The following is a 57,671-nucleotide window of genomic DNA, read 5'->3' as shown; positions in this document are numbered from 1 at the left end:
TCATTGCTAATATTACGTCCTAATGCATAAATGCTACGACGTTTTTTAAGAATATCGATAAATGACATTTCTGATAACTCAACTTTCTTTTCTTTTTTTAAACACTCGCAATTATAACAAAAAGGCTTTTTACAATCAAATAACCTATTCATATTTAAAAAAGGCTCTGTTAGCCGTAAGTGTTGATTTTCGTAATAAACCGCTTCGGTAGTATAATTAAGGTATAGAAACCTTGATGAAAGCGAGTGATACCAATGCGTGTAGCTGATATTATCCAAGAAATCCAAAACTTGCCTGAGTCTAATAAAAGACGTGTAATGAATCATTTTAAAATCATGCTTACATCACCACAATCATAAGTGAAATCTGTCTTTGGTGAAGCAACTGAAATCAAAGCAAAAGACGGCTTTCATTGTGTTAATTGTGGTTTTATGAATGTAAATCGGAATGGTCATACAAAACCAGGTATGCAACGCTACTATTGCAAGGATTGTCATAAATCGTTTTCTGATACGACTGCGACACCATTATTCCATTGTCGTAAAGTAAACCGTTGGTTAGACTTTATTGAGTGTACTTCTTGGCATGAGCTTGCGTGAATCAGCAGAACGTATCGGTGTGCATTACGTGACGCTATTCTATTGGCGACATAAGATTTTCTCTGCCCTTGAAGATATTCAAATCGAGAGTTTAGAAGGAATCGTTGAGGCTGATGAAACATTCTTTCTTGGAATCAAGCAAGGGTTCAAAACCAACTAACCGCAATTCACGCAAGCGTGGCGGCTCAGCTACCAAACGTGGATTATCAAATAACAAATCTGTGTACTTGTCGCTCGTGACCGTAATAAGAACACATTCTTTAAGATTATCGGTCGTGGAAGACCTAGTTCTAGTGAGATAGAGCAAGGCTTATCAGGAAAAGTGGAACAAGGCTCAGCCTTGTATACGGACGCTCTACGGGCTTATAGTACCTTCACAAATGAACACGATTTGAAACATTACGCCTTCAAAACTGGCAAACAACGTAGCAAAGGTATCTATCACATTCAAAACGTGAACAGTTACCATAGTCGTTTAAAATCATGGATTGCGAACTTCAAAGGTGTAGCTACGAAATATTTAAACGGCTACATCGCTCTGTTCAATTTCCTAGATTCAATCAGTTTTGACAGCACAACGAATGGTATCAAAGAACTTGCGGTACAATCATTGACGCATAAAGAATACGAAATGATAGAAACTCTACGTTTACGAAAGGTGGAAATAATATAATGTCAGTTGAAAAATTTGAAATCTGGGATGTTTACGATATTAATCGAAACAACACCGGAAAAACAATAGTTCGAGGAGAAAAGATCAATAAAGGCGATTATCATATGGTTGCAACGTTATTGATAATTAACTCAGATGGTGAATTGCTAATACAACAAAGACAGTCCTTTAAAGCTGGCTGGCCGAATTATTGGGATTTCACAGCTGCTGGCTCTGCCGTTGTTGGTGAATCAAGCCAAGAAGCTATATCACGCGAGTTATCAGAAGAGCTTGGCTTATCAATATCTTTCAAAGACACTCGTCCTTATTTCACCATTAATTTTGACGGTGGATTCGATGATTTTTATATTCTTTATCAAGATGTTGATTTAGATAGTTTGAAGCTTCAAGCCGAAGAAGTGCAAGCAGTTAAGTGGGTTAGCCCTAACGAACTAAAAGAGATGATACAGGGTGGTGTTTTCATTCCTTATTATCAAGGGCTAATTGACTTACTCTTTTCGTTTGAAGGAAATTATGGTACCCATAAAAAATAGTTTTTCCCCACAATTTTAGTGGGGAAAATGTTTTATCCAAAAATCAACACATACGGCTAACAGAGCCTTAAAAAATTATTTCTTTTTCTTTAAATTGAACTAACCTTTAAAAATTTTATTTATTTTCAAAAATTGTTTCAATGCAAAATTCTGCCAATTGAGACTCACGTTCAATTCTATTTGTTAAATGTAAAAAACCAAAAACAGCTTCGAACCCAGTCGATACTCTATAGGTCACAACGTCGGTATTCTTGGCAGTTGTTTTTGAATGAGCATTCCTCCCCCTTAAAAAATAGCTTTGTTCTTCTTCTGTAAGATTCCAATCTTCAGCCAGTTTAGCCTGAGCTTTAGCTGAAACATACATTGTTGCCTCTTTTTGAAGTTGACCCGGTTTTGTCAAGCCAAGCGAGAGAAGGTGATCACGAACATAGACTTCCCAAACTGCATCCCCAATGTAAGCAAGGGCAATTCCATTTAAAAGTTTTCCTTTATTTGAATCAATTTTATGAGCTTCACTCACGGTGCCACCTCATTCCTTGAGACGTATCTTCTAAGACAATTCCTTGAGCCTTCAAGCTATCACGAATTTCGTCAGAACGAGCATAATCCTTTTTGGCACGAGCAAGATTTCTTTCCTCTATTAAAAATTCAATTTCAGAATCAAGAATCTCCTCATCTTGTTTGAATTCAAGACCAATAATTTTCAAAATATCATCAAAAAATCGTTTGACATCTGAACCACCATTGCCCTTATTCACCCAACTGATAAAGTCGTAGAAAACAGTCAGTCCATCAGCAATATTGAAATCATTATCCATGGCAGTAGTAAAAGCTATCTCAAAGCTAGTCAAACTGCCATCGTCATTTGCTAATACATCTAGATTGCGATAAGCATTTTCAATCTTCTTAAGATTATTTTCGGCTCTTTCTAAGGCTTCGTTGTTGAAATCAACCGGACGTCGATAATGAGTCGTCGCTAGGAAAAAACGTAGAACTTGTGGGTCAAGTCCCGCTTGGAGCATTTCATGAACCGTTGTAAAATTGTTCATCGACTTAGACATTTTCTCACCATCAATGTTAACAAAACCATTATGCATCCAAATATTAACGAATTTTGTACCATTATTATGTGCTTCAGACTGTGCAATTTCATTCGTGTGATGAGGAAATTCAAGATCTTGTCCACCACCATGAATGTCCAAAGTTTCTCCTAATAAAGAACCCGACATAACTGAACATTCAATATGCCACCCTGGACGTCCCTTTCCCCATGGAGCTTGCCAGAAAATTTCCCCTTCTTTTGTCGCTTTCCAAAGTGCAAAATCAACTGGTGATTCTTTACGCTTACTTTCAAGATCTGTATCTATTCTTCCTGATGCACCTTCTAAAAGCTCATCAAGTTTTTTATTGGCTAATTTGGCATAATTTTGTGATTTCGAGACACGAAAGTAGACATCCCCCTCAGACACATATGCAAAATCTTTATCTATCAAATCCTGAATAAAATCTATCATCTGATAAATATACTCTGTTGCTCGTGGCGCATGAGTCGCATGTTTAACTTTCAATACATCTGTGTCCTCATAGAAGGCATCAATATATCTTTGAGCTAGCTCTATAGGCTCAATACCTTCTTTTTGGGCTGTATTTATAATCTTATCATCTACATCTGTGAAGTTAGAAACATAATCAACCTCATAACCAAATCTTTTTCCTGAAGCATCAATATTGCCAAATCTTTCTAAATAGCGTCTAACCACGTCAAAGGCGACAACTGCTCTAGCATTACCAACGTGAATGTAATTATAGACAGTCGGTCCGCAAACGTACATGCGTACTTTTCCCTCTTCAATTGGATTAAAGTCTTCCAGTGAGCGACTATAAGTATTGTAAATTTTAATCATTTCAAAACCACGCTTCCACAAGTAATTAGATCAGAAAAGAATTTCATTCTCCAAAACTCTATTTTATTTATTTTACTAAAAATAAGCTCTAAAGTCATGCTGTGCATATAAAAAGCGACTCAAGTCGCTTTCATTTTAGAGTTTATCAAGTTCTTCCCAGGTATGCATGTTACTCTGGTCTTCTTTTGGATCGAAATTTAATGGATTAACTACAATGCCTGCTGTTTCACCAAAGCGATTTTCACCAAGCGACGGATGAAGTAATTCATTCAATTTCATTGCACGAAACTGACCGTCATTATCTTTGAAGTATTTAACCAGTTCTTCGTTCCGATACCACATTGATAAAGAGAGTAGATTGTCAAAAATTGGAACATATGTCTTTTTGTCTGGCGCCATAATCATTGGGAAAACACGTATAATATCACCGTACATGCGGCTCCCAATAAGAGTTGGTACAAAATAAGACTTCTGCTCAAATGGAGCCTCCTCATTCTCGGCTGACATCACTTGATTCATCATTTCCGAATGACTTTGAAGGAAATCATTTAACTTAATTTTATCAAAAAAATATAAATTTCCTGTCTGAACATCAGCAGCAGTCTTTGGATTAAAGGTTACGGTATCAATTGGAGACTCCATCAAGTTTGACCAAAAGGCAGAAATTGGAACGGTATTCCATATAACTCCTTCAGGCATCTGAATATCTGTTAAGAAAATCTCCAAGTCAGACTCTGTAGTAAAAATTGGAAGAGCAGCATGCTCCATTACTTCAACGGAAAAAAGAGGGTTTGGGGCAATCACTGACTCATTCAACAGTGCTAAGATAAAGCCAAGATTTGCAAGAAAATCCCCCTCATTATTAATTGAGTCACGAAGACGCTTATCAAGATCTGGACCTAATTCAAATTGTGACATAACTTACTATCCTTTAATCTGGTTTCTTACTTGAAATTTCTGAGAAAGTAGAACTAGGCTTGCGATCACGCTGTTGAAATTTGTGGTCTCCATCACGACGTGCCGCACGGTCATTGTTGCCAAATCTTGGCTTACGTTCTGGCTCTACATAACCCTCAGGTTTTTCTGTAAGTTCGCGCATTGAAGCATCAATTCCCTTATCAGAAATCTTTGTGACCTTAACTTTAACAGAGTCTCCGACTTTTGCCACATCATCAACTTTAGATGTACGTCCCCAAGCCATTTCTGAAATATGAACACGCGCATCTGTTTTACCAAAAAGGTTTACAAAAACAGCTGAATCCATGCTACGCACAACCTTCGCATCATAAACTTCACCAACTTTGGCTTCGCGAATGATTTCTTCGATGGCGCGACGAGCTGCATCAATCTTAGCTTGGTCATTTGAATAAATTGCAACCAGCCCACCTTGTTCGTCTTCGGTCAAATCGATCTGTACTTCATAATCAGCAGTAATACCTTGGATGGTCTCCCCTCCTTTACCAATTACAAGTCGAATCTTATCAGCTGCAATACGGAAGCTTTCAATTTTAGGAGCAGAAGGTGCCAAGTGTTTCCTTGGTTCTGGAATTGCTTCTTCGATGACATCAAGTATTTGCATACGGGCAATTTTCGCCTGAGCTAAAGCTTCACGCAATATTTGCTCATTGATGCCTTGAATTTTGATGTCCATTTGAAGCGCAGTAATACCATCGCGAGTACCAGCTACCTTAAAGTCCATATCGCCAAAATGATCTTCCAGACCTTGAATATCAGTCAAGATCGTATATTGCTCACCATCCGAAATCAAACCCATAGCAATACCCGCTACTGGTGCTTTAATTGGCACACCACCAGCCATCAATGCTAAAGTCCCAGCACAGATTGAGGCTTGTGATGAAGAACCATTTGATTCCCAAACATCCGCCACCAAGCGAATAGCATAAGGAAATTCTTCAAGTGATGGCAATACTTGTTCCAAAGCACGTTCACCTAATGCACCATGCCCAATTTCACGACGACCAGGCGCACCATAGCGACCTGTTTCTCCAACTGAAAATTGTGGGAAATTGTAGTGGTGCAAGAAACGTTTCTTGTGTTCAGGATCAAGACCATCGATGATTTGAGTATCACTCATTGGTGCAAGAGTTAGGGTTGAATGAGCCTGAGTTTGCCCTCGAGTGAAGAGACCATCCCCATGTACAATATTATTTGGTAAAAAATCAACTTGTGCATCTAAGGCACGAATTTCATCAAGAGCACGACCATCAGGACGAATCTTCTCTTCAATAATTAGACGACGTACTTCAGCATGCTCCATTTGTTCAAGAATTTCATACAGATCACGTATGATTAGATCAAGATTTTCATCTTCTGCAAAGCGAGATTCATATTCAGCAACTATTTTATTTTTTACTGCACGAGTATCCGCTTCACGTTGAAGTTTATCAGGATTCTTAACAGCAACTTTCAATTCAGCATTATGAGCTACAATCACTTCTGCTTTCAAATCTTCGTTAACATGCAGTAGATCAACCTCTGCTTTAACCTTTCCAACTGCAGCCTGAACTTCTTTTTGGAATGCTACGAGTTTTTTTACAGCTTCATGCCCTGCCATCAAAGCACCCAGCATAATATCTTCTGACAATTCTTTTGCACCTGACTCTACCATATTAATGGCAATTTCAGTGCCAGCAACAGTCAGTTCAAGTAAAGATTTTTCCTTTTGAATCTTCGTTGGATTGATAATATAATTACCATCAATGTAGCCAACTTGAACACCAGCAATGGGACCATCAAATGGAATATCTGAAATAGTCAGTGCCAATGAACTTCCAAGCATTGCGGCCATTTGGGGTACACAGTCTGGGTCGTAGGACAAAACAGTGTTAATTACTTGTACTTCATTGCGAAAGCCTTCAGCAAACATTGGACGGATAGGGCGGTCAATCATTCGGGCGGTCAAAGTGGCATCAGTTGAAGGACGTGACTCACGCTTCATAAAACCACCTGGGAAACGACCTGCAGCATAATATTTCTCATCATAATTTACTGTTAATGGGAAAAAATCACCCAGTGACATTTTTCCCATGGTAGCTGCCGTTAAAACAGTAGTATCACCATAACGAACAACAACAGCTCCGTTTGCTTGCTTTGCGACCTGACCTGTCTCAACAGTTAATGTTCGTCCGGCAAATTGCATCGAAAATGTTTCTTTAGACATTTACACCTCATAAAATAGCCTTCATTTGCTATTTACTTTTTATTTTTACGTGTTTCTATACAAAGTCCAAATCATGAAGTTCACAAATTCGACTTTGCGTAGAAAATACACGTATAAACTTTATTATACACTATTTCAATCTACAACAAAAGCTTGAAACCGCTTAAATTCTATTGTAAAGAACCAAAAAGAAGCTCCAAAATAGGAGCTTCAATCTCAATTACTAAAAATTATTTAGCGGCTTTAACAGCCACTGATCCTGTTACTAGGAATTGTTGTGCAGCTGGAAGAGCTTTATATGTATCAAGTTGATCTTGAGTTGCAAAGTAAAGATTACCATCAATCTTAGATTGGACTGCAGCACCAGTTACATCAGTCATTGGACGTGAAAGGATTGAGCCTTTAGCCCCAACGTAAACATCTCCCTTAACATTTCCGCCTTCAAAGTCAAACTCAGGTGAGTTAACAATAAGTTTGTCAACTGTCAAAGTATAAACTTTTGTAATATTACGATTTGAATCTTGAGCAATCATGGCTAAAGTACGTTGAACCGTACCTGCTTCATTGAGGAAGATACCATCAACTGAAATTGTCTTACCTGAAGCATCAACATCACCATTAGTTGCTACAAGCCAAGCACCCTTAGCGCCTAGTGCCTTTGTCAATACTGAAGCATCAACAGTTCCGGTAGTTGCACCTGATTGAGTGTCAGCACCGTTGCCTTTGAACGTCCATGTTACCAAACCATGCGTACCAACTGTGATTGCACCCATTGGTACTTCTGTTGTAGCTGCAAGACTTGTATCCACAGATGTTGTTCCTGTAACTACTACTTTTTGGGTAGCATCAAGTTTATTGTATGCATCAAGCAAAGCTTGGCTAGCAAATTTCAAGTTTCCATCAATAGTAGCTTGTGAAACTGAACCATCAGTCTTTTTACCATTTTGTGCGTGGAAACCTAATGCTGATACAAGAACATCACCCTTGACAGTACCGTTTGAGATATAGAAGCCTGGTGATTTTACAACGATATCCTTAACGGTCAATGTGTACTGAGCAGTGACTTGATGTTGAGAATTTTGATCGTAAATCGCAAGCTTACGAGCAACATAAGCTTCACCTGTTGCACCATCAGCTACAAAAGTACCATCAACTGTTAATTCTTGACCTGTTGCATCCATATCGGCACCTGTAGCTCCAAGCCAGTTACCTGTGGATTTAAATGTATTTTGCAAGGCAGAGAAAGTTTTGTTTGGTGTTGTAGCACCAGTGAATGTGTCAGCGGCTTTAGAACTCGATGCAGCCGTTGATTTAGATGAAGATGAAGATGAATTGCTTGATGAACAAGCAGCGAGGATACCTACAGACAAAGTAGAAACTGCAAGTAATGCAATAACTTTAGACTTTTTCATTTTGGTTAAAAGCTCCTATTTTTTTTGTTTTTTTCCCTTGATTTACAAGGAATTTACATTGCTAATTATATTACATTGTGAAGTGGAAGTCAATCTTTGTTGCGGCGATTCACAAAGATAACAAACTTGTGCGGGTAATTCACAAAAAATAGCGGATTCATATTTTTATCATTATTTAGACATTTAATGACTGATTCTTTGCATCTACTAAATTTATGTGTTCTTGCTTTGTTCACTTGTAATGTAGAATTTTAGATGATAGAATAAATGTATATTATATAGAAAATCATCGCGTCAAAAACGCCATGTTTTATGGAGAAAAAATGATTTATCAAGATCCGAAATTGCTACTCTTCTCTTTGAGTTCAAATCAAGAATTAGCCGAAAAGATCTCTGCCTCAACTGGTGTTCATCTTGGGAAGGTGACAACAAAACAATTTGCTGATGGTGAAATTTATGTTGATCTTGGAGAATCTGTTCGAGACCATGATGTTTACATCTTACAATCTACGAGCTACCCCGTCAACGATCATCTTTGGGAATTGTTAATTATGATTGATGCTTGTAAACGTGCTTCTGCCAACACTGTTAATGTTGTAATCCCCTATTTTGGATACGCTCGTCAAGATCGCACAGCCAGTCCACGCGAGCCTATTACTGCTAAGCTCGTTGCCAACATGTTAGTAAAAGCTGGTATCAATCGGATCTTAACTCTAGACATCCATGCCGTTCAAGTTCAAGGATTTTTTGACATTCCTGCTGATAATTTGTTCACAGTTCCTTTATTTGCAGAACACTTCAAGAATAAAGGTCTACTTGGTGATGAAGTCGTTGTTGTCGCTCCAAAGAATTCTGGTATCAAACGTGCTCGTTCACTCGCTGAACACCTCGGGTCTCCTCTTGCCATTGTTGATTATGATGGTGATGATGAGCGTAACCGTGAAAATGGTTATCTTATAGGTAACGTCAGTGGTAAAAAGACTATTTTAATTGATGATATCCTTACTACAGGTGTTACTTTTAGCAATGCTGCAAATGTTCTTGAAGAAGCAGGCGCCTCAGAAGTTTATGTTTGCGCCAGCCATGGACTATTCTTACCCGGTTCTGCCGAACGTCTAAACAAGGCACCAATTAAGGAAATCCTTGTAACAGATTCTGTGAAATCTAAAAATCCAAAGCCAGACAATATTAAATACCTTTCTGCGGCAGCACTTCTTTCCGATGCTATTATACGCATTCATGAAGGTCGTCCTGTTTCACCACTCTTTAACTACGATAAATAAGATAAGATAATAAATATGATTTACTTAGATAATGCTGCCACCACATCTATCCTGCCTCAGGTTATTGAGGCCATGACGCTACACATGGCGGAGAACTATGGTAACCCCTCAAGTATCCACGGTATTGGGCGCATCGCTGCCAAAAGCCTACGTGAATCGAGGCAGACAATTGCTGGAATCCTTGGGGTTCCGGCAATTTCTATCACCTTCACAGCTGACGCTACTGAAGCTAATAATACAGCAATTATTTCCTATGCTATCGCCAATATCGAACGTGGGAAGCACATTATTACTACTTCGATCGAACATCCAAGTGTTCTCGAAGCAATGCGCTACCTTGAAGAGAGATTTGGTTTTGAGGTAACAACTGTCACCCCCGATCCAGACGGGGAATTATCAGCCAAAAAGATACTCTCCTCTATTCGGTCCGACACTATTTTAGTTTCAGTAATGATGGCCAATAATGAGACTGGACAAATATTACCTGTAAAAGAAATTGGTCAAGCCCTCAAAGACAAGAACATTGCTTTTCATGTTGATGCAGTCCAAGCCATGGGGAAAATCCCAGTTTTACCACTTGAAATTGGAGCTGACTTTTTAACTGCTTCAGCCCACAAATTCCATGGTCCAAAAGGAGTTGGACTTCTTTATCATTCAGATAAATACAAATTTGATAACTTCATGCATGGTGGGGACCAAGAAAATAAGCGTCGAGCAGGTACTGAAAATACAACAAGTATTGTTGGAATGGCTAAAGCATTAGAGATTGCTCAAGCAAATTGGAAAGTAAATTACAAAAAAGTTCAGCAACTCCATGAACGCTTGCTTTCAAATCTAAATGGCTTAAATTTTTATCAAAATCAATTTGGTACTGTCAGCATGCCTCACGTCTTGAATCTTGGATTTTCCGGTCTACGAAATGATCTTCTTTTAACCAAACTTGACCTTGCTGGAATTGCTGTATCAACAGGCTCAGCTTGCACAGCCGGAGCCGTTGAACCAAGTCACGTCCTTGAATCAGTTTATGGTGGAAATTCTGAAAAACTTCAAGAAAATATTCGAGTATCTCTTTCAGAAATCAATACTTTACAAGAGATTGACCAATTTACAGACATCTTGAAAGGATTCCTTTAATGGCCTTTATCACTGAAAAAAAGCTGAAAGACAGTAAGTATACTTACACACTTTCTTCAAATATCAAGAAATATACACTACGAGATTTGACTTTCGTTCCTAATAAATTAGGAAATTTCGAATTTCAAAGATTACTTGAGGTCTCCCCTAATTCTGGCGAGGGCTTCCTGCTAAAGATTATTGTTAATAATGATTTGTCTGGCTTCAAACTTTCAATCACAGATAAGTCGGGTCTTCGTGAAGTTAATATTTTTAAAAATTCAGACCCTATAATTGTTGAAAAATTCTACTTCCAGATGCAACTCTTTGTTAATCGTGAAATATTTAACCAAGCTGATGCTTAAAAGAGGAGTACTCCTCTTTTATTTTGCCTAAATCCTTTATTTTATATTAAAAAGACTTATCAAGTCTTTAAGTAGCTTTATATTTATCAAAAAACTCAAAGATCACTAAAGTAATCTTTGAGTTTTTAATAAATCAGATTGAGTACGAAAGAAAAAATTAACCTTCGATTTCAGAAACAATACCTGAACCAACAGTACGTCCACCTTCACGAATAGAGAAAGTAGTACCTTGTTCTACGGCAACTGGGTGGATTAATTCAACTTCAACAGTTACATTGTCACCAGGCATAACCATTTCTGTGCCAGCAGGCAAACGAAGTGAGCCTGTAACGTCAGTCGTATGGAAGTAGAATTGTGGACGGTAGTTATCGAAGAATGGAGTATGACGTCCGCCTTCTTCCTTAGTCAAAACGTAAACTTCGCCTTTGAACTTAGTATGTGGTGTGATTGAGCCTGGTTTAGCCAAAACTTGTCCACGTTCGATTTCGTCACGTTGTACACCACGGAGGAGTACCCCAACGTTATCCCCAGCAATACCTTGGTCAAGTGTCTTACGGAACATTTCAACACCAGTAACGATAGCCTTCTTAGTTACAGGCTTGATACCAACGATTTCAACTTCATCATTTATCTTGACAGTACCACGATCAATACGACCAGAAGCAACTGTGCCACGACCAGTAATTGAGAACACATCTTCGACAGGAAGAAGCAATGGCTTATCAGTGTCACGTTCTGGAGTTGGGATATAAGTATCAACAGTTTCCATCAATTTAAGAATTGAATCAACATATTTTTGTTCACCGTTTAAAGCACCAAGTGCTGAACCAGTAATAACAGGGATATTATCGCCATCGAAGCCGTACTCAGACAAGAGGTCACGTACTTCCATTTCAACGAGTTCCATCAATTCTTCATCATCAACAAGATCTTCCTTATTTAAGAAGACAATAAGGTATTTAACACCAACTTGACGTGAAAGCAAAATGTGCTCACGAGTTTGTGGCATAGGTCCATCAGTTGCAGCAACTACGAGGATCGCACCATCCATTTGAGCAGCACCAGTGATCATATTTTTAACGTAGTCCGCGTGTCCTGGCGCATCAATATGAGCGTAGTGACGACTAGGCGTTTCGTATTCAACGTGAGCAGTATTAATGGTGATACCACGTTCGCGTTCTTCTGGAGCAGCATCGATTGAAGCATAGTCTTTTGCAACGTTAGTTGCAGAAGGGTATTTCTCAGCAAGTACCTTAGTAATTGCTGCTGTAAGTGTTGTTTTACCATGATCGACGTGACCGATTGTGCCAACGTTAACGTGTGGTTTGCTACGATCGTATTTTTCTCTAGCCATTTTTAAAAATGTCTCCTTATAAATATTCTGGTGATCGCAGCATGGCGATACCGTACTGATTCATTTTATCAGAATATATTGAAATTGCAAGTGTTAGGGGTTCTTTTTATTAAAATTTGGTGTAAAATAAAGAGAAGTTTTAGAAAGCTACTTATAAATATTTATATTTAATATTTAAATATTTTTTGACAATATGAGGAATGAACATGCCAATAAAAATGCAAAAAAAAGATGAACTCGATAGTCTGTTTGCCGAACTCGGTGTACTTGAGATGCCAGATGGTATTTCAGTTCCAGAAATGTCAAACAGTTCCTTGACTTCTTCAGAATCTGAAGATCCTTATGCAAAATGGTTATCAGCTGATAGTGAAAATAATTAATTTTTAGATAGTATTTTCTTAAATAATGTTTTATTCAAAAAATAAAAAAACTCCGAAAATATCGGAGTTTTTTATGAAATTTTTTCAGTAGGAGCACTTTCAAGTAAATGATTTCGTTCATTGGCTTTGATGCCTTTTACATCACTCAGAATCAACGGAACTCGCTCAATATTATATTCAGAGAACTGAAGGCCAAACCAACGAGCTGGTGAAGTTGTAAATTTTTTGATTGAAATCTTTGTCTGTAAGATAAAGCGATCAAACGCTGACATTGTCCTTGCATTATTTAAATGCTCTTCAATAACGATAAAACCAAAATCACCAACATCTCGACCAGGCTTGATTGAATAGGCTTGGTGCTGCTTTGGTAGACGACCTGAAGCCATCAGATCTTGCACAATTGCTCGAAGATATCTTGGGACTTCCTGAGGCATACGAAAACCTAAATACAAAGTCACCCGGACAATAAAATCAGTTCCCATCATGTCTACTTCATACTCATTGTTGTATGGGGTATCTGTAACTTTTACATTAACAAACCAATATGTCTCAGCGCGTTTTGGCTTTTTATCCAAAATGGAATAAAGAATCGACATATCAATTTTTGAACCCTTCATACGACTTGTCAAATAAACCACATTAGTTTGATAGAAGTCAACCTCTTTATCATGACGCAATGCATTCAATTGATTCACATAGTTCTTTAGATCCAATTTTTTTACATATTGATTGACAATAGCGTTTCCTTTAATCCATACAAACATCACAAACATGATTAAAACGGCAATAATTACAACTACATAACCACCATGCATAAACTTCACAGCGGAAGAAACAAAGAAAATTATTTCGACAAGTGCAAAGAAACTCATTGTCAGGCGAGCTAAGACGGGATTCATACCCGTTGTCACCAAATAATACGACAATAAGAGAGTAGTCATTAGCATGGTAATGGTGATAGCAAGTCCATAGGCTGCTTCCATATGGTCAGAACTTTGAAAATAAAGAACAGTCAGAGAAGTAACAAACCACAGGGCAAGGTTGACTGCTGGAATATACATCTGACCAAAAGTTTTACCAGGGTAAAGAATCTTTAATAGAGGAAGCATTTTTAAACGTATCGCTTCAGAAACTAATGTGAATGAACCTGTAATTAGGGCCTGTGACGCTATAATAGCGGCTAGAGTTGCAAGAATTACTGCATAAACACGAATTGAACTTGGTAACATATCGAAGAATGGATTGAAGTTATTGCTAGAACCATAGTTACTACCCGCACGAAGCAAGAAAGCCCCTTGTCCTGCATAATTCAAGAATAAACAAATTTTAACGACTGGCCATGAGGTATGTATATTCGGCTTTCCAACATGTCCTAAATCTGAATACAGAGCTTCTGCACCTGTCGTTGCCAGAAAAACAGAACCAAGAATAAAGATACCTGCATGATTTACAGGATTAAAAAGCAATTCAATCGCATACCAAGGATTTAAAGCCTTCCAAATGGCAACATGAGACAGCATGTTCAAGAACCCAGATCCTCCGATAAAGAGGAACCATATCATCATAATTGGCCCAAAAAGTCTCCCTATTATATCAGTACCAAAACGTTGGATGAGGAAAAGAAGTGCTAGAATCGACAGAGTAATCACAACAATGACATTTTGGCTTGATCCAAAAGTATTAACAAAACCCGGAACACCTCTCAGCCCTTCAATAGCGGATGTTACCGTCACAGCTGGAGTTAAAGTCCCATCTGACAAGAGAGCTGCTCCTCCAATCATAGCTGGGATAATAAGCCATTTCTTAAAGCGACGAACTAAAGTATAAAGAGAAAAGATGCCACCTTCTTTATGGTTATCCGCATTTAGGGCGATAAGCACATATTTGATTGTAGTCAAGAGGGTTAAGGTCCAGAAAATCATGGAAACAGAACCTATGACAAAATTTTCAGTGATGTACTTACCACCACCTTGTCCTGTCACAATTGATTTCATAGCATAAAGTGGGCTGGTCCCGATATCACCGTAAACCACACCAAGCGCTATCAAAAACCCACCAAGTGAGGCTTTAGGCCACTTTCCTACTTCTGCTACCTTTTTTTTAATTTTCACTTTTTACTCCGAAGCTTTAGAAATAAAGCTTTTATTTTTGCAAGTTTTCAGTAAAGCATATGATTATTGCAGACCCTATTCTAACAAAAAAATAGCACTATGGCTATTTTGGGTTAGAGCCCAAAAAAGAAAAATGATTTTCAAAAGAATTGAAAAATATTCTAAAAAAAACATTGTCTTTTTCCATTTGGTAACTCAACCAGTCGTTAATGTCACTAGTTATTTTGTTCCAAAGAGACGGTCTCCAGCATCACCAAGACCTGGTACGATGTAACCTTTATCATTAAGATGATCATCAAGAGCCGCCGCAAAGATTGGGACGTCCGGGCAAGCTACCTGAAAAGCTTTAACACCTTCTGGTGCAGCTACTAGGCAGACAAACTTGATATTTGTGACACCACGCTTTTTGAGCGTTTCTACCCCGAGGATGGCTGACCCACCAGTTGCAAGCATTGGATCAACCAGAAGAACTTGACGCTCATCAACATCAGTTGGTAACTTTACTAAGTATTCAACAGGTTGCAAGGTTTTTTCATCACGATACATTCCAATAAAGCCAACACGAGCTGCAGGCATTAGTTTATTCATTCCGTCAACCATACCAATTCCAGCACGAAGAATAGGAACAATAACTGGTTTCTTACCAGCTAACCGTTTAGCAGTCATATGCGCCACGGGAGTATCAATCTCGACATCCTCAAGTGGCATATCACGGCAGACTTCATAAGCCATCAACATTCCAATTTCGTCTACAAGTTCACGAAATTCTTTTGATGAAACTTCTTTGCGACGAAGGATTGAAAGTTTGTGCTGAATAAGGGGGTGTTCAACGACAGTAAAATTTGACATTAGATTTCTACCTTTTCTAAGTTTTTACTATTTTAACATTTTTTAAATCATAATTCTTTAAGAAACCAATGATCCATTAAATTGTGGGTGGAATGATCTGGCGCAACTTTTAACTCTTTAAATCCAAATTTTTTATACATACCAATTGCATCAGATAATTCAGTCTTTGTATCAAGATAAGCAAATTGATAATATTTTGAAGCATAACTCAAGGCATGCCTCAAGAGTTGACCCCCCCAACCTTGACCACGTAACTCAGATTTTATATAGAGTTTCTGAATTTCGCATGTTGAAGAATTGATAGGATAAATTCCAATCCCTCCAAAAACTTCTTCACCATTGGTAAGAATCCAATATTCAGCCTTTTCCACCTGGTAGTGCCTGGTCAAATCAGTCAACTCTGGATCAAAATAAGCCGTTCCAGGCACATTAAGTTTAAACTCCATTAATGTACTTTGGACAAGCTCTTTTACACCTGAGTTAAATTTTTCTTCAATAGGTTGGATTTTTAAAGTTTCTTGCATTGACTTTTTAATTGATTTCAATAATGTATTCACAACGAAATGTCTCAGCTGGTTCGAGTGAGTTAATTCCAAATTTATTTGTAATATCTCCATCTGTGTTATCGTCGTCCGTGATACCACACCATGGCTCAATACAGACAAATGGTGCCTCGGCTGGGTATGGACTCCAAAGCCCAAAGAAAGGCATTTCTTCCCAATTCACTTTAACTGAGTGATCATCCAAATTGTTAGTCAAAGTTACTTCCATTTTAGGACTTGAAGTATAAACTAAAGCATCTCTGTTGAATAAGTCACGTGTAAGTGGAAGTTTATGGACATGAACTTCTTCACGGGCATCTAAATCAATCATCCCTGTGGGTGGGTTAAGCGGAATGAAAGTACGTTTTTCAAGCGGAAAAATAGTGAGTGTATAGTCTTCAAAATCACCTTTTTCAAAAGGAACATTAAATGCTGGGTGTGCGCCAATGCCAAAATACATTGTTTTTTCATCATTATTTTCAACTACGTAGCGAACACGTATCTTATTGTCCACAAGGTGATAAGAGATTTTGAAGTTAAAGTCGTATGGATATATATTTTTTGTATCTTCATTTGAAGTTAATTCAAACACAAGATCATTCTGATCCTCGTGAATTAATTCAAAATCATTGTCACGTGCAAACCCATGCCCACCCATTTTATAATTGGTCTCGTCTTCTCCAATATGGTATTCCCCATTTTTCAATTTACCCACGATAGGAAAAAGAACGGGTGAATGACGTGCCCAAAAAGCCTTATCGCCTTGCCAAAGATATTCGATTCCATCCTTTTTGATTGACTGCATTTCTGCTCCGAATGTATCAAAGATAACTTCGACTTGGTCATTTTTAAGTTGATTTTTCAATAAAATAACTCCTTAAATTTTTTTATAAATTACATTACAATACAATTAAACAGTTTCAGCCATTGATATCCTTTTTTAATAGCTGTAAGCACTTAATGGCGAATCTGACCAGATCCTAAGATCTGGTATTTAGTGGTCGTCAAAGCTTCAAGCCCCATTGGTCCACGTGCATGAAGTTTCTGAGTAGAAATACCAATCTCTGCGCCAAAGCCAAATTCAAATCCATCGGTAAAACGAGTTGAGGCATTTACATAAACAGCTGCCGAGTCAACCTGGGCCAAGAATTTCTGCGAATTGGCGTAATCAGCGGTAATAATAGCTTCTGAGTGATGTGTGCCAAAATGGTTAATATGGACAATGGCTTCATCCAAGTCATCAACAAGTTTGATGTTTAGAATCAAATCATTATATTCTGTCAAAAAATCCTCCTCCGTGGCTGGAATACAATGAATAATGGCCTGAGTTCCCTCATCACCACGAAGCTCAATCCCCTGGTCAAGCAATCTTGGGAGAAATTCCTCTGCTACTGATTTATGCACAACTAATGTCTCGCAAGAATTGCAAACGGAAGGGCGTTGACATTTGGCATTGAGCAATATGTTAAAAGCCATGTCCAAATCAGCAGAAGCATCTACGTAAACATGACAAACACCTGATCCTGTCTCAATCACAGGAATCGTAGCATTTTGAACTACCGATTTGATTAGACTAGCCCCTCCACGCGGGATAAGCAGATCAATATAATCGTTCAGCTGCATCATCTCTATTTCTGTCTCACGAGATGTATCAATCACTACATCTACTGAATATTTTGGAAGACCAACAGATTCAATGGCCACTTGCATGATAGCACAGAGAGCAAGATTTGAATGAATTGCATCTGAACCACCTCTCAGGAGAACGGAATTTCCGGATTTCAAACAAAGAATGGCTGCGTCAATTGTTACATTAGGGCGAGCTTCATAAATGATTCCAATAGTTCCAATAGGAACTCTTTTCTGAGTTATGATCAGTCCATTCGGACGTTGCCAACCTTTTACAATTTCCCCAATGGGATCTGGAAGTTCCGCAACTTGTCGAGTAGCTTCCGCGATTCCTTTTATCCCTTCTTCTGTCAAACGTAAACGATCTTGCATATTTGATTTAGTTGAGCTAGCTAAGTCTTCCGCATTAGCTGCCAAAATAAAATCAATATTAGCTTCCAATTTATCTGCGATTGCTAATAAGGCTTTATTTCTTTGGAAAATTCCAGCTTGTGAAAGAAAAACTTGTGCCTTCTTCACACGTGCCGCTTGCTCTTCTAAGTTAGTCAAAGTAAGTTCCAATTATATCCCCCTCTAAAACACGATATATATTTTCAGGGCTTTCACCATTCATAATAATTGTTTTAGTTCCAACACTATGAGCAATTTTTGCAGCAATTAACTTTGTCCGCATACCGCCGGTTCCAAGATCTGAAGCAGAGTCTCCAGCCATACTTTCAATTTCTTTGGTAATTTTCATAACTTCAGAAATAAATTTGGCATCCGGATTACAACTTGGGTTCGAATTATAGAAGCCGTCAATATCAGTTAAGAGAATCAAAAGATCAGCTTTAACCATCTGAGCAATATATGCTGATAAGGTATCATTATCCCCCACACGAATTTCGTCGGTCACAACCGTATCATTTTCATTCACGATTGGAATAACTTTATAATCTAATAGTGCACTGAGTGTGTTAATTGCATTCTCATGCATTTGTGGATCGTCTATCACCATGTGAGTTAATAGAATCTGAGCATTCTTTTGGTTATATTTTCGAAAAAAATTCTCATAAATACTCATTAATTGTGGTTGCCCTATTGCAGCTGCTGCCTGCTTTTCAGGTACAGTATTTGGACGATGATCTAAACCCATGACTTGCCACCCCACACCAATTGCACCTGAGCTAACCAAAATAACATGTTTGCCTGCATTTTGTAAATCAGATAATACCCTTACGAGTATTTCAATTCTTCTTAAATTTAAACGACCATTTTCATAAGTCAGTGTTGATGTTCCAACTTTGACCACTATAGTCTCAACCTCTTTTAAATTACGCATGCCTATATTATACGAAAAAAAACATTCAAGCAGTTTTTTTTGATTTATTTCGTGAAACTTGGTTTGTAGAAATTGCGATTGTCCAACGGCCAGATTCTGGCAGTCTGTTGTCCTGGAGTGATGGTTGTCAAAGCTGTGCTCATCATCATCATTGTCGCATCCATATTGTCAATTTGATGTATCATTTCTGCTTCCAGAATCTGTGGGCGAACAGGTGAGCCATAATCAAGTTGTCCATGATGGCTTAGTACCACGTGGCGAAGCACCAAAACATCTTCGGAGTCTTCATCAATATTTAATTCTTGGACAGCTTTAGAAATTTCCTCATCAATTAAAACTATGTGACCTATCAAATTGCCTTTTAAAGTGTAAGCCGTATTTTCAAAACCTGTGAATTCGACACACTTTGCCAAGTCATGCAAAAGAATCCCGGCAAACATAAGTGAACTATTAAGTTGTGGGTAAACATCACAAATTTTCTCCGCCAGACGTAACATGGTAGTTTCATGAAAGGCAAGGCCACCTTCAAAAGCGTGATGATTTGACTTAGCTGCTGGGAACTCAAAAAATTCTTTATCAAACTTCTTCAAAAGAGATCGTACAATCCGGTTCCAAGTTGCATTTTCGATGCGAAAGACCATTGACGTCACATACTCACGAAGATCTGACTCTTTAACAGGTGACTTCTCACGAAAATCCAAAGGAAGAGAAGGCTCTCCCTTTTCTGGCAAACGAAGTTGAATCTGATTAACTTGTGGCATGTTATTGTACATTTCACGTTTTCCCGTCACATGCACAACCTTCCCAGCTGTAAAAATTTGAACGTTATGGTCTTGCGCATCCCAAAGATTCCCCCCAATGGTACCCGTATGATCTTGAAAAACCATTTGTAAATAGTCTTTACCAGCACGTGTTTGTTTTAACTCAACTGATTTTATTAGGTAGAAACCTTCAAAATTTTGATTTACTTGCATATCTTTGATAAGTGTCATATTTTATCCTTCCTCTATATTCAACTCTTCACTGCTATCTAAAGCATCCAGTTTATTTAGTTGACGATTCATCATATTCGTTCTAGTGTTAATCAAATGGTCAATGTCTTTATTTGATTTTTGAAGATCCTTCTGAATTGCTTCTAAAGCTCCTCCATATTTACTAAATTCCGTTTTTACATTAGTCAAGAGATTAAAGACTTCGGTTGACTTTTTCTCAATCTGTAAAGTTTTAAAGCCCATTTGAAGTGAGTTAAGTACGGCTGTCATTGTAGTTGGACCAGTTATATTTACTTTAAAATCACGACGAATCTGGTCAATAAAACTACCATGTTCAGCATTAACAATTTCCATGAAAAGACCTTCGGTTGGAAGAAACATAATTGCAAAGTCAGTCGTCTTAGGTGGAAGAATATATTTACCGGAAATGTCTTTCGCAAATTCTCGTATCCGTTTCAAAAGTTCTTTACGAAATTGATCAACCTGGATCTGATCATTGGTTTCCTGAGCATCAATTAATCGCTGATAATCCTCCAATGGGAATTTCGAGTCGATTGGCAAGAGAACTTCAGCATTATCCATCTTTCCTGGAAGAACAACAACGAAGTCAACTTTATTTGCTCCTTGAATATTTTCCTGCTCACGGTATTGAGAGCGTGGCATAATATCTTCCAAAATTTGGTTTAACTGAAGTTCACCAATGATACCTCGCGTTTTGATACCTGACATAACCTTTGAAAGAGAACCCACATCACTCGCCAAATTACGCATTTGGCCTAAGCCTTGTTCTACTGACTTGAGTTGAACTTGAACTTGCTCAAAGCTCTGAGAAATTGATTTTTGAAGCGTTTCTTGTAATTTCTCATCAACAGATTTTTGAATTTGTTCAAGCTTTCTTTCATTTGACTCCTGCAAGTCTTTGAATTGTCTATCAAACTTACTATTGATTTGCTCCGTTAGCTCAGCCAATTTTTTATTATTATTTTCAGCAAATTCAAGCATGTTTTGACTGGTGATATCTATAACTTGGTTTAGAGCGCTATTGATTTCTTGCCGGCTTTGTCCTAATTCTTGACGAAGATCTTGTCGAATTTCAGATAAATTACCAGAAAGATTTTCAATTTTACCCACCATTCTCTCGTCCTGTGGTATTTTTTTGAAAAAATTTGTAATTTCCAAAATTATAGCAATCAGGACTCCAAATACCAATAATATTTCTAAGGTTGTTGACATTATAACTGTGCCTTCAATTTCCTAATTTGCTCGGCTGGTTCTCCACTGAAAGTAAAGGAACCTGCTACAAAAGCGTTAGCTCCGGCTTGTTTAGCCAAAGCAATTGTCTCATCGGTAATTCCCCCGTCTACTTCTATATCAAAATTTAAATTTCTAAGCTTACGAAACATAGCTAGATCAGAAACTTTTTCCAAGCATTCAGTAAGAAATGATTGCCCACCAAAGCCAGGATTTACTGTCATAACAAGAACCATATCAACTAAAGTCAAAACTGGCTCAATTGCAGAAACAGGTGTGCCTGGATTTATCACCACGCTAGCTTTCATCCCCGCTGCCCTAATTTTTTGTAATGCACCATGAATATGTGAGGTTGCTTCAACATGGATTGACATAGAGTCCGCACCTGCCTCAGCAAATGCAGTAACATAATTTTCTGGATTTTCAACCATCAAGTGGCAGTCAAAGAAAAGCTTACTATATGGGCGCATGGCCCCAACAACCCCAGCTCCAAAGGTCAAATTGTCGACAAAATGCCCGTCCATAATATCTATATGTAGCCAGTCAGCGCCAGCCGCTTCAAGGCGTATAGCTTCTTCAGTAAATTTTCCGAAATTACCTGAGAGAATCGAGGGAGCAATATAATAATCAGTCATTTTCATCCACCATGCTTTCTACAACTTCCTCTTTTTCAATAACTTTCTTCATTTTCTTTGCTTCATCAGATTTTGTTGGCCCTGCAATCTCCCTCATCATCAAGAGAGATAAGAAAACCACTACTACAAAAGTCAAAACAATAAGCAAAATGAAGAGTGGATTTTCCCACTTCCCAATAGTTCCTTTAAGAAAAATCAATAGGAACCAAAGTAAAAGTAAGATAAAAATTGATACTGAGTGAATCACAACTAATTTACTGCGGTTTTTTTGCATTTTTTTGGTAAACCTCCCGAGTCTTATTTATTTCTGACGACAATTGCAAAAAACTTTCAAAACGAGATTTTATAATTTCTCCATTTCCTACAGCAAGCTTAACTGCGCAACTTGGTTCATGTGTATGAGTACATTCACGAAACTTGCAAGCAGCACTTATTTCATAAATATCAATGAAGCAGCGATTTAGTTCTGGAATATTATCCACCTCATAATCAAGACTAGAAAATCCTGGCGTATCTGCAATTCTCCCACTTGCCACCTCATATAATTCAACATGACGTGTTGTGTGCTTACCACGGCCAAGGGCAATAGAAATTTCACCCGTTGCAAGTTTTAACTCTGGTGCAATTTTATTTAACAAGGTAGATTTTCCAACACCCGTCTGCCCCATAAAAACAGTAACTTTATCCTTCAACTCATAAAGTAAGTCCGCTGGTCGCTCAAAAACTTCGTAGCCAATACTCTCATAATCTGACAAATCAAGCTTGCTCAGGTCTGTTTTAGTCAAATAAATCATCCCATGAATGTGGCGATGTTCAAGTAAAACCAAAAAGCGATCCATCAAATTTCGGTTAAATTTGGGTTCAACTGATGACATAACTACAACTACCTGATCTATATTAGCAATTGCAGGGCGAACAAGAAAGTTCCTTCTGTCATGAACTGCTAGGATATAGTCATTTTCAAAATCAACAAAATCACCTACAAGAGGCTTCACATTTTTTTTACGAAAATTTCCACGTGCTCGAGTTTCAAAAATTTTACCTTCAGAGTTAACCGTGTAAAAGCCTCCCAATAATCGAATTATTCGTCCTGTCTGCATATAGAATCATTATAACAAAATATAAATTAGAACTGTAGCTTTTCACTGTATTGCCTAGATAAATTTTGACCTATTTTGACAAATAATATTAATAATAAAATTCACTTATAATTAGTAACTAAAAAATTGTAATATTAAGTTAGTCAACTGAGGAAATAAAAAAGAACTTGAGTTTGGAAGAACAACAAGCGGATAAAAAATTTTGAGGTAGAGCTTAATGTAACACAAAAGGTAAAGAGGTCGCTTACACGGATAGTCAGCTGATTGAATGTATGCAATGGACCATAATTCTAAACTCATGTCAAACCTCAATGAAATTTTTAATGCGTGCGTCATAAATAAAAAAACATTATAAGCCATTCTTTAAGAGCTCTTATGTATTTTCTTGCTAAAACACTACCACTGGGTGGACAAAGGCTGGCTGGGCCTTGAATACCTCATTAGTTTAAATAGTTTAAAATAGCTTAGTAAAATACAACCTAGGTATCAGGTTGACCGGTCGTTTGACCAACGTTCAGAGAACTTTCATGAAGAATTTAGCAATTGGGACATCAACATGGTGCTTTTGCACTCACAGGCTCCAAAAAAAGCTTTGAAATGATTCATCTTATTCCTAACAAGACCTCAGCGTTAGTCAACATCGCTCCTTTGGCAGTTCAAAAGAGGCTCAGTTTAAATCTATCACTCCAGATAATGGTCATGACTTATCATCCGGTTTCTATTACCATTCCTCTGCGAGGTTTGAATGTGGAAGGAATGAGAAACATAATCGTATGATCCGACGCTTTTTCCCCAAAGGAGCCAAAAAGACAACGGCTAGAACCATTGCCAAAATTGAGAGATGAATAAATCGTTATCAAAGAAAAATCCTCAAGTATCATAGGCCACATCATATATTTATGGACGGTAAAATTGAATTTTCAATTCGCCCAGCAAACCCACACAAAATAGTGTCTAATTATTTGACATTTGTACAGTCCTTCTTAACATCGCTTAATCCAGGTTCGGTCAAATGATTGACTTAATTTTATGAGTTTCTGCAAAGCAAAATAAAAGAAAAAACAATGCTTATTGCTTGACTTGAAAGCGTTTTTATGATAATTCTTAAATATAGATGATTTGTTTGTAATCATTCTAATCATTATGAGGAGGATTTTCAAATGACTTTTGATTTTAAAGATCACGGAAAAACACAGTTTGTTGTCAACATTGAGGACTACACTAAAGAAAATGAAAATTATCGTACCACAATTTGGACTGGGGAAAAACTTCAAGTTACACTCATGACAATACAGCCTGGTGATGACATAGGATTAGAAGTTCACAAGGGTATTGATCAATTTCTTAGAGTTGAGGAAGGAAATGGTCTATGTCAAATGGGTGATGCTGAAGACAATCTAACTTTTAAAAAAGAAGTTTCAGATGGTGATGCTATTTTTGTACCTGCTAATACTTGGCATAATGTCAAAAATACTGGTGGCAAATTACTTAAAATCTACACTATATATGCTGGCCCTGATCATGTTCCAGGTACAATTCATAAATCTCATGAAGATGCAAAGAATGATCCAAATGAACATTGAAGTTCAGAAAAGCCTATACAACAACATTTGATATGACCCTAAAAATTTTTTAGAGCATTAGCTCTTAGCAATCACTAACTTATAAGTTTATGGAACAGAACCGAAAAACTTGATATTTTAATGACGAGATGAAAAACTACTTCGTTTGCGGTCTCCCTTCAGGGGGGTGAGCAGACGAATTTTTTCTATCTCATGTATAGATAATATAATATCACTCTGAACGATATTAGAAGTCAGTGTACAAGGTCCGGCGGTTCTTGCTAAACGCTACAAAAAAACAACAGCTTAATCTGTTGCTAAAATTGAGGCTTGGATGAATCATTGTCAAAAAAATATTTAAGTATCAAGCCCCATTTTTCACGTTTTATGGTGGCCAACTTATAATTGTAATTTGCTATTTTTTAAGATTTTAATTTGAATATCACTTAATCTAACAAAATCCATGTAACCCAGGCAGATGGCCCCTGAGACTGATAAAGTGCAATGACAGCATTTAAATATTTTTGAGGTGCCATAGAAGCATAGTCAACACCATGAGAAATCCCATTCATCTGGAAGTAACCATATGTTTGGGTAACAGGATTTATAGCTGTTGGATTCCCACCCGATTCATAGTAAATGATCTGTAACCATTTATCAGCTGAGACACCAGTGCCATTTGCTACATACTGAGCAGCTTGTGCAGGAGACCAACCTGACCAATCAGCTGCTGCTGGAATATTTGGCTTCGTAATTACAGGAGGAGCCGGAGAGGAAGTTACTGGAGAACTTGGTATAGTTACTGGGGGAGTGACAGGTGTATTGTTGATAGGTACTGAAATATTAATAGTCGTTTGAGCAGTCGCAGGAGGAAGACTTTTCTTTACCACTTCTGCCTGAGCAGCTAATTCATTCTGTTTTGATGTTTCTTCTGCAGCAATCTCACTACCATATTTTGTGTATAAAATACTAATTGTAGATTGGGCTTGGTTGCTCCCACTTTCAATTTCTTTCTTCTGCTCAGCCAATTTTATTTCATCTTTTTGTAGTTGATCAATATTAGAAACGGACGAATCAATAATCTTACTCATAGCTAAAGCTTGCTCTAGAGAAAGGTGCTGGAACAGCATTAAATAAACAAGATTACCGCTATTATAATTCGGATTAAGCTGCATGTTCCGCATCTGATTTTCAATCAAAGATTTACGATTAGCAATATCATTTTCAAGATTAATTGAATCAATGGTATTTTGAGCTAGTTTTTTAGATAAACCATTCAATTTTTTTTGATAATCAAGCATTTCCTGTTTGGTTGAAGATGAATCAGCCTTTATATCCGAATTTGAGAAAAATCCTAAAAGGAAAATTATTCCAACCAAGCATAAAGAATATGCAAGAATTTTATTTAATTTTTTTTTCATGTTATTCTTTTTGTACTGCTTTAGCAGTTCTGACGATTTTAACATAATTTAACATTTTTCTCAAATATGCTATTAAATCAAGGCTTGTATACATTTTGATTCATCAATTATATATTATTGGAATTTAACTCAGCTTTTGCTTTTCAAGTTTAAAATTGATAAACGTATCAAAAAGATAGCCCTCCACCTTAGCACTACGTGTCAATCGTGGCTAGTCCTATCAGTTTTAAATTTATTAGCGAATCTCAGCTTGTACTTTTTCGGATAAGCTTTTCATGATTTTGTTCATAGCATTATTGATTTGTTCATCAGTCATAGTGTCATCAAGATTTTGAAAAGTCAAAGTATAGGCCATTGATTTTAAACCTGCGCCCAACTTTCCACCAGAAAATACGTCAAAGAGTTCAATCTTCTTTAAATTTTTTACATTTCTTGATTTAATAGCTGAAAAAATTTCAGCATGACTGATCTCTTCCTTTACTATCAAAGCAATATCACGGGTCACCGCTTGAACTTTTGGAATTTCTTCAAAAACAGTTTGGTGGGGAACTTCTTCAATTAAGATATTTACATCAAGCACAGCAACATAGGTTTCTGCAATATCATATTTTTTCACCAAAGCTGGGTGAACTTGTCCAACGAATCCTAGCACTCGATCATTTAGCTTTATCCTAGCTGTACGACCTGGATGCATCCCTTTATTCTCTGAATAAGGTTCAAATTCAACTCTATCATAGCCTGCCAGTATGTTTTCAACGATTCCTTTCGCATAGAAGAAATCAATTGGAGTGGTTTTTTCGTTCCATGACTTCTCAGTAATATTACCCGAAATAGCAATTGCAAGATCTGGCACCTCCGCTGGACGCCCATCCTCGGCATCACTTGGCAAAAAGACATTACCAATTTCATAGATTGAAACATCCTCATTCTTTCGATTTTGGTTGTAATTGATTATATCAAGAAGGCCAGGAATCATGCTTGTACGAAGAACCTGTCGTTCTTCCGACATTGGCATCATCAAATATGTTGTGTCAATGTCACCACTAAATTCAAAACTTTTTTCTGGCGTAGTTAAACTATAGCCAATCACTTCATTAAGACCTGCTGCTTCGAGCTGCTTCCGTAATTTTAGTCGAAGTTTTTGCATGGGCGTGCGTTCCCCAGCATTTTGTGTACTTGGAAGTGTGGCTGGTAATTTATCATAGCCATACATCCGAGCTACTTCTTCAATTAAATCTGCCTCAATATGAATGTCCCAACGACGGGAAGGAATTTCACAAACAAACTTATCTCCCTCGATTGCAAGTGAAAAGCCAAGTGCTTCAAAAATTGTTTTAACTTGAGCCTGTGATAATTCAGTTCCTAAAGATGCATTTATACGGCCCAGACTTATTGAAACTTTTACCAATTCTGGTTGAAAATTGTTTGATTCCACAACTCCCTTGAGAACCTCACCGCCGGCAAGTTTAGTAATCATTGCTGCAGCAAAGTCCAAAGCTTCACGGACAGTTGCCTGATTGATTCCTCTTTCAAAACGAGATGAAGCCTCTGAACGAAGATTGTACTTTTGTGAAGTTTTACGGATACTAATTGGATCAAATAAAGCAGCCTCAAGTGCAACAGTCACAGTCTTATCTGTTATTTCAGTATTTTCTCCCCCCATCACACCTGCAAGGCCTACTGGAAGGCCAGCCGAAGTAATAACAATGTCTTCAGAAGTCAATTCTCGGTCAATATGATCTAAAGTAGTTAATTTTTCACCATTTTTAGCTTGACGAACCAAAATTTCATCCGAGCCAAATTTACCAAAATCAAAGCTATGTAGCGGTTGACCATAGTACATCAAAACATAATTTGTCACATCAACTACATTGTTAATTGGCTTAATACCTGCATTCATCAGACGATTTTGCAACCAAACTGGTGACTTGGCAATTTTTACGTCTTTAATAATACGAATTTTATAGGTTGGGACATTGTCTGTCTCAACTTTTATAGAGATCTGATCAACTGTTGCCTGGTCAGATTCAACCAAATTATAAATTTCTTTTTTTACCTCTAGACCATATATAGCCGCCACTTCATGAGCAACCCCGAGCATGGACAAGGCATCTGCACGATTAGGAGTGATTGAAAGTTCTATAATCTCATCATCCATATCAAGATAAGGAAAAATGCTGTCACCAACAATAGCATCGATTGGCATCTCATAAATCCCTTCTTCATGCTTCATTGGATTAATCCTATCGCTCACACCTAACTCGTCCAATGCACAAAGCATGCCAAAGCTTTCATAGCCTCTCATCTTACCTTTTTTGATCTTAGTATTTTCAGCAATACGAGCACCAACTAGAGCAGTGATAGTCTTCATTCCCACGCGGATATTTCCAGCTCCACATACAATTTGCAATGGTTCTACTTCACCAACATTGACCTTACATACGTGCAAGTGTGTTTCAGAAATATCTTCAAATGATACGATTTCACCAACTACTAATTTTGAAAGACCAAAAGCAGGTGTTGTCACACCTTCAACCTCAATACCTGTTGTTGACATTTTTTCTTCAAGATCTTCAGCCCGTGCTGTCAGATCAGGCACTAGTTTCTTCAACCATTTATACGATATGTTCATTTTTTTACTTTCTTATTTATAAACTTTTGGCATTCTTATTTACCAAATTGTTCAAGAAATCTTACATCACCTTGATAGAATCCACGAATATCATTAATACCATATCTCAACATTGCTATACGTTCTTGACCAAGTCCGAACGCAAACCCAGAATAGGTAGTTGAATCAAGCCCACTCATTTCTAGAACATTTGGGTGAACCATCCCTGCTCCAAGAATTTCAATCCAACCTGTGTGTTTACAGACATTACAACCTGTTCCGCCACATTTAAAACAAGAAATATCGACTTCAACAGATGGTTCTGTGAATGGAAAATAACTTGGACGCCAACGAAGATTCCGAGATTGACCAAACATTTTCTTCATTACAAGATCTAAGGTACCTTTAAGGTCCGCCATTGTAATGCCTTTATCAACCACTAGGCCTTCAATTTGGTGAAACTGATGACTATGGGTCGCATCATCCGTATCCCGACGATAAACCCGCCCGGGAGCAATCATACGAAGTCCACCATTGTTGAAATCATGAGCATCCATGGTACGCGCTTGCATAGGCGAGGTGTGAGTACGTAAAAGAGTATCTTCTGTAATATAGAAAGTATCTTGCATGTCTCGTGCCGGGTGATCTTTGGGTAAGTTCATTCTTTCAAAATTATAATGATCTGTCTCAACTTCGTAACCGTCAACAATTTCGTAACCCATGCCGAGGAAAATTTCTTCAATTTCTTCTTGTGTTTGAGTCAGAATATGCCGACTTCCTGAATGTTCCTTTTTACCAGGTAAAGTTACGTCAAGTGTTTCTTTAGCTAAGGTTGCATTTAAAGCTTCTTCTTCTAGTTCAACTCGCTTTTCTTCAAGGAGTTCAGTAACCTTATCACGAAACTCGTTGGCCATTGCGCCAATAATTGGACGCTCTTCGTTAGACAAACCTTTCATGCCCTTCAAAATATCCGTCAAGGTTCCTTTTTTCCCCAATACTGACACCCGAAAATCACTCAAATCTTTCACATCTTTGATAAGCTCAAGACTTTTTAAAGCATGTGTGCGAAGTTCTTCAATTCTTTCTTGTAAATTCATATGGTCTTTAATCATAGCTAAATTTAAAAATTTATCGTTTTAATTTAAAGTCAGATTAATTAAAATCTGTTCAGCTATTCCTTTCATTTAGTGCAAATTAGCCAAGTAAATTTTCGATTGATTCAATTAGCTTTTCTGGTTCGGTCGCTGGAGCAAAACGAGCAACCACTTCACCATCACGATCAAGCAGAAATTTAGTGAAGTTCCATTTTATTTTATCACTGAGTAAGCCGTGCTTTTCTTCTCGAAGCCACTGGTAAAGGGGATGGGCTTTCTCTCCATTAACATCAATCTTTTGAAACATAGTAAAAGTCACACCATAATTTACCTTGCAAAATTCTTCAATCTCAGAGTTTGTTCCATCATCTTGATTTGCAAATTGATTGCATGGGAAACCTAAGATTTCAAGGCCTTTTTCATGATAATCCTCGTATAATTTTTCTAGTCCTTCAAACTGTGGAGTAAAACCGCACTTTGAGGCAGTATTCACTATAAGAACTACCTTACCTTTATATTCCTTCATAGAAACTTTTTGCCCATTCATTTTTAATGCGCTAAAATCGTAAAACGACCTCATGTTAACTCCTCTTTCTGTTTATTTTCTTTGTTTTGGCTACGAGCATATCTAAAAATCAAAAATACCACAGTTCACTCCCTCTGAAAGGAGCGAGAGCCCGCGGTACCATCCTAATTTATAGCTTAATTTACTTTCTCATTTGTGTGAGGTGAAATTCACTATCTTCTGCGTTACCCTAGTTTTCAGTCAATGACCTGGGCTTCCTTAAACACTCCAATAATTACTCTTCTCGCATGAGCTTATTCAATTTGATTTATTCTATCATTTTCACTAAATTTTGACAAGACTATCACACTGCATCTGCAATTATATACTTTATCCAAAGATACCGGGCCATATCTTTTCCAACTACTTAAAAATCTTTTGATAATCATGAACTGATGAAGGTTTTCCTTTTTTTTCATGTAGAGTGTGCAAGTATTCGCTGTAGTCTGACTTTGAAATTAATTCTGAAATTTGTGTTTGTGTTTCAGTAATCAATTCATTGGCCTGGCTTTTGGCAACTGTTCTATCTCCAATTACAAGTAAGCCTTCCAAGTAAGCTCTCTGAACGACATTCTCCCATTCAGCTCCTTGGTTAAGATCAAGGTAGACATCATTTTCCAAAAGTAAGGCCAAAAGATTTTTCAAAGAGATAGCTTCAAGTAACCTGACATTTGAATGCTTTTTAGCTAAATTTCTAAGCTTTTCAGATACATTTGAAGGTGCTGCTATGGTCCATGTTGCTCCGGATTTACTAAGATAATCAGCAAGTCCCTCATCATATAATATCTGATCACTAAGTGTCACTGTCAAAAAACTGCGATGTTGCTTGATGGATCTCCGAATATTTTCAATTTGACCCAAATAGGCCAATCCAATCCTTCCCTCCTCGTATGGTTTCATTATTTTTTCTATCTTTGCCAGCTCATTTATATTTTCAAAAAGAATTCGATACGTTGAAGTACGAACAGATAAAATCAATTTCATGTTAGCAGGTAATTCATCAGAAATTCGTTCTTGGAAATACAGTGTAGAGGGAATTTTCGGAATTTCTTTAGACACCAGAAAGGGAGTTGACATAGAATTAATAATGATTTCATCAAAACTAGAACTATATTCTTCAATGAATTCTTTAACAAAAAAGCTGATATCTGGATAAATTTTATCATTTCTTTGAGTATGTCTAATAATTGAACGGCTTAAGAGATCAAAAGTCAAAACCTTATTCCCATTTGCATCATAATAGATTTCCTTGATAGGCTTGCCTTCTTGATTATAAAGCACATCTGCATATTTAAACCCTTGACGGTTATAGCGGAAGGCAACTGTAAATTTCCCTTCCAGATTAAGCCAAACGACTTTTTTTACTATCCGTTTGCTATTAGCAATATAAAAGATATAACCTCTTAAAAGGTCCCCTTGTAAAATTTCAGCCTTTAAGCCATCTATATTACGAATTTCAAAAAATTTTGGGACTTTAATTTCATTAAAATGTAAAGCTTTATCAGGTAATTGGTCCGCTCCTATCGCATGAGCTATTGGATTTAGTACTGTAAGTGGTTCAAAGCCACCATAAACCACATTGATGTGTAAATAAGGAATAGAGGCTTTATTTAAACTATAGAGAAAACGCCGGGTCGCTTGATTGTAGAGTTCTGTGAGCACTAATTTCATTATAAAGTTCCCCCAATTTCAAAAGAATTGACAGGCTTCTTTCCAAGACTGATATCATAGAAATCACGCCAGAGGGATTTTACATTTTCTGCCAAATATGACTCAGCTTTGGTTTTAGAAAATTCTATAGCACACTTATAATCCATTTCTTGAACCATTTTCCTAATCATATTTGAAAAAATTTCAACTTGTTCTTCCTCGTTTTTGAAACTCTTTGGAGAAATGCAGAAGCCATTTATACCATTTTTTATAAATTCACTATTACCATAATCCACATCTAAACCAATAATGGGAAGACAAGCTGATACAGCTTCTAGAAGTGTTAAGCCAAAGCCTTCTGAAGAGGAAGCTGTCAAATATCCTCCATAAGAACCGTAAATAGAATTGTCAAGATCTAGGTGCCCATGTAACTTGACAAAATCTTTAGCATTAAGTTTAGCAATCAAGTCACGCAATTCCTTAACCAGTTTACCAGCCCCATAAATATGAAACTCAATTTCTGGAAGCTCTTCCTTTAATGCAACAACTGCCCTCACTAATACATCGATATGTTTCTCTGCTGCTAAACGACTTGCCGTCATAAATTTGTACTTGTTTTCTTCTACAGCTTGGCCATCGTTCAATTCATTAATAAACCCAACAGGAATTGTGATTATTTTTGTATCAACACTACCCATTTTATTAAACTGATCTTTCAATTTCTTCTTTTGTTTATCCGTCGAAACAATAAAATAATCAATATATTTTCGATTGCTAAAGACAAACTCGTAATGATTATTCCAAAGCACCCAGTTATCGTCTATCATCCGTTCACTAAAATGCTCTGCATGAATGACGACCGCATACTTAGCATCATTCTTATTCTGAAGTAATTCCGCAGCAATTCCCGCGTTTCGATCAATGATTACCAAATCACCCTTTCCAAAGTTAAGACGATGGAAAAATTCATTATAAAACTCGCCTTTTCCATAGAGCACTGAATCACCAAGGAACGTGACAAGAATTTTACCTTCATGTAAAAACTGCTTCATTGATTGCTCACCATCTTCATTAAAGAAGTAGCGACAAAAAATTTCCTTCCCGTTGTAGTAATCAATGTTGGTCAAACGGTCACTATAATGTGCCACTTCTTGCAGATGTTGAGAAACAATTGTATCAACACGATCTATGCGAAAAGTTCCTGGAATGAGCCAGACTTTATAAAGGCTTTCACCATATGAAAAATTGACCGCTTTTTCTCCATCATCCTTACGTAAAAAATAGGAAGGTAAGGTCAATTGAAAATCATCAACCATAAAAGTTGAAGCGTGATTTTTCTGCCCTGCCATAAACTTATAAGCATTGAGCGTCACATCGATATCAATGCCTATTTTTTCAGTAAAACGACTATAATTGTTATAACTATAATCACAATATATGAAAAGTTGCTTTTCAGGGAATTGTTTGACTAAATCAAAACGGTATTTCTGGGCGTACTCAATTCCACTCGATGATGGACCAATTCCTTTGTTTATATGATAAACTGTCAATTTTAGTCTCCGTAATTGGAGTCTACTTAAGAATATAATGGTGCAGACCCTTGCTATTAGCTTAATTATAACACTTTGAAAAGAAAGAATTTTTAAAGATCTTATGTTTGTTAATTTTCACTAAACCCTCTCACTCCCTATTAGGGACGCTTAATTTGTTATAATCTAGATAAAATAAACATATGTATTGAAATTAAAAAGGATGTATAAATTCATGGACAAAATTATTAAATCTATATCGTTGAACGGACATTTCCGTGCTTTTGCCCTTGATTCGAAAAGAACCGTGACTGAAGCTCAAGAACGTCATCACAGCCTATCCAGTTCTACCACCGCCCTTGGTCGTACTTTAATTGCGGCTCAAATTTTAGGAGCTTTAGAAAAGGGCGATGCTAAGATTACGGTGAAGGTAATTGGTGATGGACCAATGGGAGCAATACTAGCCGTTTCAGATGCCAGTGGGAATGTCAAAGGCTATGTCCAAAACCCTGATCTTGATTATCGTCGAACTTCAACAGGCGAAGTTTTAGTTGGAGAGTTAATTGGTAATGGTTTCCTAATTATCATTAAAGATATGGGCTTGCGAACGTCTTATACCGGACAAGTTGACTTAATCAGTGCGGAAATTGGCGAAGACCTAGCTTGGTACTTCCTCCAGTCTGAACAAACTCCAAGTTCTGTAGGAGTCAATGTCGTTCTGGAGGAAAATTCTGATAAGGTCAAATCTGCGAGTGGTTTTTTACTTCAAGCTTTACCTGAAGCAACAGATGAAGAGATTAGTCTAATGGAAAAACAAATTAAAGCAATGCCAGCACTTTCAGCCTTAAGTATTAATGAAATTTTGCCAAATATTTATGGTGGTATGGATTACAAGATACTTGAAGAAAGTTCACTTGCTTTCAAGTGCGATTGCAGTAAAACTCGTTTTCGTGAAGGCATTCGCTCACTAGGTTCTGCTGAAATTACTTCTATGATAGAAGAAGATCATTATGCAGAAGTCATTTGCCAGTTTTGCGGACGTGATTACCATTTTTCTGAAGCAGAATTAAATGAATTGATTTTGGACTCTACAGAAAAATGACTGTTAAACTCTACATTGCAGCAACACTCGATGGCTATATTGCAGACAGAAATGAAAGTCTTGATTGGCTTTTTGAAGTTAGTGGTAAAGGTGACAATGGCTACGGAAAGTTCATCAGTCAAATTGACAATCTAATTATGGGAAGACACACCTACGAATGGATGATTAACGAAATTCAAAATATAACTCATGAAGATTGGCCTTATTACGGAAAATCTGTCTATGTTTTAAGTCGACAAACATTACCCGACAATAAATATGTCAAATTCGTCCTTCCTGAGAATTTACAAAAAATTGTCAAAGAGCTAAATGGAAACATCTGGAATGTAGGGGGCGGAGAGACCATTAAACTATTTCTTGAAAATCATCTAATTGATGAGCTTCAAGTTACAGTTGCTCCAGTTCTGTTAGGTGACGGAATACCTTTGTTTCCAAAGGGAAATTATTTTGAAAAGCTTGAACTTATAGAAACAACTACTTATGGTCAGTTTGTTGAACTACATTATAAAGTTAAGTAATCCATTTTCCTTTTCAGTGATCTTTTTATCCAGCATTAAAAAATATTTATTTTATTAATAATTATAGTGTCCAAGTATGACTCAGTTACTAAGTTATCAACCTCTGACAAACACATCAACAAATTATCTACAACTTTTTTGTTATAATATCAAGCATGACACGCAATACTAAATATACTGGGAGCTACACAATTGGGACTGGCGAAAAATCAGTAGTAGTCGAAAATCGTATTGTTCTAGCTCCAATGGCTGGTATTACAAATAAAGCTTTTTTGACGACTGCCAAGGAATTTGGCGCTGGTCTCGTCATTTCAGAAATGATTTCAGATAAAGGAATTGAATTCCGTAATAAAAAAACACTTGACATGCTTGACTTCGTTGGTGTTCCACATCCTTTGAGTATTCAAATTTTTGGGGGTAATTCAGAAACACTAGTCGAAGCGGCTAAGTTTGTTGAAAAAAACACAACAGCAGACATTATTGACATCAATATGGGTTGTCCAGTTCCAAAAGTTACAAAAAATGATGCTGGCTCCCGCCTTTTGCTAGATCCAGATAAAGTTTACGATGTAGTAAGCAAGGTTAGCAAAGCTATCTCAATCCCACTTAGCGTGAAGATCCGTCTTGGCTGGGATAACGATCATCTCTTTGCAGTTGAAAATGCGAAAGCTATTGAAGCTGGTGGCGGAGCTCTGGTTGCAATGCATACGCGCACAAAAGCAGCTGCTTATACAGGTCACGCAAAGGATAATTGGGACTGGCTTGGGAAACTTACAGACGCTGTCAAAATCCCTGTTATTGGTAACGGAGACATCAAAGGGCCTGAGGATGCTAAGCAAATGATAGATCAAACAGGCGTCACTGCTGTAATGATGGGACGTGCAGCTCTTGGCAATCCTTGGGTACTTAATCGCACACGCCATTTTTTTGAGAGTGGCGAACTCCTTCCTGAGCCTACAATCAATGAAAAAATACAGATAGCCAAGATACATTTAGAACGTCTAGTTGAACTCCACGGTGAACATCTTGCTACTCTGGAATTTCGATCACAGGCTAGCTACTATCTCAAAGGGGCTAAAGGTGCTGCGAAAGTTAAAGTTGCGGTCAACCAAGCTGAAAGTCCTCAGGAAGTCTTTAGTATTTTTGAAGATTTTTTAAATCCAAGTTTAACTGTCTTCGATAGCTTTTAATAATTTTAGAACTTAGTTCTAAGTTTGACAAAACTTGTTACAACCTAATATTCGCATTCAATAAAAAACTATCAGAAAAAGGGTCTAGTCCTCAAAAATTCTGATAGTTTTTTTAAAAAATTGATAGCGAAGTCAAATGAGATCATATTTCTCAAAGAGGTATTCAAGATCTGCAATATTTTTCATCAGACTTTGACCTATATTTGTATCTTTTACACGTACTGGCTCTTCAACCTGTTCAACTAGTCGATTGGCACTAATGATGTCAGTTCCTTTGTTTACAGCTGCTTCAACAGTTGTAAAAGGTTGGTGAGCGACAAGCTGCATTCCATAACTATTATAAAGCAAAGTATAGCCTGCTATTCCTGTTTCTTTTTGATAAGGCTTCGAAAATCCTCCATCTATGACAATTAATTTACCATTTGCTTTGATCGGGTTCTCGCCATTTTTTTCCTTAATTGGCGTATGTCCGTTAATCAGATGACCATTTTCATCCATGTTAAAATTTCGTAATATCATTTTAATGATTTCTTGATTTTCTCGAAGCTCATAATATGGATTTTTCTTTTCAATATGCGTGCTCTTGTCACCTATATAGTAGCGTTCAAATGTTGTCATTGCTTCTTTTCCAAAAAGTGATGAACATTCGCCAACCCAAAGGTACCAAAGCAAATCAGTTGAAAAATCATTTGTTTGCTTTGGATTAGACAAGCTTTTTCTCACATTAAAATCAAAAAAATCCAATAATTCACGTCCTGCATAAGCTTTGTCACCAATTCTAAAAGACTTAAAATCTCCATTTTCATGTAAGGGAATGCAACCATGAATCAACAAATTTCCATTATACCTCAAATACATAGAACCGTTTTCTAATAGAAAGTGAACATGTTTCAAAAGTTTATGTGAAGACTTGAAATTTTCTAATAAATGTTTAAGCATTCTTTCTTCTTCTTCGGTCAGACGTGCTGGATCTTTTGGATCAATCGTTGGAGCTTGAAAGCTGATCAAATCATAAACACGATGATTTAAAGTTATCTTTTGATTGCCAAAGTCTATAAAGTTCAATACATCGCGATGTCCAAGCAAAAACTCTGGTCTGCGTGCAATAAGCTGACTTTCCAGTTTAAATTGTAAGATTGCTGCAGCTTGTTGCAATTTATTCAGAAGTTCACTTTCTTCATTACTGATCCGGATACCCTCAGTCAACTGGGGGACAAAGGCTGAACTTGGTTTATAATAGCGCTCTGCATAATCAATAAATGCACGCATATTAATTCCATAACGCTCTTCTAGAATGTCTAGATTAGCATATCTTGAACAAATTCTTACCACATTCATCATCGCAAGTGGTGAACCCGCAATAATTGCCATCCAAACAACATCATGATTTCCCCATTGAATATCAACTGACGGCATGTCTATTAACCGATCAATAATTTTATCTGGATGTGGTCCACGATCGTAAATATCCCCAACAATGTGTAGATGATCAACTGTTAAACGCCGAATTGTGTCAGCCAAGGAAACAATTAGATTTGAAAGTTCTCCCAATTGCTGTAGTTTTTGAATAATTGAACTAAAGTAACTCTTTTTTTCAGCCGTTGCATCCACTTCATTCAGTAACTCTTCAAGGATGTATCGAAAATTTTCTGATAAAGCTTTCCGTACCTTCGAACGTGTGTACTTCTGACTTGCGAATTTGGCAACTTTTAGCAATTCGATAAGCTTTTTCTGACAATATTGGTTAAATGCATTATCCAAAAATAGAATTTTTTGAGCTTCTAACTTTTCTTGTGGGTAATAAATCAAGGTAGCTAATTCTGAAATGTCTTCTACCGTAAAATTTGGAAAACAATCACGTATTTTTTCTTTAATGCTACCTGAACCATTTCGAAGGACATGATTAAATGCATCATATTCTCCATGAACATCACTCATAAAATGCTCTGTCGCCTTAGGTAATTCGCAAATTGCACTTAGATTAATGATTTCTGTCAAAACAGCTTCTTTTGAAACAAAATTCTGTTTAAGCAATTTGTAATATTTTTCTTCCAAAACTACCTCTTTTTATGATACAGTATAGCACATTAGATTCAAATTATAATTCACAAATAATGAGCTTGAAGTTGCATTAAGTTTCTTTAAATAACCTTTCAATTTTATCAAGTGCCTTGTTATAAGTACAGCTACAAAATGAAAACTTAGCAATAACTCCTAGATAATATACGTCCAGAACAATTATCACTATAAATAGATTTCATTAAATTAAAAACTTTAGAATTGGCAATTATCCTATCAAACACATTTTTAGAAGCAAAATAACACATACTGATTAATCTCACATTCATAAGTGATAAACCAATTGTTTCTAATTTGACTAGACATTTTAGGAAATTTGATAAAACTTTATATTTTTTATTTTCCTTTCCTTCAGCTTAAATATTTCAAAAAAAACACTATCAATTTTTTTGGAGTGTCTTTTTTCAACATTACTATTTTCAAATTTCTTATTTTAAACGCCGAATTTTTTTCTCTGCATAGTCAGATTTGGAGTAATTGAAGTCACCAATGACCTCATGTACATTAATAACCGAAGTGAAGGCATGCTCATCAATTTTTAAAATCGCATGTTTAATTTCTTGGATTTCTCGTGGATTTAGAATTACATAAAGAATTTTCTTTTCCTCACCTGAGTAAGCACCTTCACCATTTAAGAAGGTCACACCGCGCCCAAGTTTTCGCATGATCTTCTCTGCCAACTCTTCTGGTTTTGAAGTGATGATGAGCATTCCACGAACCGTGTAACCACCCGACTGGACGAACTCTAATACTTGACTAGCCACAAAACTACAAATCAGTGTATACATCATTTGCTTTAAATCAATATATGATAATGAAGCCACAAGTACAATTGAGTCAACCATTATAAAAATTGTAGACAAAGGAATTCCGTTTTTTACCTGCAAGAGACGGGCTACAATATCTGTACCACCTGTTGTTCCCCCTACTCTAAAAACAATTCCCACTCCACAGCCTGCAGAAACACCCGCCAAGAGGGAACCAATTAACATATCATTACCGACTGAGATGGAGAAAGGAATTCGTTGGAAAAGCCAAATCCAAAATGTCAGACTAACAATACCACACACGGTAAAAATGAAAGTTCGACGTCCTAAAAAACGATATCCAATAAAAAGCAAAGGAATGTTCAAAACAAAGGTAGTAATAGATGGGTCAATATGCAAAAGAGCATGACCTATAAGAGAAATACCAGCAACCCCACCCTCGGCGAGGTGAGTCCTCATATTAAAGTTGACAAACCCAAAACTATATATCGCTGTACCAAGTACAACGGCAGCAAGACTCACAAAATTTTTTTTAATCAGATTTATCATTATTTACTATTTTTCTCTTCATTGAAATTCCCGAGCACTCGGATATTTTGAGCTAAGGTTACAAAAGCATTTTTATCGGATTCATAAATCGCTTGACGAAACTCATGATATTCCGAATTAGTAATCACTGTAAACATAACAGTCTCGCGTTGGTGAGTATATCCACCCTCGGCACCACGAACAAAGGTAACGCCTCTTCCTAGCTTATAAAAAATAGCATCACGAACATCATCGGGAAATTTAGTGACAATTGTCACTTGCATTTTCTTCTGTCGGTTAAAAACAGTATCAACCATACGACCATTGATGAAAACATATATAAGAGAATAAAAAAGATGCTGAGGGCCAAATAGGATACCTGCTGTCAAAATGACAACGCCATTAACAACTGTACTCAAATAACCGACTGACATGCCAGTTTTTTTTCGAATTGTCAGAGCAACAATATCTGTCCCCCCACTCGAAATACCCAGTCGCATGACGTAACCTATTCCAATTCCCATTAAAACGCCACCAAAAATAGAATTCATTATTGGATCTTTGGTAAGAGCCCATGAAGGCATCAACTGAATAAAAATTGAGCTTAATGTAATTGACATAAAAGTATAAATCGTAAACTTTCGACCAATTGTAAACCAAGCCATAATCAAGAGAGGTAAATTGAGGACCCAAATAATTACTGAAATTGGAAGTAGTGTCCCCCCAAAAGTTCGTGAGAACAAAGTAAAGATAATTTGTGAGATACCTGTCACACCGCTTGAGTAAACTTCACCCGGCTGTAGAAAAAAATTCAGAGCCAAAGCAGACAAGATACCATAAACCACTGCGGCTGAACTTTTTTCAATAAATCTTCCAAGGTCAAAATATTTAAGAAATTTTTGCTTGATTGTCATAATCTGGTCCTTTATATCCTCAAATTGAAGTTATAAGCCACTCTATCACTCTAAAGTATTGATGTGGAGTTCATCGAGTTGTTTTTGAGAAACCGGACTTGGCGCTTGAGTCATAGGGTCAGCTGCCCGATTATTTTTAGGGAACGCAATAACTTCACGAATATTATATTTACCTGCTAAAAGCATTACGAAGCGATCAAGACCAATTGCAAGTCCCCCATGTGGTGGGAAGCCATATTCAAGAGCTTCAAGCAAGAAACCAAATTGTTCTTCAGCATCTTCAAGTTTAAATCCAAGAGCTTTAAGCATGGTTTCTTGGAGCTCACGCGTATTAATGCGGAGTGATCCGCCACCTAACTCGTAGCCATTTAGTACAATATCATAAGCATGCGCACGAACTTTTTGAAGATCGGAATCTTCTGATGAACCATCTGCAGTCAGGAATTCTCGAGTTTCTGCAGTTGACAAGGTAAATGGATGATGAGCTGACATATAGCGTCCTTCTTCTTCAGACCATTCAAAGAGCGGCCAATCAACCACCCAAAGGAAGTTGAACTTGCTACTGTCAATAAGATTATGTTCTTTGGCGATAGTTTGACGAAGGGAACCTAGAGCACTATTAGCTGTGTTTAATTTATCAGCAACAATCAGAACGAGGTCATTTTCATCTAGATCAAGCTCTGAAACAAAAGCATCAGCCTTATCAGATAAGAATTTAGCAATTGAACCAGAGAGTACTCCTTGTTCAACTTTTACCCATGCAAGTCCTTGAGCTCCATTTTGTTTGGCTTGCTCAGCCAACTTATCTATGGCTTTACGAGAATATTGGTTAGCCAAATTTTTAGCAACGACAGCCTTTACTGCTACTGCGTCTTGAAAAACTTTGAAATCAATCGTATGGGCCAACTCAGTTAAATCTTGAAGCTTCATCTCATAACGCGTATCCGGTTTATCTGAACCATAGAAGTTCATAGCGTCATCATAGCTCATACGTGAGAAGGGAAAAGTTACATCAATTCCTTTGACATCCTTCATGACTTTTGCAATCATGCGTTCAACCAATGTTTGAATTTCTTCTTCAGATAAGAAAGAAGTTTCCAAATCGACCTGCGTAAACTCTGGTTGGCGATCACCACGTAAGTCCTCATCTCGGAAGCATTTAACAATTTGATAATAGCGATCAAGCCCCGCAGTCATTAAAAGTTGTTTCATCAATTGTGGTGATTGTGGTAGCGCGTAGAATTCTCCCTTATTCACACGTGATGGTACTAAATAGTCACGTGCACCTTCTGGAGTTGACCTGTTCAGAAATGGTGTCTCAACATCAATAAAACCTTCGTCATCCATATATTCACGAATAGAATGCGTAATAGCATGCCGAAGACGAAGATTGGCTAACATTTCAGGCCGACGGAGGTCCAAATAACGATACCGCATTCGGTTCTCGTCTGAGGTTTCAATGCCATCCTTAATTTCAAATGGCGTGGTCTTTGAAGTTGAAAGAACTTCGATTGACTCAGCCTCAATTTCAACACCGCCTGTCTTGATATTATCATTTTTATTTGAACGCTCAATGACTTTACCTGTAATTTCTACAACAAACTCAGTGCGTATAGCTTTGGATGTTTCAGTAACTTTCTCTGAAGCTGTCTCCTGATCTACAACAATTTGTACGATACCTTCACGATCGCGCACATCAATGAAAACAAGTCCTCCTTTGTCACGACGTTTTGCAACCCAACCTTTGACTGTGACAATTTGACCTAAGTACTCTTCAGTTATGTTCCCAGCGTAATCTGTACGTTTCATACTTCCCCCAAAATATTAATCATACGAAAATCTTATTGCTTGACTCGTACGCATGATGCCATTGCTTATCTTCCTATAATTTTATTATATATTAAGCTTGATTTTATTCATTTCTAAATGACTTAGCTTTCTATTTCACCCATAACTAACTCTTCATAAATTTCAGAAAAATCGTTGTAAAGATCATCCAGATCCACTTCACGCTCTTTACGGGTTTGGGCATTTTTGATTTTAGCCGTTTGATTAAGCACTTCATTTTCACCTAATGTAATTATTAGCTCAGCTTTGTAGGCATCTGCTGATTTATATTGAGCTGGTAATTTGCGATCCAAGTAATCACGATCCACACTATAGCCTTGCATACGCAATGACGAAACGAGCTTTGCTGCTTCAAGGTTAGCTTTAGCTCCAAGTACCGCAATATAAGCATGAAGCTCCATGTCATCCGTAAGATCAATATCTTCCATCTCAAGAATCATTAGTAAACGTTCAAGTCCTATAGCAAATCCAAAAGCAGGTGTTTCAGGCCCATCAAAATACTCAACTAATTTATCATAACGCCCACCACCACAAACAGTCATTTCTTTACCATCAATAATTGCAACTACCTCAAAGACTGTATTCGTATAGTAATCGAGACCACGTACCATTGAAGTGTCAATTTTATATTGAATACCTGATGCATTTAGAATTTCGCAAACCGATTCAAAGTGCTTTTTCGAAGCCTCATTTAAATAGTCAAGGATTGATGGAGCTGATAACAGGATTTGCTTATCTTGTTCTTCTTTAGAATCAAGAATGCGCAGAGGATTTTCTAATAAACGGCGTTGTGAATCCTCAGAAAGCTGATTTTTGTAAGGAGTCAGAAAATCTACAAGTGCCTGACGATAAGTCTCACGTGACTCAGCATCTCCAATTGAATTTAGATGAATCTTCAATGAGCTTAGTCCTAAGGTAGAGAAGAAATCAGTCGCCATAATAATTGTCTCAGCATCAACTGCAGGATTCTTTGCACCAAATATTTCAACACCAATTTGATGAAATTCACGTGTACGCCCTGATTGTGGACGTTCATAACGGAACATTGGACCACTATACCAGAATTTAACTGGCTTTTGAACTTCTGGTGCGTAAAGTTTGTTCTCAAGGTAAGCGCGAACGACAGACGCAGTTCCTTCAGGACGTAAGGCTATATGACGATCACCTTTATCCATAAAGTCATACATCTCTTTAGTCACGATATCAGAGGTCTCACCAGCTGAACGACTAAAAAGTTCATAACTTTCAAAAATAGGTGTTTCGATTTGCTTAAAGTTATAATTTCCGAAAGTGGCAGCAGCTAATGCATTAATTTGTGCAAAAGTCTCAGCAGCTTTTCCGAAAATATCAAGAGTCCCTTTTGGTTTTTGAAGTTTCATAAATTGTCCCATCTTAAATATATAAAATACACGAAAATCGCCTAAAGGCGATTTAAAATTTTAATACACCAACAACTTTTTTCTCTCTATAAATCATATTCAAAACCTCTAAAGAAAGAAAAACATAATTAATCTGCATCCTTGAAAACTTGCATATTTTGAGAAAAATAATCATAACCTGAATAAATTGTAAATATGACACAGATGTAGAAGAAGATCGTTCCAATGTATAATGGATCTCCTAGAAATAAAAAAATAACTGAAGCCATTTGAGTTGCTGTCTTGATTTTTCCTGGCATGGCAGCAGCCATCACAGTCCCACCTTGTTCAACTAAAAGCAAGCGAAGACCCGTTACTGCCAGTTCCCTACAGACAATAATTGCAACTGCCCAAATAGGTACTATATTAAATGCCACTAAAACAACGAAAGCTACCATATTAAGCATCTTATCTGCCAATGGATCCGCAAATTTACCAAAGTTACTAACAACCTTCCATTTACGAGCTAAATATCCATCTAACCAGTCCGTAAATGATGCAATTGTAAAAACAATTGCTGCAATTATCCAAATGAGTGAGCTATGACCACTTGAAACAATTCCATGGAAAATAGGACCTTGTGGAATGTAAAAGAGAATCACAAAAATTGGAATCATAAAGATTCGAAGCATCGTAAGCTGGTTTGGTAATTTTTCTTTTTTCATATCTTCCTTTATCAATTACTAAATGATGACGAACTTTGGTTTAGAGAAGTTGAACTACTTGATTGACTTTGAGTTCCACTAACATTATATATGATTTGCAAGTTAATCACGTTTGAAGGAACAGAAACTTTTGAAATATCAAGTTTTTGTCCATTAATTGTAATGGTCATAGATTTGATTTCACTAAGCGTCAAGGTTGATGTGGTTGTCTTCTTTTCTAGTGAAAACTCAGCCGACTTCTGCCCTGTAGAAGTTAAAGTGATTGATTGAGTAACATTTCCAGAGGCACTGGCTGTGGCTATGGCTACATTACTATTTAGGTCAAAGAGTAAATCTACCGTATCCTTATTTGTGAATATTTGTAAAATTTTACCATCAGCCGATAGATTCAGGCTTGTTTTAGAGGCCACCGTAGAACTGCTTGAAGGTAAACTATAATCATTAGGTGTAACAGTGCTTGACTTTGGTAAATTAAGAAAAACCATTAAGCTAACACTAAGAAGAATAATAATTGCAATTGTTGCCAGAACAATCATTGGCAAATATCGCTGAACCCAAGTTTTATTTTCTTCATCCTCTTCCTCACTTGGCAACGGGATTCTCTCATCAGGTCGAATGAAACGGTAATTGCCAGTATCTTCAAATGGGCCTTCTACTTCAACAGGAGAATCGTTTTCAAATGCCTCAAGAATCGCTTCAACATCTAAGTCTAATTTTTGAGCATACTGTTTCAAGTACGCACGGACATAGAAAGTACCTGGAAAAATGGCAAAATTCTCTGTTTCAAGTGCTGAAATGTAAATTTTCTTAATTGACGTAGTTTTTTCTGCCTTATCAAGGCTCCAGTCAAGCTTGGTGCGACGCTCTTTCAATAGGGCACCAATAGCTTTCTGCACCATTTTCCCTCCTTTCTAATAAAAATAAGATAGAATCCTTGTATCTCAATAAAATTCAGAGAAGTTAGGTTCTATTTCTTCGGCCGAATTAAAAATACAGAACATTCAGAGTTATCCAAAAAACTTTCTGCAAGTTTCAAAACTTTTTCAAGTGTAAGCTGTGATAAAACTTCTGAACTATCAAAAAAAGTTTTTCTTGAACTTTCGGTCATCGCTGTAAACTCATTAGCAATGTGTTCTTGTGAGTTTAAGGAAGCAATATGATCTCCAAGCATTTGGCGGCGAATCAAATCGAATTTCTCCTCACTCGTATCAGCATTAATTTTATACTTTTTAAGCTCGTCTTGCAAGATTTTTGCGAGCTTTTCCGGCTCTTTTGTGTCAAGGGTTGCCACAAAACAACGAAAGCGCGATGAACTCTCAAATTCATAGTTAAATGAATCATCAATTAGACCAGTTTTGTAGGCATTTTCATAAAATTTACTGGTTTTTCCAAAAATCATTGCAAAGAAGATTTGCATTGAAAGTCGATATTCTAGGTAATCTGCAGATGATACACCGTTATTTCCACGAAGACCAACCCCTAACTTATTATCGGAAACATCCATTGAAATTTCTGAAAATGATTGAGAGGGCGCAAATATCATTTCTTCTCGATCGATTTTTTGAACTGGTAAGTTTTTAAGATCTTGATTTTCGTGAAGCAATTCTGAAATTTCTAACACATCAAATGCCCCTGTCAAAAAGAGACACATGTTTGAGGGCTGATAGAAGGTTTCATAATTCTTATAAAGCATCTCTACCGTTATCTGACCAATTGATTCTGGAGTTCCTGCGATATCTTCGGCAAGAGGGGACTTTGGATATAGTGCAGCCAAAAGCCCAGCATAGAGGCGCCAATCGGGATCATCCTGATACATTTGAATTTCTTGAGTAATGATACCTTGTTCTTTAGCCACAGAAGCCTCTGTAAAATAAGGAGTCTGGACAAAGTCAATCAAAAGTTCAATGTTCTCTTTAATATTTTCAGTACCAGAAAAAAGATAGGAGGTTCTGTCAAAACTCGTAAAAGCATTCGTCTGAGCTCCTTGAGAACCAAACTTCAACATGACATCTCCCTCTTCTTTTTCAAAAAGCTTGTGTTCCAAAAAATGAGCGATTCCAGCTGGATAAGTTTTATCTGCAAATGTGATATCAAGTGAGCCAAAATTTGTTGAGAAAATCCCGTATGCCTTACTAATTTGAGAATTTGGTAAATAATAAACCGTTAATCCATTTTTAAATACTTCCGTATAAAGAGTTTCATCAATATTTTTATAATATTTTTCAGTAATCATTCGGAACGACCCCTTTCACTTGAAACTCTGCTTGTAAAGTCAAGCGCTCAGCAACATCTTGAACTTCTCCCTTAGTAACCTCTTCTAATTGTGACAGCCATTCTTTAGAGGTTAATTTACGTTCAGGTAAAATTTGATCAATAAATGCTTCTTCAACCAAATTAGCTACACTATCTTGGCTTGCTAAAAAAGCGTTTCTGAGAAGAGCTTTACATTGTGCCATATCCTCGTCAGAGAAATCACCATTCTTCATAGCTTCAAAAAGTTGTAGAGTTAGTTCTTTAACCCTAACGTAATCTGCTGGATCAATTCCAGCAGAAACACGGAATTGGCCAATAAAGCTGTCAAAATAAGAGCTGATCTCATAAGCTAAACTTTCCCTTTCCCTAACGATACTAAATAATTTAGAATTAGGTTGACTTCCATAAAGAGCATTAAAAAGTTGTAGTGCCATATAATCTTTGTCACCAAACTGAATTGGTAAATTCCAAGCAAGAGAAAGTTGTGACTGGAAGGCCTCTTTTTCGATACTGTGGCTTTCAAATAATTTAACGGGTTGTTGGTAAAAAATTTCAGTTAATTCACTTTTGCCTTTAAACTGCCAACTAGAAAAAAGCTCAGCAACTTCTGCTTCGGTAATGTTCCCTAGAACAAAGATATCCATAACATTTGAGGTCATCATTTCTTTATAATATTCAAACAGATGTTTTGCATCAATCTGTTTAAGTTGCTCAGCTGATCCCATGTTGGATAAACTGAATTCTTTCTTATCAAAATAGAGTTCACTCAAACCTTTGGCAGCAAGATAAGAATTGTCATCCAATAACGATTCAAAATAATGCAAAAGATTATTTTTTTCAATTTCAAATATTGAAGTATCAAATTGATTACCCGAAACTTTTGGTTCAAAAATCACTGTTTGAAGGAAATCCACTGCAGTCTTTAGTGTATCTTCCCCAACAAAACGTGGTTCTACCACATTCATAGCCAAAGTCAAAAAATGTTGAACTCCTTTGTTTGAAACGCTGGATGACATGCGAGTTCCATAATTCATTGCAAGGGCCGTCTCAAAGTCGCTGCTCGTGGCATACTTAGAAGATGAAACTTCAAAAAGATTTGACAAGAGCGCACGTTCAGCTAAATGCTCTTGATTAATTAATTCTCGAAAACGGACGACGATTCTGACTGTTTTAAATTTTGTTTCATGAATGAGCTGAATCTTCAGTCCATTCGCACTTGTTAAAATAGTTGGCATAGGGTTCATTATAGCATTTTCATGCTATAATGAATCACATGGAAACTCTTACGATTTATGAAGATTTTATTACTCTAGGACAGGCTTTAAAGGAGCTGGGTCTCATTCAAACTGGCGGCCAAGCAAAATATTTCTTGGCTGAAAATGATGGACGAATTTTTTACAATGGTGAGGTTGAAAACCGTCGTGGGAAAAAAATCTACCCAGGTGACCAGTTAGAGCTTCCTGACTTTGATATACAAATTAATTTTTTTAAAGCAGATGATGAAGAAATTGCGCAACGTAACGAAATTAAACAGCTTGAAAATAATTTTAAAATCAAAGCACAACTTGAGACTGCTTCTAATAGAATAAAACTGAAAAGCTCTCCTTCAGCTAAAAAAAATAAGCCTAGGTCTCCTTTTCATAAGTAAGACAATTAAAATTAAATATTATGAAGCTCAACAAAATTCAGCTAAAAAATTTCAGAAACTATGATAATCTATTTCTTGGTTTTCATCCCAATCTGAATATATTCTTAGGACAAAATGCTCAAGGTAAGACGAACATCTTAGAGAGCATTTATTTTTTGGCACTCACACGTAGCCATCGAACCAACCATGATTCAGAATTGATTCGTTGGGGAGCAGAGACAATGTCAATCAAGGGTGAGATTGAAAAAAATGGAACTCGGGTACCTCTTGAACTTCAGTTGAGTAAGGCTGGAAGGCTTGCAAAAGTCAATCATCTCCGTGAAAGAAAAATTGCTGACTACATCGGTCATCTCAATGTGGTCATGTTTGCCCCCGAAGATCTAGAATTGATTAAGGGTGCACCTGCAATCCGACGACGTTTTCTTGACATGGAGCTTGGACAAATCAAGGTGGCTTACCTTTATGATTCAGTACGTTATAATCGAATTCTCAAACAAAGAAATATTTATCTTAAGGAAAATTTTGGTAATATTGACCCAATTTTCCTTGATGTCCTAGATGAACAACTTGTTGACTACGGAAACAAAATTATGATTACTAGGAATAATTTTATTGAAAATCTAGAAAAGATAGCAAATGAGATCCACCACTCTTTAAGCCATGGGGTTGAAGATTTAAAACTTATTTATGAGAAAAAAGTTGTATCTGACTTTGCTTCTGAGCTAAAAAAGGCACGTTCCCATGATGCAATACGGCGTCAGACCAGCATCGGTCCACACCGAGACAATCTCCAATTCTTTGTTAATGGCATTGATGCATCAAGTTTTGGTTCTCAAGGTCAACAACGAACCATAATTTTATCTATCAAACTTGCAGAAATTGAGCTCATTTTTCAGGAGACAGGTGAATATCCCATTCTTTTGCTTGACGATGTCATGAGCGAACTTGATAATATACGCCAAATAGACCTCCTTGAAACCTCTATCGGAAAAGCTCAAACTTTCTTGACCACAACAACTCTTGATCACTTAAAAAATCTTCCAACTGAACTCCAAATCTTTAATGTCACAGCTGGAAATATAAAAAAATCTGAAGATCAATGATCCTCAGATTTTTTGAATTAAGTCATTCTATGTCCATGAAGGTTACTTTTTACTTGCTTCAAGAGCAGCCAACATTTGAGTTCTCAAATCTTGAATTCCCTCAGCACCAGCGGGAAGGAAGATAGTTGAGTTACCTTTACTAGCGAATTGGTTCAGAGTATCAAGATACTGGTTAATTAAGAGGATCGACATGATAGACTCCTCAGAAAGTTCTACACCTGTCTGTTTCATCTCGTTAATCTGTTGAGCAAGTCCATCAACAATAGCTTTACGTTGTTGAGCTAATCCGACACCATGAAGGCGATCTTTTTCAGCTTCTGCCTCTGCCGCAGTAACAACTTGAATCTTGTTAGCATTTGCTAACATTTGCGCTGCATCTTGCTTACGTTGAGCCGCGTTTATTTCGTTCATAGACTGCTTAACTTCCGAATTTGGTTCTATTTTAGTAATTAGAGTTTTTACGATAATATAACCATAACTACCCATTTCTTCAGCTACTTGCTTTTGAACTTCTAAAGCTACCTCGTCATTTTTGGCAAAGAGTGCATCCAAGGTAAGTTTTGGAACTGCAGAACGGAGAGCATCTTCGATATATGATTTGATCTGTTCAACAGGGTTTGTCAGTTTGTAGTAGGCATCCTTAATATTTTGCTCATTTACGCGATATTGTGTTGAAACATTCATGTTAACGAAAACATTATCACTGGTTTTCATTTCAACGAGGATATCTGATTGAATTAGTCGGAGTTGAATTCGGGCAGCAATACGATCAATACCCCAAGGAAGTTTTGCATGTATACCTGCTTGAGCTAAAGTTTTAAACTTACCAAAGCGTTCTACAACTGCAACGGTTTGTTGCTTGACCGCAAACAAAAGGGAAGAAATTGAAGCAATAACAACGATTACAATGACCAATAAAATCACCAAAGGAACAATGAGAGCGTAAACCATAATAACAACCTTTCTTGCTTTTCTTCAGAAAAGCGATAAAGCTTAAAAGAGAGTAGTTTCTTCAGGCAATTTGAATTCCGGAGATTTTACTAGTGATGAATCATTTGGAATTGCCGTTGAAGTTGGACTATCAACTGGATTAATTTCTTGTTTGATAGCGTTTGTTCCTTTCCTAGAAACTGGAGAGGTGATACTTTTTGACCTAGTACTAATTTTCGGTCTTACTTTTGGCTTAGCTACTCCTTTGTTTTGATAAATGATAAACTGTTTTAGAGCTGGATCATACTGCATAAGTGTTTCTATGCTAAAACTGTTCCCACCTTGCTCAATTAATTCATCAATATTGTATCCGTAGAACTTAATATAGGTTTCATTTTCAGCAGCAGACGTAATTGTTGTCAAATCACGTTGGTTGACGAAACGTTCAAACTTCTTTGGTTTCATATGAATTTCATCATTTAACTCAAAAATGACATACTGTGGGAAGATTTGAGAAAGGTTTAACATAAACTTTTGATTCGCTTTTTCAGGAAGTTCACTAAAAATGATAGCTTCCTCTTGTTCATTGATGTAGCTGAAGCCATAGGCTTTTCCATCAATATTTAAGCGAATAAAACGGAAAAGCTCATAATGAGAGAGACCTTCTATGCCAAAAGCAGGCTTTTGAAAAAACATACCAAAAGCTTGAGACATACCAAAGAAATATGAGGTGGCTTCCTGAGGATTACGTTTTTGGTAGAGTTCAGTAAAGTATGCGTTAATCACAGAAGGGGGTGGTAATAGTAACCGCATTTTCTGTGCTTCGCTCATTGTTGACAAACGATTTTCCAGATAAACCCTGTCTGTTTCCATATAACCGCCATATTTTGTTGCCAACGCAATATAATCAATATTATTTTCAACCATAGTATAAATAAGTCTTTCTAAATTTCAGTCGTCCTCTCTATTTCTAAGGAATTCGCTTATACACATTATAACATTTTCAAGGAAGTCCAGCTCAAAAACATCAAAGAATTTCACATCCATCCGATTTTTAAACCAAGTCAACTGACGTTTAGCGTATCGCCGAGAGTCCTGTTTCAATTTTTCCACAGCCTCTTCAAGAGAAATCTCTCCCTTAAAATATGGGAAAAACTCTTTATAACCTATTGCTTTTGATGCCTGAACTTGTTGGTAACCTTCAAAAAGTTTTTTTGCCTCGTCAAGAATCCCAACCTCAAGCATCCGATCTACGCGTTTATTAATTCGGTCATAAAGAATCGCACGTTCGGACTCAAGTCCAATATATCCAAAATCGTACGGGACTTCATAATTTTCTCCTTTCCCAAACTCTTGTAATTCAATTGCTCGGATAGCTCGTCGACGATTGAACTGCTGAATTTGATTTTCAGGATTCAAAGCCAATTTTAGTTCGTTGTCTGAATAAAACTTCAATCTTTGACGTAGTTTCATCATTGATTCATGATTTTTCTCCCCCCCAAGATGATATCCCTCAGTAAGCGCTTGAATATATAGGCCAGTTCCTCCAACAATAATAGGTAATTTCTCGCGTGATATAATATCCTCAATGGCAGTCATCGCAGACAAAACGAAGTCATGAGCCGAAAAGTTTTCATTTAAGTCTCGGATATTAATCAAATGATGAGAAATCCCACCCATCTCATCGCTAGTTACCTTTGCAGTACCAATATTTAAACCACGATAAATTTGCTGAGAATCTCCTGAAATAATTTCGCCCTTAAACTCATGCGCCAGTCTCACCGCTAAAGCCGACTTCCCCACAGCAGTTGGGCCTACCACAACCAGTACTTTTTTCTTCATGATTTCATTATACACTAGCAACAGAATTTCTTTTGTGTTGAAATAAATAATGAAAACAAATTTTTCTGATAATTTTAAGCTTCGCAGCATATACTTTCAAAGTTATGAACAAAATCAAACAACTTTGGCAGGCAAACTACCGTTCATCAAAGGTGCCTCAAATTGCAATACTTTTTTGGATGACAAAACTCATTTCTACAGGCCTTGGGGAGTCCATCTCTGACTTTTCAGTTAAGGCTATCTCTTCAAATCAAATTATTGGCGCTCTCTTTACAATGATTTGGTCAGCTATTTTATTTTTTTGCTTCTTGTGGCTTCAGCTAGCTACAAAAAAATATAAACCGGCTCCTTATTGGTTGACAGTAGCACTGCTGGCTGTCTTTGGTACCTTCATTTCAGATGCTGTTCGCATTGTCCTGGGTATCCCCCTCCTTGTAATGACGATTTTCTGGTTTGTGCTAATGCTTCTATCACTTGTGTTAATGAAAAAAGTGGCTGGGTCAATTTCAATTCACCAGATTTACAGCGGAAAAGCGGAGTTAATGTACTGGATTTCCGTCTCACTCTCCTTTATCATGGGAACAACTTTAGGTGATTATTTGGGTGACAGTCCGTCTCTTGGGGGGCTCGGACTCGGAAATTTGACCAGCGGAATGATTTTATTAATAATTTTTCTTGCCGTCTTAGCTTTCCGACATTTTGGGAGGGTTAAGGACGATACACTGATTGAAGTTATCAGCTTTTGGATCGCCTATATCCTGACAAGACCTATTGGTGCTAGCTTTGCTGATTATTTTGGTCGCTCAGTTTTTGGTGGGATAACAGGGGTGAGTATTATGATCATTGTTTGGTTGATTCTCTTCATCCCTCTCTTTATGACCAACATCCGAAAATTTAATAAATAAGTAAATCTCTCGAAAGAAAAGGGAAGTTAAATGAAGTGACCCCTAAAAGTTGGACTTTTGGGTGTCACTTCATTTAACTTCCCTTTCTTTTTATATTTTAAAAGTGATTAAAGCTCTTGACCATTTGTTTTGATGACATTTTGATACCAGTAGTAGCTATCTTTTGGAATGCGTTTCAATGAACCTTCCATTGTTTCATCCTGATCTACATAAATGAAACCATAACGTTTCTGGTAACCATTAAGCCATGAAAGTAAGTCAGTATAGCTCCAAGTATGATAACCAATGACTGAAGCACCATCAGAAATAGCTTCTTGGATAGATTTTACGTGGCTCGACAAGTAGGCGATACGGTAATCGTCGTGGACTTGACTCTCTTCAGGCTTATCGTATTCACCCAAACCATTTTCAGTAATCATGACAGGAATACGGTATCGACTAGTGATACGGCGCAAAGCAATACGTATACCCATTGGATCAATTTCCCAATCCCAGTTGGTACGATCAACAGCTGGATTTGAAACTTTCTTATAAACACCCGGAATTCCTTGTTCGCCACCTGAACCTTTGACACCCGTTGTATTCATTTCACCAATCTGAACACCACCATTGATTGGATTCCATGCATTAGCAGAGGATTGGTAATAGTTAATTCCTAGGAAGTTAGGATGAGCTGACTTCAACAACTCTTCATCGCCTTCTTCCATGTCAAACATAAGATTATTTTCTTTTAGGTAGGTAAGGGCAACTATTGGGTATACGCCTTGGCAATAAACATCCATCCAGAAGTTCGCAAAGATCTCTTCAGCATTCTCAGCAGCCAAAACATTCTTAGGATTGCTATCAATTGAATAGTTTGGTGTGTAAGCAAATGATGGACCAATTTCTCCAGGGATGTTCAATTCATGAAATTTGTTAATGACAGCTGCATTGACCAAGTTCGCATGGTGGTTAACTTGATAAAAAAGTTTCATGTCTTTCTTTCCGGGTGGATGCGTCGCAAGAACCCAACCATGTTGAGTAAAGACATTTTGCTCATTCAACGATATCCAATATTTAACTCGTCCCTTGAAGGCATTGAATAAAGTCTCCGCGTAGTTGACAAAGTCAGGAATGATTTGACGTGACTCCCAGCCATGGTATTCATCTTCCAAAGCTTGTGGTAAATCCCAGTGATAGATAGTCACTACTGGTTCGATATTATTGGCGATAAGTTCATCAATCAAATCTGAGTAGAATTTAAGCCCGGGTTCATTCACTTTACCTTTTCCATCAGGGAAAATACGTGACCAAGCCACTGAAAAGCGGTAGCTCTTTAGTCCGAGTTCTTTCATCAAAGCTACGTCTTCTTTATATCGATGGTAGTGATCGACGGCGACATCTCCATTTGTACCTTTGAAAGTTTTTCCAGGAATGCGGACAAAATTATCCCAAACACTAGCCTTTTTCCCGTCTTCAAAAGGCGCACCCTCAATTTGGTAAGCGGCTGAGGCACTTCCCCAAAGGAAGTCAGCTGGGAAACCTTTTAATACTCTATGTTCCATTAGAATCTCCTTTTATGTTCACACATGTTCATATTTATTTTGCGTTTACTCAATACTTAGTATGCCATATAATTTTATCAGAAAAAGCGCTTTCCAACGCTTGAAAATTACTTTTAGAAACAAGTTACTCAAATTAATAACTAGATCGATTTGGCAAATTGCAAATTTAATTTAGCCACCCCTATACATCTGAAGTGGTGTCTGATACTTGAACATTTTTCTTGGATAACGAGCCATCCAAGTCTCAATCTTGGCAACAGCCTGAGCTGTTGTTTGTTTTGTTCCTTTGGGTAAGAAACGTCTGATCATGCGGTTATGATTCTCATTGCTTCCACGTTCAAAGCTGGCATAGGCATGACAATAGTAAACCGGACAAGGCACCGCTTCATGTAAACGGGCGAATTCACGGCCATTATCCGACGTGAGGGATTCGAACTGAGTTTCCTTTTGAAGTGCTAAGAGTGCCGTATTGACAGATTGGGCAGACTTATCTGGAATCAGACGGATGATTTCAAAACGTGTTTGGCGCTCTGTGAGCGTCAAAAGGCAGTCATTTTTTTCTTTGGTCAAAAGCACCGTATCGATTTCCCAATGGCCGAATGCTTCACGTTGGTTAATTCCCTCTGGACGTTGGTCAATGGACAAGCCATAGGGACGCTTAGGGGGTGTTTTATGGAGCTTCTTTACTTTCTTATAATGCGGATAAAGTAAATTATGATATTTTACATCCAGCCAGCCTTTGTCTACCCAGTGATAGAGGGTACGAAGACAAACACCTGTCAGCTCTTGAAGAATGACTTCTAATGATTTTTTATCTCTGACACCCGCACGAATGGTTTTATTGAGGGCCGACGTGAGCTTAGAATGTCGGCCACAGTGACTCTTATTGGCTCTGTGGCATTCTTGTGCGTGAGTTGCAGAGTACTTTGTCTTTATTTTTAAGTGCACTTCCCCTTTATGAAGTTCATTGTTTATTGTTTGAGGCGCTTTATTTAAGCGCTGAGCGATTCGACGATTACTTAGCTTCTCCTTGTTGTGCCAACGCTCAATCAACTGACGTTCATAAGTGTAAAATAATTGGCGGTAGCTCAAAAGAGCCATCGCTTTTTGATTTCAGAAAAAGGACAAAAAGAAAAAGAACCTTTAAAATTGAGTTTGCGAAAACAACTTAGAAAGGTTCTTATGGACTCGATTTTATCACAGATAACGGAGATTTTGACAAATAAAGCGGGTATTTTAGAACGTGAAAGTATCTTGAATCATTTTTTAGAACACTTGGTGAGTGATTTGATAGGTCAAGCCCTGGAAATGTTGGATACTCAGTTGGTCGGTCCCATGAGAGAGAAGGGCTATCAAATCGCTAAACGTCGCAGTCGAACGGTGAGTTTCCTCTTCGGGACAGTCACCTTTCGTCGTCGCTCGTATGTTAAAGCTGGAGAAGTGTTTTATCCCGTGGATCACCTGCTCGGCTTAGCGCCGAAACAACGTCAATCTAAGTACGTTCAGAATGTCTTTGCGCAAGCGAGTACACGGGGTGTATTTAGGAAAGTGTCAGAGCTCATTAATTTGGTTTCTCCCCTCACGATTAGCCATCCACAGCTCCAACAATTGGCTAAGCAAATAGGGCAAGAGATTGACCGCAATCAAAGCAATGCCTTAGCGAATGCCCCAACCTCAGGGACACGACAAGTCAAAGTTTTGTATCTGGAAGGCGATGCATTCTCCGTGGGAAAACAAGGCGGAGGGAACTTTTATCTTCACCGTCTTCAAGTCTGTGAAGGGCGTCAAAAAGTGGGAAACAGCGGACGGAGCTTCGCCACTACCAAGAGTTCATTGATTTGGACCGAGAGAAGGCTTTTGAAGCGCTCGAAAATTATTTGGGTCAGACCTATGACTTGCATGAGACCCTAATTGTGAGCAACTCAGACGAAGGTTCCGGCTATCAGAAGAGCGACTTTGACAGCTTGTGTGGCGAAGCATTGTGCCATGAGCACTTTGTGGACCGTTATCACGTGAACAAGAAGATCAAGGAACGCCTGAAGTTTGTGCCCGAATTGGTGAAGGACTTTCAACAGGCACTGTACGCTTACGCTTCTGAAAGCTTGGTTCCTTTTTATGAGACGATTGAGAGCTTGTGTGAAACACCAGAAGAGCTTGAGAACCTGCACTTACTTCAAGCCTATATTCAGCGTAATTGGCACTCACTCAAGCCTTTCAAACAACGTTCCCTTCTCAAAGATTGTGAGGCGATCCTTGGGACTTGTGAAAGTCACCACCGTCTCTATACTTATCGGACGAAGAAACAAGGGCGACGTTGGCGTAAAGCGGGCGCTCAGGCGATGGTTAAGTTGCTCAGCGCACGTCGGAATCAAAACTTTAACACCTATACTGATTATGACTTCCTTCCTGAAATTGAAGTGCCTGCTTATGACTGGCACCACCTTTTTAGGGCTTACCAGAAGCCAACCTCAGAGCTCAAGAAGGTGATGAAATGGGATTACACTTCACTTTACCAAGCGCATCTTGGCCCTCACAAGCTCAGGATGGGCTTTAAAATATAAACAAAAATTCAGTTTTGAAGATTTACAGCCAATTATTTGACACTTACCAATCTCGTTGTTAAACAAATCCAACTAAGGATTAAGATAAAGCTTATTCTGAACGGCAAATTGCAAATTTAATTTAGCCACCCCGATACATCTGAAATGGTGTCTGATACTTGAACATTTTTCTTGGATAACAATTCATCCAAGTCTCA

At 37.4% G+C, this 57,671-nt stretch carries 56 protein-coding genes (1 of these 56 running past the window's edge); 18 read left to right on the top strand and 38 right to left on the bottom strand.

Translation table 11 applies throughout. The annotated features are described in order from the left end of the window. Positions 1–68, bottom strand: the 5' portion of a protein-coding gene (locus HNQ37_RS01510; protein ID WP_183538622.1) for a nitroreductase family protein. 541 nt of this gene lie to the left of the window's left edge; only the first 68 of its 609 coding nucleotides appear in the window; its start codon is at positions 66–68; its stop codon lies beyond the left edge, outside the window. A gap of 291 nt (positions 69–359) precedes the next feature. Here HNQ37_RS01510 and HNQ37_RS08650 point away from each other — a divergent pair, with 291 nt between their 5' ends. The 4 genes from HNQ37_RS08650 to HNQ37_RS01495 are packed head-to-tail and all read left to right on the top strand — an operon-like array spanning position 360 to position 1,805. After that, the gene (locus HNQ37_RS08650) at positions 360–599 is read left to right on the top strand and encodes an IS1/IS1595 family N-terminal zinc-binding domain-containing protein (protein ID WP_425486318.1); all 240 of its coding nucleotides are present in this window, start codon (positions 360–362) and stop codon (positions 597–599) included. Next, the gene (locus tag HNQ37_RS01505; protein WP_183538620.1) at positions 586–759 is read left to right on the top strand and encodes a hypothetical protein; all 174 of its coding nucleotides are present in this window, start codon (positions 586–588) and stop codon (positions 757–759) included. Before HNQ37_RS08650 ends, HNQ37_RS01505 begins: the two co-directional genes overlap by 14 nt. Before the next feature lie 57 nt (positions 760–816). Then, positions 817–1,272, top strand: coding sequence for an IS1595 family transposase (locus HNQ37_RS01500; protein ID WP_183538691.1), 456 nt, complete (start codon positions 817–819; stop codon positions 1,270–1,272). Beyond that, positions 1,272–1,805: an NUDIX hydrolase gene (locus HNQ37_RS01495; RefSeq protein ID WP_183538618.1), complete on the top strand. Its 534-nt coding sequence runs from the start codon at positions 1,272–1,274 to the stop codon at positions 1,803–1,805. Before HNQ37_RS01500 ends, HNQ37_RS01495 begins: the two co-directional genes overlap by 1 nt. A 115-nt stretch (positions 1,806–1,920) precedes the next feature. Here HNQ37_RS01495 and HNQ37_RS01490 read toward each other — a convergent pair whose 3' ends face one another. From HNQ37_RS01490 to HNQ37_RS01470, 5 genes are all read right to left on the bottom strand, one after another. Next, entirely contained in the window at positions 1,921–2,307 is a 387-nt protein-coding gene (locus HNQ37_RS01490) for a ribonuclease III domain-containing protein (protein ID WP_183538690.1), read from the bottom strand. Between the two features lie 10 nt (positions 2,308–2,317). Then, entirely contained in the window at positions 2,318–3,709 is a 1,392-nt protein-coding gene (gene cysS / locus HNQ37_RS01485) for a cysteine--tRNA ligase (protein ID WP_183538616.1), read from the bottom strand. 135 nt (positions 3,710–3,844) lie between these two features. Beyond that, a complete protein-coding gene (locus tag HNQ37_RS01480) occupies positions 3,845–4,627 on the bottom strand; it encodes a hypothetical protein (RefSeq protein WP_183538614.1) in 783 nt (260 codons plus the stop codon). A 13-nt stretch (positions 4,628–4,640) separates the two neighbouring features. Next, positions 4,641–6,890: a polyribonucleotide nucleotidyltransferase gene (locus tag HNQ37_RS01475; RefSeq protein WP_183538612.1), complete on the bottom strand. Its 2,250-nt coding sequence runs from the start codon at positions 6,888–6,890 to the stop codon at positions 4,641–4,643. A gap of 230 nt (positions 6,891–7,120) precedes the next feature. Further along, on the bottom strand, positions 7,121–8,302 hold the full coding sequence (locus tag HNQ37_RS01470; RefSeq protein WP_183538610.1) for a hypothetical protein: 1,182 nt from the start codon (positions 8,300–8,302) through the stop codon (positions 7,121–7,123). A 323-nt stretch (positions 8,303–8,625) separates the two neighbouring features. On the opposite strand from HNQ37_RS01470, the gene HNQ37_RS01465 reads away from it, so the two are divergent. The 3 genes from HNQ37_RS01465 to HNQ37_RS01455 are packed head-to-tail and all read left to right on the top strand — an operon-like array spanning position 8,626 to position 11,063. Next, entirely contained in the window at positions 8,626–9,585 is a 960-nt protein-coding gene (locus HNQ37_RS01465) for a ribose-phosphate diphosphokinase (protein WP_183538608.1), read from the top strand. A gap of 15 nt (positions 9,586–9,600) precedes the next feature. Further along, the gene (locus HNQ37_RS01460) at positions 9,601–10,719 is read left to right on the top strand and encodes a cysteine desulfurase family protein (RefSeq protein WP_183538606.1); all 1,119 of its coding nucleotides are present in this window, start codon (positions 9,601–9,603) and stop codon (positions 10,717–10,719) included. After that, positions 10,719–11,063: a DUF1831 domain-containing protein gene (locus HNQ37_RS01455; protein ID WP_183538603.1), complete on the top strand. Its 345-nt coding sequence runs from the start codon at positions 10,719–10,721 to the stop codon at positions 11,061–11,063. Before HNQ37_RS01460 ends, HNQ37_RS01455 begins: the two co-directional genes overlap by 1 nt. Before the next feature lie 157 nt (positions 11,064–11,220). On the opposite strand, the gene tuf is transcribed toward HNQ37_RS01455, so the two are convergent. Further along, on the bottom strand, positions 11,221–12,417 hold the full coding sequence (gene tuf / locus HNQ37_RS01450) for an elongation factor Tu (protein WP_183538601.1): 1,197 nt from the start codon (positions 12,415–12,417) through the stop codon (positions 11,221–11,223). A 206-nt stretch (positions 12,418–12,623) separates the two neighbouring features. Here tuf and HNQ37_RS01445 point away from each other — a divergent pair, with 206 nt between their 5' ends. Continuing rightward, on the top strand, positions 12,624–12,797 hold the full coding sequence (locus HNQ37_RS01445) for a hypothetical protein (protein ID WP_183538599.1): 174 nt from the start codon (positions 12,624–12,626) through the stop codon (positions 12,795–12,797). Between the two features lie 71 nt (positions 12,798–12,868). On the opposite strand, the gene HNQ37_RS01440 is transcribed toward HNQ37_RS01445, so the two are convergent. From HNQ37_RS01440 to rsgA, 11 genes are all read right to left on the bottom strand, one after another. Further along, a complete protein-coding gene (locus HNQ37_RS01440) occupies positions 12,869–14,908 on the bottom strand; it encodes a KUP/HAK/KT family potassium transporter (protein WP_331035588.1) in 2,040 nt (679 codons plus the stop codon). Between the two features lie 219 nt (positions 14,909–15,127). After that, the gene (upp, locus tag HNQ37_RS01435; RefSeq protein ID WP_183538597.1) at positions 15,128–15,757 is read right to left on the bottom strand and encodes a uracil phosphoribosyltransferase; all 630 of its coding nucleotides are present in this window, start codon (positions 15,755–15,757) and stop codon (positions 15,128–15,130) included. 47 nt (positions 15,758–15,804) lie between these two features. Next, positions 15,805–16,281: a GNAT family N-acetyltransferase gene (locus tag HNQ37_RS01430; protein ID WP_183538595.1), complete on the bottom strand. Its 477-nt coding sequence runs from the start codon at positions 16,279–16,281 to the stop codon at positions 15,805–15,807. Between the two features lie 7 nt (positions 16,282–16,288). Further along, positions 16,289–17,164, bottom strand: coding sequence for an aldose 1-epimerase family protein (locus HNQ37_RS01425; protein ID WP_183538593.1), 876 nt, complete (start codon positions 17,162–17,164; stop codon positions 16,289–16,291). Positions 17,165–17,256: 92 nt separating this feature from the next. Next, positions 17,257–18,489 (bottom strand): glutamate-5-semialdehyde dehydrogenase, encoded by a 1,233-nt coding sequence (locus HNQ37_RS01420; RefSeq protein ID WP_221288982.1) that lies wholly within the window; start codon positions 18,487–18,489, stop codon positions 17,257–17,259. Further along, positions 18,470–19,249, bottom strand: a complete 780-nt coding sequence (proB, locus tag HNQ37_RS01415; protein ID WP_183538591.1) for a glutamate 5-kinase — start codon at positions 19,247–19,249, stop codon at positions 18,470–18,472. The genes HNQ37_RS01420 and proB overlap by 20 nt, the downstream gene beginning before the upstream one ends. A gap of 44 nt (positions 19,250–19,293) precedes the next feature. Beyond that, a complete protein-coding gene (locus HNQ37_RS01410; protein WP_183538589.1) occupies positions 19,294–20,241 on the bottom strand; it encodes a 3'-5' exoribonuclease YhaM family protein in 948 nt (315 codons plus the stop codon). 3 nt (positions 20,242–20,244) lie between these two features. Continuing rightward, complete coding sequence (locus HNQ37_RS01405) at positions 20,245–21,474, bottom strand: DNA recombination protein RmuC (protein ID WP_183538587.1); 1,230 nt, start codon at positions 21,472–21,474, stop codon at positions 20,245–20,247. Continuing rightward, positions 21,474–22,127, bottom strand: a complete 654-nt coding sequence (rpe, locus tag HNQ37_RS01400; protein WP_183538584.1) for a ribulose-phosphate 3-epimerase — start codon at positions 22,125–22,127, stop codon at positions 21,474–21,476. Before rpe ends, HNQ37_RS01405 begins: the two co-directional genes overlap by 1 nt. Next, entirely contained in the window at positions 22,120–22,401 is a 282-nt protein-coding gene (locus HNQ37_RS01395; protein ID WP_183538582.1) for a hypothetical protein, read from the bottom strand. Before HNQ37_RS01395 ends, rpe begins: the two co-directional genes overlap by 8 nt. Next, positions 22,382–23,227: a ribosome small subunit-dependent GTPase A gene (gene rsgA / locus HNQ37_RS01390; RefSeq protein ID WP_183538580.1), complete on the bottom strand. Its 846-nt coding sequence runs from the start codon at positions 23,225–23,227 to the stop codon at positions 22,382–22,384. Before rsgA ends, HNQ37_RS01395 begins: the two co-directional genes overlap by 20 nt. Positions 23,228–23,770: 543 nt before the next feature. Here rsgA and HNQ37_RS01385 point away from each other — a divergent pair. Continuing rightward, entirely contained in the window at positions 23,771–24,004 is a 234-nt protein-coding gene (locus HNQ37_RS01385) for a hypothetical protein (RefSeq protein WP_183538578.1), read from the top strand. A 383-nt stretch (positions 24,005–24,387) separates the two neighbouring features. Beyond that, positions 24,388–24,810: a cupin domain-containing protein gene (locus tag HNQ37_RS01380; protein WP_183538576.1), complete on the top strand. Its 423-nt coding sequence runs from the start codon at positions 24,388–24,390 to the stop codon at positions 24,808–24,810. A 425-nt stretch (positions 24,811–25,235) separates the two neighbouring features. Here HNQ37_RS01380 and HNQ37_RS01375 read toward each other — a convergent pair whose 3' ends face one another. From HNQ37_RS01375 to HNQ37_RS01350, 6 genes are all read right to left on the bottom strand, one after another. Next, entirely contained in the window at positions 25,236–26,210 is a 975-nt protein-coding gene (locus tag HNQ37_RS01375; RefSeq protein WP_183538573.1) for a coiled-coil domain-containing protein, read from the bottom strand. Between the two features lie 235 nt (positions 26,211–26,445). After that, complete coding sequence (gene pheT / locus HNQ37_RS01370; protein WP_183538571.1) at positions 26,446–28,842, bottom strand: phenylalanine--tRNA ligase subunit beta; 2,397 nt, start codon at positions 28,840–28,842, stop codon at positions 26,446–26,448. Positions 28,843–28,877: 35 nt separating this feature from the next. After that, the gene (gene pheS, locus HNQ37_RS01365) at positions 28,878–29,918 is read right to left on the bottom strand and encodes a phenylalanine--tRNA ligase subunit alpha (RefSeq protein ID WP_183538687.1); all 1,041 of its coding nucleotides are present in this window, start codon (positions 29,916–29,918) and stop codon (positions 28,878–28,880) included. 97 nt (positions 29,919–30,015) lie between these two features. Beyond that, a complete protein-coding gene (locus HNQ37_RS01360) occupies positions 30,016–30,495 on the bottom strand; it encodes a glutathione peroxidase (RefSeq protein WP_183538569.1) in 480 nt (159 codons plus the stop codon). A 348-nt stretch (positions 30,496–30,843) separates the two neighbouring features. Then, positions 30,844–32,151, bottom strand: a complete 1,308-nt coding sequence (locus HNQ37_RS01355) for a hypothetical protein (RefSeq protein ID WP_183538567.1) — start codon at positions 32,149–32,151, stop codon at positions 30,844–30,846. Further along, positions 32,151–33,680 carry a glycosyltransferase gene (locus HNQ37_RS01350; protein WP_183538565.1) on the bottom strand — a complete coding sequence of 510 codons (1,530 nt, stop codon included), beginning with the start codon at positions 33,678–33,680 and terminating at the stop codon, positions 32,151–32,153. Before HNQ37_RS01350 ends, HNQ37_RS01355 begins: the two co-directional genes overlap by 1 nt. A 214-nt stretch (positions 33,681–33,894) precedes the next feature. Here HNQ37_RS01350 and hslO point away from each other — a divergent pair, with 214 nt between their 5' ends. The 3 genes from hslO to dusB all read left to right on the top strand — a co-directional run bounded on the left by hslO (position 33,895) and on the right by dusB (position 36,469). After that, complete coding sequence (gene hslO / locus HNQ37_RS01345) at positions 33,895–34,761, top strand: Hsp33 family molecular chaperone HslO (RefSeq protein WP_183538563.1); 867 nt, start codon at positions 33,895–33,897, stop codon at positions 34,759–34,761. Then, a complete protein-coding gene (locus HNQ37_RS01340) occupies positions 34,758–35,279 on the top strand; it encodes a dihydrofolate reductase family protein (RefSeq protein WP_183538561.1) in 522 nt (173 codons plus the stop codon). The genes hslO and HNQ37_RS01340 overlap by 4 nt, the downstream gene beginning before the upstream one ends. A gap of 155 nt (positions 35,280–35,434) precedes the next feature. Beyond that, positions 35,435–36,469, top strand: a complete 1,035-nt coding sequence (gene dusB, locus HNQ37_RS01335; RefSeq protein WP_183538559.1) for a tRNA dihydrouridine synthase DusB — start codon at positions 35,435–35,437, stop codon at positions 36,467–36,469. A 132-nt stretch (positions 36,470–36,601) separates the two neighbouring features. Here dusB and HNQ37_RS01330 read toward each other — a convergent pair whose 3' ends face one another. From HNQ37_RS01330 to yfmF, 9 genes are all read right to left on the bottom strand, one after another. Continuing rightward, a complete protein-coding gene (locus HNQ37_RS01330; protein ID WP_183538557.1) occupies positions 36,602–38,524 on the bottom strand; it encodes a fructose-1,6-bisphosphatase in 1,923 nt (640 codons plus the stop codon). 452 nt (positions 38,525–38,976) lie between these two features. Continuing rightward, positions 38,977–39,864: a YitT family protein gene (locus tag HNQ37_RS01325; RefSeq protein WP_183538555.1), complete on the bottom strand. Its 888-nt coding sequence runs from the start codon at positions 39,862–39,864 to the stop codon at positions 38,977–38,979. Next, complete coding sequence (locus HNQ37_RS01320; protein ID WP_183538553.1) at positions 39,864–40,757, bottom strand: YitT family protein; 894 nt, start codon at positions 40,755–40,757, stop codon at positions 39,864–39,866. The genes HNQ37_RS01325 and HNQ37_RS01320 overlap by 1 nt, the downstream gene beginning before the upstream one ends. Before the next feature lie 45 nt (positions 40,758–40,802). Then, the gene (gene aspS / locus HNQ37_RS01315; RefSeq protein ID WP_183538551.1) at positions 40,803–42,566 is read right to left on the bottom strand and encodes an aspartate--tRNA ligase; all 1,764 of its coding nucleotides are present in this window, start codon (positions 42,564–42,566) and stop codon (positions 40,803–40,805) included. Positions 42,567–42,688: 122 nt separating this feature from the next. After that, a complete protein-coding gene (gene hisS, locus HNQ37_RS01310) occupies positions 42,689–43,984 on the bottom strand; it encodes a histidine--tRNA ligase (protein WP_183538549.1) in 1,296 nt (431 codons plus the stop codon). Positions 43,985–44,112: 128 nt separating this feature from the next. Then, positions 44,113–44,688, bottom strand: coding sequence for a CDP-diacylglycerol--glycerol-3-phosphate 3-phosphatidyltransferase (pgsA, locus tag HNQ37_RS01305; RefSeq protein WP_183538547.1), 576 nt, complete (start codon positions 44,686–44,688; stop codon positions 44,113–44,115). Positions 44,689–44,699: 11 nt separating this feature from the next. Then, entirely contained in the window at positions 44,700–45,587 is an 888-nt protein-coding gene (locus tag HNQ37_RS01300) for a helix-turn-helix domain-containing protein (RefSeq protein WP_183538545.1), read from the bottom strand. Between the two features lie 68 nt (positions 45,588–45,655). Beyond that, a complete protein-coding gene (gene yfmH / locus HNQ37_RS01295; RefSeq protein WP_221288979.1) occupies positions 45,656–46,921 on the bottom strand; it encodes an EF-P 5-aminopentanol modification-associated protein YfmH in 1,266 nt (421 codons plus the stop codon). Next, positions 46,911–48,176, bottom strand: a complete 1,266-nt coding sequence (gene yfmF, locus HNQ37_RS01290; protein ID WP_183538543.1) for an EF-P 5-aminopentanol modification-associated protein YfmF — start codon at positions 48,174–48,176, stop codon at positions 46,911–46,913. Before yfmF ends, yfmH begins: the two co-directional genes overlap by 11 nt. Positions 48,177–48,214: 38 nt before the next feature. Here yfmF and yaaA point away from each other — a divergent pair, with 38 nt between their 5' ends. Both yaaA and recF read left to right on the top strand, forming a co-directional pair. Further along, positions 48,215–48,589: a S4 domain-containing protein YaaA gene (gene yaaA / locus HNQ37_RS01285; protein ID WP_183538541.1), complete on the top strand. Its 375-nt coding sequence runs from the start codon at positions 48,215–48,217 to the stop codon at positions 48,587–48,589. Between the two features lie 20 nt (positions 48,590–48,609). Then, positions 48,610–49,692, top strand: coding sequence for a DNA replication/repair protein RecF (gene recF / locus HNQ37_RS01280; RefSeq protein WP_183538539.1), 1,083 nt, complete (start codon positions 48,610–48,612; stop codon positions 49,690–49,692). A gap of 42 nt (positions 49,693–49,734) precedes the next feature. Here the strand turns inward: recF and HNQ37_RS01275 are convergent, their stop codons facing one another. Genes HNQ37_RS01275 through miaA form a run of 3 tightly spaced genes read right to left on the bottom strand, consistent with a single transcriptional unit; the run spans position 49,735 to position 52,467 of the window. Further along, positions 49,735–50,643: an SPFH domain-containing protein gene (locus HNQ37_RS01275; RefSeq protein WP_183538537.1), complete on the bottom strand. Its 909-nt coding sequence runs from the start codon at positions 50,641–50,643 to the stop codon at positions 49,735–49,737. Positions 50,644–50,685: 42 nt separating this feature from the next. After that, positions 50,686–51,549 (bottom strand): hypothetical protein, encoded by an 864-nt coding sequence (locus tag HNQ37_RS01270; RefSeq protein WP_183538535.1) that lies wholly within the window; start codon positions 51,547–51,549, stop codon positions 50,686–50,688. Between the two features lie 24 nt (positions 51,550–51,573). Further along, positions 51,574–52,467 (bottom strand): tRNA (adenosine(37)-N6)-dimethylallyltransferase MiaA, encoded by an 894-nt coding sequence (gene miaA / locus HNQ37_RS01265; protein ID WP_183538683.1) that lies wholly within the window; start codon positions 52,465–52,467, stop codon positions 51,574–51,576. A gap of 101 nt (positions 52,468–52,568) precedes the next feature. Here miaA and HNQ37_RS01260 point away from each other — a divergent pair, with 101 nt between their 5' ends. After that, positions 52,569–53,369 (top strand): COG4705 family protein, encoded by an 801-nt coding sequence (locus tag HNQ37_RS01260; RefSeq protein WP_183538533.1) that lies wholly within the window; start codon positions 52,569–52,571, stop codon positions 53,367–53,369. 107 nt (positions 53,370–53,476) lie between these two features. On the opposite strand, the gene HNQ37_RS01255 is transcribed toward HNQ37_RS01260, so the two are convergent. After that, positions 53,477–54,913: a glycoside hydrolase family 1 protein gene (locus HNQ37_RS01255; protein ID WP_183538531.1), complete on the bottom strand. Its 1,437-nt coding sequence runs from the start codon at positions 54,911–54,913 to the stop codon at positions 53,477–53,479. A 171-nt stretch (positions 54,914–55,084) separates the two neighbouring features. Beyond that, positions 55,085–56,014 carry an IS30 family transposase gene (locus HNQ37_RS01250; RefSeq protein WP_183538529.1) on the bottom strand — a complete coding sequence of 310 codons (930 nt, stop codon included), beginning with the start codon at positions 56,012–56,014 and terminating at the stop codon, positions 55,085–55,087. Between HNQ37_RS01250 and HNQ37_RS08565 the strand changes: the two genes are divergently transcribed. Both HNQ37_RS08565 and HNQ37_RS08560 read left to right on the top strand, forming a co-directional pair. Then, entirely contained in the window at positions 55,991–56,824 is an 834-nt protein-coding gene (locus HNQ37_RS08565; RefSeq protein WP_183538527.1) for a UPF0236 family transposase-like protein, read from the top strand. The two genes, HNQ37_RS01250 and HNQ37_RS08565, sit on opposite strands and share 24 nt — an antisense overlap. Beyond that, positions 56,752–57,474, top strand: a complete 723-nt coding sequence (locus HNQ37_RS08560; RefSeq protein WP_183538525.1) for a UPF0236 family transposase-like protein — start codon at positions 56,752–56,754, stop codon at positions 57,472–57,474. Before HNQ37_RS08565 ends, HNQ37_RS08560 begins: the two co-directional genes overlap by 73 nt. Positions 57,475–57,671: the final 197 nt, after the last annotated feature.

Origin of the sequence: Lactovum miscens, assembly GCF_014202895.1 — a bacterium.
Lineage (GTDB): Bacteria > Bacillota > Bacilli > Lactobacillales > Streptococcaceae > Lactovum > Lactovum miscens.
The sequence above is the reverse complement of the archived record's forward strand: the minus strand, read 5'-3'. Positions and strand labels throughout refer to the sequence as shown.

Bases quoted from the DNA above. Each gene is read 5' to 3' on its own strand.
- HNQ37_RS01505 (WP_183538620.1), top strand. From the start codon at position 586: ATGAGCTTGCGTGAATCAGCAGAACGTATCGGTGTGCATTACGTGACG.
- HNQ37_RS01495 (WP_183538618.1), top strand. From the start codon at position 1,272: ATGTCAGTTGAAAAATTTGAAATCTGGGATGTTTACGATATTAATCGA.
- cysS (WP_183538616.1), bottom strand. From the start codon at position 3,709: ATGATTAAAATTTACAATACTTATAGTCGCTCACTGGAAGACTTTAAT.
- HNQ37_RS01480 (WP_183538614.1), bottom strand. From the start codon at position 4,627: ATGTCACAATTTGAATTAGGTCCAGATCTTGATAAGCGTCTTCGTGAC.
- HNQ37_RS01475 (WP_183538612.1), bottom strand. From the start codon at position 6,890: ATGTCTAAAGAAACATTTTCGATGCAATTTGCCGGACGAACATTAACT.
- HNQ37_RS01470 (WP_183538610.1), bottom strand. From the start codon at position 8,302: ATGAAAAAGTCTAAAGTTATTGCATTACTTGCAGTTTCTACTTTGTCT.
- HNQ37_RS01465 (WP_183538608.1), top strand. From the start codon at position 8,626: ATGATTTATCAAGATCCGAAATTGCTACTCTTCTCTTTGAGTTCAAAT.
- HNQ37_RS01460 (WP_183538606.1), top strand. From the start codon at position 9,601: ATGATTTACTTAGATAATGCTGCCACCACATCTATCCTGCCTCAGGTT.
- HNQ37_RS01455 (WP_183538603.1), top strand. From the start codon at position 10,719: ATGGCCTTTATCACTGAAAAAAAGCTGAAAGACAGTAAGTATACTTAC.
- tuf (WP_183538601.1), bottom strand. From the start codon at position 12,417: ATGGCTAGAGAAAAATACGATCGTAGCAAACCACACGTTAACGTTGGC.
- HNQ37_RS01445 (WP_183538599.1), top strand. From the start codon at position 12,624: ATGCCAATAAAAATGCAAAAAAAAGATGAACTCGATAGTCTGTTTGCC.
- upp (WP_183538597.1), bottom strand. From the start codon at position 15,757: ATGTCAAATTTTACTGTCGTTGAACACCCCCTTATTCAGCACAAACTT.
- HNQ37_RS01430 (WP_183538595.1), bottom strand. From the start codon at position 16,281: ATGCAAGAAACTTTAAAAATCCAACCTATTGAAGAAAAATTTAACTCA.
- proB (WP_183538591.1), bottom strand. From the start codon at position 19,249: ATGCGTAATTTAAAAGAGGTTGAGACTATAGTGGTCAAAGTTGGAACA.
- HNQ37_RS01410 (WP_183538589.1), bottom strand. From the start codon at position 20,241: ATGACACTTATCAAAGATATGCAAGTAAATCAAAATTTTGAAGGTTTC.
- HNQ37_RS01405 (WP_183538587.1), bottom strand. From the start codon at position 21,474: ATGTCAACAACCTTAGAAATATTATTGGTATTTGGAGTCCTGATTGCT.
- rpe (WP_183538584.1), bottom strand. From the start codon at position 22,127: ATGACTGATTATTATATTGCTCCCTCGATTCTCTCAGGTAATTTCGGA.
- HNQ37_RS01395 (WP_183538582.1), bottom strand. From the start codon at position 22,401: ATGCAAAAAAACCGCAGTAAATTAGTTGTGATTCACTCAGTATCAATT.
- rsgA (WP_183538580.1), bottom strand. From the start codon at position 23,227: ATGCAGACAGGACGAATAATTCGATTATTGGGAGGCTTTTACACGGTT.
- HNQ37_RS01380 (WP_183538576.1), top strand. From the start codon at position 24,388: ATGACTTTTGATTTTAAAGATCACGGAAAAACACAGTTTGTTGTCAAC.
- HNQ37_RS01375 (WP_183538573.1), bottom strand. From the start codon at position 26,210: ATGAAAAAAAAATTAAATAAAATTCTTGCATATTCTTTATGCTTGGTT.
- pheT (WP_183538571.1), bottom strand. From the start codon at position 28,842: ATGAACATATCGTATAAATGGTTGAAGAAACTAGTGCCTGATCTGACA.
- pheS (WP_183538687.1), bottom strand. From the start codon at position 29,918: ATGAATTTACAAGAAAGAATTGAAGAACTTCGCACACATGCTTTAAAA.
- HNQ37_RS01360 (WP_183538569.1), bottom strand. From the start codon at position 30,495: ATGAGGTCGTTTTACGATTTTAGCGCATTAAAAATGAATGGGCAAAAA.
- HNQ37_RS01355 (WP_183538567.1), bottom strand. From the start codon at position 32,151: ATGAAATTAGTGCTCACAGAACTCTACAATCAAGCGACCCGGCGTTTT.
- hslO (WP_183538563.1), top strand. From the start codon at position 33,895: ATGGACAAAATTATTAAATCTATATCGTTGAACGGACATTTCCGTGCT.
- HNQ37_RS01340 (WP_183538561.1), top strand. From the start codon at position 34,758: ATGACTGTTAAACTCTACATTGCAGCAACACTCGATGGCTATATTGCA.
- dusB (WP_183538559.1), top strand. From the start codon at position 35,435: ATGACACGCAATACTAAATATACTGGGAGCTACACAATTGGGACTGGC.
- HNQ37_RS01325 (WP_183538555.1), bottom strand. From the start codon at position 39,864: ATGATAAATCTGATTAAAAAAAATTTTGTGAGTCTTGCTGCCGTTGTA.
- HNQ37_RS01320 (WP_183538553.1), bottom strand. From the start codon at position 40,757: ATGACAATCAAGCAAAAATTTCTTAAATATTTTGACCTTGGAAGATTT.
- aspS (WP_183538551.1), bottom strand. From the start codon at position 42,566: ATGAAACGTACAGATTACGCTGGGAACATAACTGAAGAGTACTTAGGT.
- hisS (WP_183538549.1), bottom strand. From the start codon at position 43,984: ATGAAACTTCAAAAACCAAAAGGGACTCTTGATATTTTCGGAAAAGCT.
- pgsA (WP_183538547.1), bottom strand. From the start codon at position 44,688: ATGAAAAAAGAAAAATTACCAAACCAGCTTACGATGCTTCGAATCTTT.
- HNQ37_RS01300 (WP_183538545.1), bottom strand. From the start codon at position 45,587: ATGGTGCAGAAAGCTATTGGTGCCCTATTGAAAGAGCGTCGCACCAAG.
- yfmH (WP_221288979.1), bottom strand. From the start codon at position 46,921: ATGATTACTGAAAAATATTATAAAAATATTGATGAAACTCTTTATACG.
- yfmF (WP_183538543.1), bottom strand. From the start codon at position 48,176: ATGCCAACTATTTTAACAAGTGCGAATGGACTGAAGATTCAGCTCATT.
- yaaA (WP_183538541.1), top strand. From the start codon at position 48,215: ATGGAAACTCTTACGATTTATGAAGATTTTATTACTCTAGGACAGGCT.
- recF (WP_183538539.1), top strand. From the start codon at position 48,610: ATGAAGCTCAACAAAATTCAGCTAAAAAATTTCAGAAACTATGATAAT.
- HNQ37_RS01275 (WP_183538537.1), bottom strand. From the start codon at position 50,643: ATGGTTTACGCTCTCATTGTTCCTTTGGTGATTTTATTGGTCATTGTA.
- HNQ37_RS01270 (WP_183538535.1), bottom strand. From the start codon at position 51,549: ATGGTTGAAAATAATATTGATTATATTGCGTTGGCAACAAAATATGGC.
- HNQ37_RS01260 (WP_183538533.1), top strand. From the start codon at position 52,569: ATGAACAAAATCAAACAACTTTGGCAGGCAAACTACCGTTCATCAAAG.
- HNQ37_RS01255 (WP_183538531.1), bottom strand. From the start codon at position 54,913: ATGGAACATAGAGTATTAAAAGGTTTCCCAGCTGACTTCCTTTGGGGA.
- HNQ37_RS01250 (WP_183538529.1), bottom strand. From the start codon at position 56,014: ATGGCTCTTTTGAGCTACCGCCAATTATTTTACACTTATGAACGTCAG.